43 protein-coding genes, 2 tRNA genes and 1 other RNA gene are annotated in these 49390 nt (G+C 68.6%); 19 read left to right on the top strand and 27 right to left on the bottom strand.

Annotation, left to right across the window (positions count from 1 at the left end):
• Window positions 1–290: 290 nt before the first annotated feature.
• Complete coding sequence (locus AB7V09_RS11995; protein WP_419143893.1) at window positions 291–1109, top strand: MT-A70 family methyltransferase; 819 nt, start codon at window positions 291–293, stop codon at window positions 1107–1109.
• Window positions 1110–1238: 129 nt separating this feature from the next.
• Here the strand turns inward: AB7V09_RS11995 and AB7V09_RS11990 are convergent, their stop codons facing one another.
• On the bottom strand, window positions 1239–3260 hold the full coding sequence (locus AB7V09_RS11990; protein ID WP_419143892.1) for a hypothetical protein: 2022 nt from the start codon (window positions 3258–3260) through the stop codon (window positions 1239–1241).
• A 101-nt stretch (window positions 3261–3361) separates the two neighbouring features.
• Window positions 3362–4000, bottom strand: a complete 639-nt coding sequence (gene upp, locus AB7V09_RS11985) for a uracil phosphoribosyltransferase (protein WP_003788190.1) — start codon at window positions 3998–4000, stop codon at window positions 3362–3364.
• Between the two features lie 695 nt (window positions 4001–4695).
• Here upp and AB7V09_RS11980 point away from each other — a divergent pair.
• A complete protein-coding gene (locus AB7V09_RS11980) occupies window positions 4696–5559 on the top strand; it encodes an aldo/keto reductase (protein WP_419143891.1) in 864 nt (287 codons plus the stop codon).
• Between the two features lie 305 nt (window positions 5560–5864).
• On the opposite strand, the gene betT is transcribed toward AB7V09_RS11980, so the two are convergent.
• Window positions 5865–8099: a choline BCCT transporter BetT gene (gene betT / locus AB7V09_RS11975; protein WP_314158292.1), complete on the bottom strand. Its 2235-nt coding sequence runs from the start codon at window positions 8097–8099 to the stop codon at window positions 5865–5867.
• 157 nt (window positions 8100–8256) lie between these two features.
• On the opposite strand from betT, the gene AB7V09_RS11970 reads away from it, so the two are divergent.
• Entirely contained in the window at window positions 8257–8847 is a 591-nt protein-coding gene (locus AB7V09_RS11970; RefSeq protein ID WP_419143890.1) for a nucleoside deaminase, read from the top strand.
• Window positions 8848–8977: 130 nt separating this feature from the next.
• Window positions 8978–9066 (top strand) — tRNA-Ser (locus AB7V09_RS11965).
• Between the two features lie 245 nt (window positions 9067–9311).
• Here the strand turns inward: AB7V09_RS11965 and AB7V09_RS11960 are convergent.
• Together AB7V09_RS11960 and AB7V09_RS11955 are read right to left on the bottom strand one after the other, a co-directional pair.
• Window positions 9312–9704, bottom strand: a complete 393-nt coding sequence (locus AB7V09_RS11960) for a type II toxin-antitoxin system death-on-curing family toxin (protein WP_419143889.1) — start codon at window positions 9702–9704, stop codon at window positions 9312–9314.
• Window positions 9701–10285 carry a Panacea domain-containing protein gene (locus AB7V09_RS11955; protein ID WP_419143888.1) on the bottom strand — a complete coding sequence of 195 codons (585 nt, stop codon included), beginning with the start codon at window positions 10283–10285 and terminating at the stop codon, window positions 9701–9703. Before AB7V09_RS11955 ends, AB7V09_RS11960 begins: the two co-directional genes overlap by 4 nt.
• Before the next feature lie 195 nt (window positions 10286–10480).
• Between AB7V09_RS11955 and AB7V09_RS11950 the strand changes: the two genes are divergently transcribed.
• Window positions 10481–10945 (top strand): nuclear transport factor 2 family protein, encoded by a 465-nt coding sequence (locus tag AB7V09_RS11950; RefSeq protein WP_075373987.1) that lies wholly within the window; start codon window positions 10481–10483, stop codon window positions 10943–10945.
• A gap of 164 nt (window positions 10946–11109) precedes the next feature.
• Here the strand turns inward: AB7V09_RS11950 and AB7V09_RS11945 are convergent, their stop codons facing one another.
• Both AB7V09_RS11945 and AB7V09_RS11940 read right to left on the bottom strand, forming a co-directional pair.
• Window positions 11110–14070: an ATP-dependent RNA helicase gene (locus AB7V09_RS11945; RefSeq protein ID WP_419143887.1), complete on the bottom strand. Its 2961-nt coding sequence runs from the start codon at window positions 14068–14070 to the stop codon at window positions 11110–11112.
• A gap of 144 nt (window positions 14071–14214) precedes the next feature.
• Complete coding sequence (locus tag AB7V09_RS11940) at window positions 14215–14583, bottom strand: hypothetical protein (protein WP_279014591.1); 369 nt, start codon at window positions 14581–14583, stop codon at window positions 14215–14217.
• A 303-nt stretch (window positions 14584–14886) separates the two neighbouring features.
• Here AB7V09_RS11940 and AB7V09_RS11935 point away from each other — a divergent pair, with 303 nt between their 5' ends.
• The 6 genes from AB7V09_RS11935 to AB7V09_RS11910 all read left to right on the top strand — a co-directional run bounded on the left by AB7V09_RS11935 (window position 14887) and on the right by AB7V09_RS11910 (window position 18721).
• Window positions 14887–15282 (top strand): PTS sugar transporter, encoded by a 396-nt coding sequence (locus AB7V09_RS11935; RefSeq protein WP_254654096.1) that lies wholly within the window; start codon window positions 14887–14889, stop codon window positions 15280–15282.
• A 36-nt stretch (window positions 15283–15318) separates the two neighbouring features.
• A complete protein-coding gene (locus AB7V09_RS11930) occupies window positions 15319–15507 on the top strand; it encodes a helix-turn-helix transcriptional regulator (protein ID WP_009406659.1) in 189 nt (62 codons plus the stop codon).
• Window positions 15500–16012: a hypothetical protein gene (locus AB7V09_RS11925; protein ID WP_009406658.1), complete on the top strand. Its 513-nt coding sequence runs from the start codon at window positions 15500–15502 to the stop codon at window positions 16010–16012. Before AB7V09_RS11930 ends, AB7V09_RS11925 begins: the two co-directional genes overlap by 8 nt.
• 247 nt (window positions 16013–16259) lie before the next feature.
• Entirely contained in the window at window positions 16260–17081 is an 822-nt protein-coding gene (locus AB7V09_RS11920) for a purine-nucleoside phosphorylase (protein WP_070511183.1), read from the top strand.
• 67 nt (window positions 17082–17148) lie between these two features.
• A complete protein-coding gene (locus AB7V09_RS11915) occupies window positions 17149–17883 on the top strand; it encodes a glutamine amidotransferase (protein ID WP_419143886.1) in 735 nt (244 codons plus the stop codon).
• A gap of 151 nt (window positions 17884–18034) precedes the next feature.
• A complete protein-coding gene (locus AB7V09_RS11910) occupies window positions 18035–18721 on the top strand; it encodes an SDR family oxidoreductase (protein WP_009406653.1) in 687 nt (228 codons plus the stop codon).
• Window positions 18722–18812: 91 nt separating this feature from the next.
• On the opposite strand, the gene AB7V09_RS11905 is transcribed toward AB7V09_RS11910, so the two are convergent.
• From AB7V09_RS11905 to AB7V09_RS11885, 5 genes are all read right to left on the bottom strand, one after another.
• Entirely contained in the window at window positions 18813–19145 is a 333-nt protein-coding gene (locus AB7V09_RS11905; protein WP_419143885.1) for a hypothetical protein, read from the bottom strand.
• A gap of 170 nt (window positions 19146–19315) precedes the next feature.
• Window positions 19316–20362, bottom strand: a complete 1047-nt coding sequence (locus tag AB7V09_RS11900) for a hypothetical protein (RefSeq protein WP_419143884.1) — start codon at window positions 20360–20362, stop codon at window positions 19316–19318.
• Between the two features lie 438 nt (window positions 20363–20800).
• Window positions 20801–22240, bottom strand: coding sequence for an annexin A7 (locus tag AB7V09_RS11895; protein ID WP_419143883.1), 1440 nt, complete (start codon window positions 22238–22240; stop codon window positions 20801–20803).
• A 90-nt stretch (window positions 22241–22330) separates the two neighbouring features.
• A complete protein-coding gene (locus tag AB7V09_RS11890; protein ID WP_009747696.1) occupies window positions 22331–23068 on the bottom strand; it encodes a glutamine amidotransferase-related protein in 738 nt (245 codons plus the stop codon).
• A gap of 60 nt (window positions 23069–23128) precedes the next feature.
• The gene (locus AB7V09_RS11885; protein ID WP_075413970.1) at window positions 23129–23512 is read right to left on the bottom strand and encodes a DUF4190 domain-containing protein; all 384 of its coding nucleotides are present in this window, start codon (window positions 23510–23512) and stop codon (window positions 23129–23131) included.
• 241 nt (window positions 23513–23753) lie between these two features.
• Between AB7V09_RS11885 and AB7V09_RS11880 the strand changes: the two genes are divergently transcribed.
• Window positions 23754–25211 (top strand): uracil-xanthine permease family protein, encoded by a 1458-nt coding sequence (locus AB7V09_RS11880; RefSeq protein ID WP_279014565.1) that lies wholly within the window; start codon window positions 23754–23756, stop codon window positions 25209–25211.
• Window positions 25212–25877: 666 nt separating this feature from the next.
• Here the strand turns inward: AB7V09_RS11880 and AB7V09_RS11875 are convergent.
• On the bottom strand, window positions 25878–26453 hold the full coding sequence (locus tag AB7V09_RS11875) for a LytR C-terminal domain-containing protein (protein WP_020992016.1): 576 nt from the start codon (window positions 26451–26453) through the stop codon (window positions 25878–25880).
• Window positions 26454–26609: 156 nt separating this feature from the next.
• On the bottom strand, window positions 26610–26948 hold the full coding sequence (locus AB7V09_RS11870; protein ID WP_003788121.1) for a hypothetical protein: 339 nt from the start codon (window positions 26946–26948) through the stop codon (window positions 26610–26612).
• A gap of 380 nt (window positions 26949–27328) precedes the next feature.
• Here AB7V09_RS11870 and AB7V09_RS11865 point away from each other — a divergent pair, with 380 nt between their 5' ends.
• Window positions 27329–28423 (top strand): hypothetical protein, encoded by a 1095-nt coding sequence (locus AB7V09_RS11865; RefSeq protein WP_314157506.1) that lies wholly within the window; start codon window positions 27329–27331, stop codon window positions 28421–28423.
• A gap of 68 nt (window positions 28424–28491) precedes the next feature.
• On the opposite strand, the gene AB7V09_RS11860 is transcribed toward AB7V09_RS11865, so the two are convergent.
• The 4 genes from AB7V09_RS11860 to AB7V09_RS11845 form a co-directional block, all read right to left on the bottom strand.
• Complete coding sequence (locus AB7V09_RS11860) at window positions 28492–29199, bottom strand: TetR/AcrR family transcriptional regulator (RefSeq protein ID WP_101559005.1); 708 nt, start codon at window positions 29197–29199, stop codon at window positions 28492–28494.
• A gap of 211 nt (window positions 29200–29410) precedes the next feature.
• On the bottom strand, window positions 29411–29884 hold the full coding sequence (locus AB7V09_RS11855; protein ID WP_075413956.1) for a septum formation family protein: 474 nt from the start codon (window positions 29882–29884) through the stop codon (window positions 29411–29413).
• Window positions 29885–30130: 246 nt separating this feature from the next.
• Complete coding sequence (locus AB7V09_RS11850) at window positions 30131–30742, bottom strand: septum formation family protein (protein WP_419143882.1); 612 nt, start codon at window positions 30740–30742, stop codon at window positions 30131–30133.
• Window positions 30743–30862: 120 nt separating this feature from the next.
• Window positions 30863–30950: transfer RNA gene (locus AB7V09_RS11845), tRNA-Ser, on the bottom strand.
• A 147-nt stretch (window positions 30951–31097) separates the two neighbouring features.
• On the opposite strand from AB7V09_RS11845, the gene ffs reads away from it, so the two are divergent.
• Window positions 31098–31192, top strand: an RNA gene (gene ffs, locus AB7V09_RS11840) — signal recognition particle sRNA small type.
• 18 nt (window positions 31193–31210) lie between these two features.
• On the opposite strand, the gene AB7V09_RS11835 is transcribed toward ffs, so the two are convergent.
• The gene (locus tag AB7V09_RS11835; protein ID WP_419143881.1) at window positions 31211–31717 is read right to left on the bottom strand and encodes a beta-class carbonic anhydrase; all 507 of its coding nucleotides are present in this window, start codon (window positions 31715–31717) and stop codon (window positions 31211–31213) included.
• A 111-nt stretch (window positions 31718–31828) separates the two neighbouring features.
• Here AB7V09_RS11835 and AB7V09_RS11830 point away from each other — a divergent pair, with 111 nt between their 5' ends.
• The gene (locus AB7V09_RS11830) at window positions 31829–35590 is read left to right on the top strand and encodes a DNA polymerase III subunit gamma and tau (RefSeq protein WP_419143880.1); all 3762 of its coding nucleotides are present in this window, start codon (window positions 31829–31831) and stop codon (window positions 35588–35590) included.
• Window position 35591: 1 nt separating this feature from the next.
• A complete protein-coding gene (gene recR / locus AB7V09_RS11825; RefSeq protein ID WP_003788101.1) occupies window positions 35592–36200 on the top strand; it encodes a recombination mediator RecR in 609 nt (202 codons plus the stop codon).
• 104 nt (window positions 36201–36304) lie between these two features.
• On the opposite strand, the gene AB7V09_RS11820 is transcribed toward recR, so the two are convergent.
• The 3 genes from AB7V09_RS11820 to AB7V09_RS11810 form a co-directional block, all read right to left on the bottom strand.
• Window positions 36305–37393, bottom strand: coding sequence for an ABC transporter permease (locus AB7V09_RS11820; RefSeq protein ID WP_419143879.1), 1089 nt, complete (start codon window positions 37391–37393; stop codon window positions 36305–36307).
• The gene (locus AB7V09_RS11815; protein ID WP_419143878.1) at window positions 37390–38334 is read right to left on the bottom strand and encodes an ABC transporter ATP-binding protein; all 945 of its coding nucleotides are present in this window, start codon (window positions 38332–38334) and stop codon (window positions 37390–37392) included. Before AB7V09_RS11815 ends, AB7V09_RS11820 begins: the two co-directional genes overlap by 4 nt.
• Before the next feature lie 317 nt (window positions 38335–38651).
• The gene (locus tag AB7V09_RS11810; protein WP_419143877.1) at window positions 38652–40076 is read right to left on the bottom strand and encodes an ATP-binding protein; all 1425 of its coding nucleotides are present in this window, start codon (window positions 40074–40076) and stop codon (window positions 38652–38654) included.
• Between the two features lie 363 nt (window positions 40077–40439).
• Here AB7V09_RS11810 and AB7V09_RS11805 point away from each other — a divergent pair, with 363 nt between their 5' ends.
• From AB7V09_RS11805 to AB7V09_RS11795, 3 genes are all read left to right on the top strand, one after another.
• Window positions 40440–41951 (top strand): aspartate kinase, encoded by a 1512-nt coding sequence (locus AB7V09_RS11805; RefSeq protein ID WP_419143876.1) that lies wholly within the window; start codon window positions 40440–40442, stop codon window positions 41949–41951.
• Window positions 41948–43027, top strand: a complete 1080-nt coding sequence (locus AB7V09_RS11800) for an aspartate-semialdehyde dehydrogenase (protein WP_060956936.1) — start codon at window positions 41948–41950, stop codon at window positions 43025–43027. Before AB7V09_RS11805 ends, AB7V09_RS11800 begins: the two co-directional genes overlap by 4 nt.
• 449 nt (window positions 43028–43476) lie before the next feature.
• Complete coding sequence (locus tag AB7V09_RS11795; RefSeq protein ID WP_075414966.1) at window positions 43477–43791, top strand: type II toxin-antitoxin system RelE/ParE family toxin; 315 nt, start codon at window positions 43477–43479, stop codon at window positions 43789–43791.
• Between the two features lie 107 nt (window positions 43792–43898).
• Here AB7V09_RS11795 and AB7V09_RS11790 read toward each other — a convergent pair whose 3' ends face one another.
• From AB7V09_RS11790 to AB7V09_RS11770, 5 genes are all read right to left on the bottom strand, one after another.
• The gene (locus AB7V09_RS11790; RefSeq protein ID WP_419143875.1) at window positions 43899–44648 is read right to left on the bottom strand and encodes a hypothetical protein; all 750 of its coding nucleotides are present in this window, start codon (window positions 44646–44648) and stop codon (window positions 43899–43901) included.
• The gene (locus AB7V09_RS11785) at window positions 44638–45435 is read right to left on the bottom strand and encodes a hypothetical protein (protein WP_419143874.1); all 798 of its coding nucleotides are present in this window, start codon (window positions 45433–45435) and stop codon (window positions 44638–44640) included. The genes AB7V09_RS11790 and AB7V09_RS11785 overlap by 11 nt, the downstream gene beginning before the upstream one ends.
• Window positions 45436–45757: 322 nt before the next feature.
• The gene (locus AB7V09_RS11780) at window positions 45758–46510 is read right to left on the bottom strand and encodes a potassium channel family protein (RefSeq protein WP_419143873.1); all 753 of its coding nucleotides are present in this window, start codon (window positions 46508–46510) and stop codon (window positions 45758–45760) included.
• Between the two features lie 215 nt (window positions 46511–46725).
• On the bottom strand, window positions 46726–47916 hold the full coding sequence (locus AB7V09_RS11775; protein ID WP_419143872.1) for a Fic family protein: 1191 nt from the start codon (window positions 47914–47916) through the stop codon (window positions 46726–46728).
• Window positions 47917–48335: 419 nt separating this feature from the next.
• Window positions 48336–49319: a hypothetical protein gene (locus AB7V09_RS11770; RefSeq protein WP_419143871.1), complete on the bottom strand. Its 984-nt coding sequence runs from the start codon at window positions 49317–49319 to the stop codon at window positions 48336–48338.
• Window positions 49320–49390 lie beyond the last annotated feature (71 nt).

The raw sequence follows: 49390 nt of genomic DNA, 5'->3' as shown, positions 1-49390 counted from the left end.
CGCACATCCTGACCAACCCCAGAACCAGACACAAAACACCCCTCCCACGAGTGGTGCATCCACCACCAGACCCCACCGAGTGCACGGCGCCCGGCCGCGCGGAATGTCCCCGCCGGTGTCGGAGACACGGTCGTCTGCGGCCGCAGGCAGGTGCGATCCGCGCCAGTCCAGCCGGCCCTCAGCGCGGAACTGCCAGCAGTCCGGCTTGATGACATGGGACGCGAGTGGTCCCCATCCACGTAAAAGCCTCATGGGTGACAAACCAGATCTATCTCTGGTACATCTAACGGGTGTCCAAGGCTCTGGAATCCTCTGCGGAAATCGCTCCACTTCCTACGGTAGAAGGAGGATTCCAGACCGTTCTGGCCGACCCTCCGTGGCGGTTCACCAATCGAACCGGCAAGGTCGCTCCCGAGCACCGTCGTCTGGGCAGGTACGGGACGATGTCCCTCGAGGAGATCAAAGAGCTCCCGGTCGGTGACGTGACCGCAGTGAATGCCCACCTGTACCTGTGGGTTCCCAACGCCTTGCTTCCGGAGGGCCTGGAGGTCATGCAGGCATGGGGGTTCCGCTACGTCTCGAATATCATCTGGGCGAAGCGGCGCAAGGACGGCGGGCCGGATGGCCGCGGCGTCGGCTTCTACTTCCGCAATGTCACAGAGCCGATCCTGTTCGGGGTCAAAGGATCCTTGAGAACGTTGGCGCCGGGGCGCTCAACGGTCAATATGATCGAGACGCGCAAGCGTGAGCACAGTCGCAAGCCCGACGAGCAGTACGACCTCATTGAGTCATGCTCGCCGGGGCCGTACCTGGAGATGTTCGCCCGCTACGCGCAACCCGGCTGGTCCGTGTGGGGTAATGAGTCGGATGAAGAGATCACGCCGCAGGGGAAGGCTCAGCGGGGATACGCCGGCGGCGACATCGACCCCCTGCCTGACCTGGAATCCGATGAGCAGATGAGCGACTGGCTCTCGGATCGCGTCGCCCGGATCATGGCCGATGAGTACGTGAAGGGGGCGTCAGTTCAACAGATTTCGACACAGTCGGGATACTCCATCACGCGGGTACGGAGCCTCTTGGTCAAGGGTGGCGTGGAGCTGCGAGAGTGAGGGCGTTCGACGCCGTCGGGACAGGAGTCCGGGCGCCCTGTGAGTGAGGTATCCCAGGCTGGAGTAGACCGCGCCCGACCATGCGGAACGTCACTGAAAGCGCCGTATCAATGCCGCAGCGGCACCACCCTAGGAGGCCGGTTTGAAACCGATGACCTTGCCGTCAAACTTGTTGTAGCCGATGACGAGGTCGGGCTTGGCCATGATGAGCGTATCCTCATTCTCCAAGTCGATTCCGCTGAACTTAATTTCCTTCCCGGTCTTAACGTTCATGAGCGCACTGATCCGGTTGACGTCCCCTTTGCCCAGTATCATCAGCTTGACGATGCTGCCATCTTGAGAGCTCTTCGCCACAGACGGGCACCCGGAGGATATGGTGTTTGTGTCCGCCTCCGGAACACTGAAGGAACTGCCTTGCTTGGGCTTGATCCGGGTGACGCAGCCGTCGCTGTTTGATCTTGCAGTCAGGCTGGCGTCACTGAAGTCCTGGTCCTTGAAGTAGGTGCGATGCTCCTCGGCTGTGAGGAGCTTTTTATCTTCCTCGACAACAGTCTCCTTTGAAGGCAGGTTCTGTCGATAGCTGCCCTGTTTCTTCCCCTTGAAATCATAAACTGTCACTTTGTACTCCTGGTCGGCTGACGAACTCGAATCGGAATCAGATTTGTCCTCTGCCTCCAGAGTTCCCCAACCGTCCTGGAAGTACCAGGTTATGAAGTCTGAGTCGGCCTTCGAGCCTCCGCCGAGGAACCGGGTCTCTCCGCTATCGATGTCGATGATGGCGTTCAACAGTGCCAGATAACGCTGATTGTCTCTGACTAGAAAGGTCGTACTGTATGTGGTCAGTGAGTCAAAGGGTCTTCCCGCCCCGGCGATCGTGCGCGACCACTTCTGTTTCTTGTCCGCACCCCAGGCGGTACACTTGTCGCTTTCCTTGCAGAAAATGGCGGTATCGCCGACGATTAATGCGGAGTTGCTGCTACCCCAGGGTGCCTTTGAGGTCTTTCCGGTTTTCAGGTCAATGAGGGTGGACTTGTAGACCAGTGTGTTGCTGCCCCATTGCATGAGAGCGAGTGAGTCATCGTATGATGACGTGAAGTCCTCGTCGTCAATGGTGGTCTTCCATGTTTCCTTGATGTTATCGCCCAGCGGGCCGTAAGCGGTGATCTCTCCAGTGTTCTTGTCGACTGTCAGGAGATGATCCCCGAAAACAAAAGGATCCTCAAAGGATGCGACGTCGATGCTCCAGGCCTTGTCCGCACCTTTGGTCCAGGCATTCGACGGAGTCACGTACGTTGAACCCAAGTAGACCTCGCTGCGCCCCAGGAAGTACCAGGCGGCCGCACCTCCAGCGCCCAGAACGAGAATGATCGGCAGAACGACAGCGACCACCTTGAGCAGACGGCGCTTCTTCGGGGCCTGCGCCGGCGGCGCATACATTGGTGTCTCATAGGCCGGTGCGACCGGCTGCCCCGGACCGGATGCCTGCCCTGAGTCATAAGCCTGGCCGCGGCCCAGTACGTATTCCGACGGCACCCGGCTCGGCACCCCGGGCGGCATTGCGGTCTGCTGGTCCAGGGGCTGAGCCGCTGCCTGCATCGAGGGCGCCGAATACCCCTGGCCGGCTGGCGGCGGCGCGACGGGCTGCGCCGCCTGAGCGACCTGCGGGGGCGGGCCCTGCGGGCTCTGAGGCTCCACGGCCCCATACCCCTGAGGGGAGGGCCCCTGAAGCGAACCTGCCTGCGGTGCCGCTCCGGACGCCCCCAGCTGGTGACCGCCATACTCCTGAGCAACCTGCGCGTACCCAGAGCTGGTGGACGCCGCCTGCTGGGCTGGCGCCCATGCCGCTCCAGCTGTCCCCACCGCCATCGTCGGAGCCATCGGGCCGATCTCGCCCGGGACAGGAGACTGTGCTGGCCGCGCCGGCTGAGCACCACGACCGGCCTGGCGCGCCAGCACCTCCCGTACGACGGCGTCGTCGGACCGCTCCAGTATCTTGCGCACCCGAGGCGGGATCGACGGGTTGGTCGCCAGGATCGAGTGCAGGTCGGGACGGGTCTCGGCGATCCGCTCGAGGTCCTGCGGCGAGGCGAACCTGCTGAGGGCCGTTGTCGCGTCGTAGTCGCCGGAAGAAGGTGAGTGCCCCATCGTCATGTCTCCCGAGCCTAACGAAATCTATGGCTCGAGGTCACAGAATGAGCACATCAGCCTCCCGCCCGCGTCGTTGACATGACGCGGGCGGGAGGAGCGGTGAGTCAGTCGACGATGCCGTAGAGGCGGTCCCCGGCGTCGCCCAGACCGGGCACGATGTAGGCGTGCTCGTTGAGGCGCTCGTCAACCCCGGCGGTCACCACCGTGACGTTCGCGCGCTCGCCGACCGCATCCTCCAGCGTCTTGACCCCCTCGGGCGCGGCGATGAGGCACAGTGCGGTGACGTCGCGCGCCCCGCGCTCCAGCAGGTAGTCGATGGCGGCCACGAGGGTGTGACCGGTGGCGAGCATGGGGTCGACGACGAAGCACTGGCGGCCCGAGAGGTCATCGGGCAGGCGGTTGGCGTAGGTCTCCACCTCCAGGGTGTCCTCGTCGCGCTTCATCCCCAGGAAGCCGACCTCCGCCGTGGGCAGCAGGCGGGTCATGCCCTCCAGCATCCCCAGGCCCGCGCGCAGGATCGGCACCACGATCGGCCGCGGGTCGGCCAGGCGGCGGCACTGGGCCAGCGCCACGGGGGTGCGGATCTCCACCTCCTCGGTGCGCACCTCGCGGGTGGCCTCGTAGGCGAGCAGGGTGACGAGCTCGTCCACCAGCTGGCGGAAGACCGCCGACGGTGTCCTCTCGTCGCGCAGGACGGAGAGCTTGTGGTCGATGAGGGGGTGGTCGGCAACGTGGAGGCGCATGGGGACAGCCTAATGCCGCAGCCGGGTTCGCACCGTCGCAACGCGTGCGGGCCTCGTGCGCGCCCACGGTGGGGTCACGTCGCACCGGTGGACTGGATGCGTCGCTGGCGTCGGAGTTGCCGCCGGTGTCCCCGCTGAGATCTTGCGACGCTGACCGTGTTGTGTCCAAATCGGATACAAAGGACGCTTCGCGTTCTTCAGGGCTGCATGAGAACCGCGGAATCATGCGGTTTCGTTTCGCCCGTTTCACTCCGGCAGAGCCCTTTGTATCCGATTTGGACATCGGGCCCGCCGTAGGGGCCGTTTCGGCCACCGCGCGCCACCGCTTCCCGATGCACAACCCCGCCCCAACCGCTCCCAGACACCCAACGTCTCTCTCACGGGTGGCGGGTCCGCCCGCAGGCCCCATCCCGTGCTGTGCGGCCGGGGACATTCTGTGCGGCCGGGTGCAGTCTGCACCGGGCGGGGGCATTCGACGCCGTTGGGGACAGGATTCCGGTCCCCGCACGCGTGAGATGCCCCTGGCCGTAAGGAAAAGTCCCCGGCCGCGCAGGATGTCCCCGTCGGTGGCTGGGCATGGGCGCCACGCGCACGCCGGGCAGCCCGCACGCCAGTTGGGCCCGGCGCGAAAGGGACGACATCCCGCCCGCCTGCGGGGCTAGGTTGCTGACACCGACCGCATCGAAGGAGAACTCATGGCCAACGGCTCCGCCCCCACCATCACTCTCAACAACGGCGTCGACATCCCGCAGATCGGCTACGGCGTCTTCCTGACCCCGCCGGAGGAGACCGAGCGCGCCGTGCTCGAGGCCTTCGAGGTCGGCTACCGCCACGTCGACACCGCCCAGGCCTACCGCAACGAGGAGGGCGTGGGCGCGGCCGTCGCCGCCAGCGGACTGCCCCGCGAGGACCTCTTCCTGACCACCAAGGTGTGGATCTCCAACGCCGGGGAGGAGCGCGCCGCGCGCTCCATCGACGGCTCCCTGCGCCGCCTGGGCACCGACTACATCGACCTGCTGCTCGTCCACCAGCCCTTCGGCGACTACTACGGCACCTACCGCGCCATGGAGAAGGCCCTGGCCGCCGGCAAGGTCCGCGCCATTGGCGTCTCCAACTTCTTCCCCGACCGGTTCGTGGACCTGGCGCAGCACGTCGAGGTGCCGCCGGCCGTCAACCAGATGGAGACCCACGTCTTCAACCAGCAGGCCGACAACCGCGCCTGGTACGCCAAGTACGACACCGCCCTGGAGTCGTGGGGGCCGCTCGCCCAGGGCCGCAACAACATCTTCACCAACCCGGTGCTCACCGCAGTCGGCGAGAAGCACGGCAAGACCGCCGCCCAGGTGGCCCTGCGCTACCTCATCCAGCTCGACATCATCGTCATCCCCAAGACGGTCCACCGCGAGCGCATGGTCACCAACTTCGACGTCACCGACTTCCAGCTCGACGACGCCGACATGCGGGCCATCGCCGCGCTCGACGAGGGACAGGGCGTCGTCAACCACTACGACCCCGCCTTCCAGGAGCGCCTCGCCTCCTACACGGTCGAGGCGGACTGACCTCGGGCCGCCGGTGGCCGCATCCGGCTACCGGCGGCCATGTCTGGCGGGGACATTCGACGCGGCCAGGTGTGGTCTACTCCGGCCGGGGACCTTCGACGCCTTCGGGGACAGGAATCCCGTCCCCGCACGCGCAGGATGCCCCCGCCCAGAAGAAAGAGTCCCCGGCTGCGCGCAATGTCCCCGTCAGTGTTGGGGGTGCACTGAGAGACGGCGGTGAGGAGACGGTGGGCCGGGGTAGACCGGTCGATGGCGGGGAGGAATCGAGCCCGGGGCAGGCCCGACAGCGGGCGCGGGAGTACGCCTCAGAGCCGGCGGGAGAACCGGGACTCGCTCTTCTCGGAGGTGCCCACGTACTCCAGCCAGCGCTCGTAGTGGTCGAGGACGTCGTGGGCCACCTGGTCGGAGTTCCAGTCGACGACGTCGTAGCCCTGGCCGCCGCTGTGCGGGCGCACCTCGAGGCGCACTGTGAGGTCGTCGGCCTCGTGGACCGCGAAGCCGTAGGCGGGCACCGGCGTGACCACCATGCGCACCACGTAGCGGAAGGAGTCGATGGAGCTGGACTGCTCCTCGCCGCTGTCGGTGGCCGGGTGGGAGGAGACCACCAGGCTGGCGCGCCCCAGGAAGGTGCGCTCGTCGTCGGGGTCCTGGGCCTCGGGGCCCTCGACGAAGACCTCGGCGGAGACGTTCTCCTTGCGCAGCTCGGTGGCCACCGCCTCCAGGGCCGGCACGATGCGCCGCTCCATGGCGTTGCCGGCCTCGTCGGGGGAGACCGAGTTGAGGGTGTGCGTCAGGCGCTCGCGCCAGGGCGTCTGCTCCAGCCCCGCGGCCGAGCCGTTGAAGCCCAGGGCCCGGTTGCTGTTGGCCTGACTCAGGGCCTGGTTGTAGGTGTCCTCGGTGCTCAGGGAGCGCCACAGGGTGTACATGATGAGGATGAGGACCCCGGAGAAGGGCAGCGCCATGACGATCGTGGCCTGCTGCAGGATGGGGATGCCGCCGGCCACGAGCATCGCGATGGTGAGAATCCCGGTCAGGGCGGCCCAGAAGATCCGCAGCCAGGCGGCGGCGTCCTGACGCGCCGAGCGGATACGGCTGGAGAGGTTGGCCATCACCAGGGCGCCGGAGTCGGCGCTGGTGACGTAGAAGAGGATCCCCACGAACAGCGCCAGGGCGATGAGGATCTTCTGGCCCGGCAGGTGCTCCAGGATCCAGTACAGCCCCTGCTCGGGGCGCTCCAGGGTGATGTCCCGGAACTCGCCGTTGCCGCGGATGACCAGGTCCAGGGCGTGGTTGCCGAAGATCGCCACCCACATGAGGATGTAGCAGAAGGGCAGCAGGAGGCTGCCGAGCACGAACTGGCGGATGGTGCGGCCGCGTGAGATGCGGGCCAGGAACATGCCCACGAAGGCCGCCCAGGCGATCCACCACGCCCAGAAGAACAGGGTCCAGGCGTTGAGCCAGTCATCGGGACGGTTGTAGGCGTAGGTCTCCAGCGTCAGCTGCGGGAAGCGGGTGAAGAAGTCGCCGATGGAGCCGATGAGCGCGTCGATGAGAAAAGCGGCGTCACCGGTGATGAGCACCCACAGGGCCAGGCCGATGGCCAGCAGCACGTTGATGGTGGACAGGACGCGCACGCCTCGGTCGACGCCGGAGACGGCCGAGACGGTGGCCATGATGACGGCCAGGGCGGTCAGCCCGATCTGGGTGGGGAAGCCCTGCGGCAGCCCGAACAGGATGTTGAGGGCCACGTTCAGCTGGACGACGCCGACCCCCAGCGAGGCCGCGATGCCGAAGACCCCGCCGACCAGGGCTGCGGCGTCGACGATGTCGCCGATGACGCCCTCGGTGTGCCGCCCCAGCAGCGGGCGCAGGGTGGAGCGCAGCGTGAGGGTATCGCGGCGTCGGTAGGCGAAGTAGGCCATGGCCAGGCCCACCAGGGCGTACAGGCCCCAGCCGGAGATGCCGTAGTGGAACAGGGACAGGACGATGGCTTCGCGGGCGCGGGCGGCCGGGGGGATGGCCTGGGCGTCGCCGGTGGGCGGGTGCACGAACTGGTCGACCGGCTCGGCGACGGCGAAGAACAGGATCTCGGTGCCGATGCCGGCGGCGAAGAGCATGGCCGTCCAGGCGAAGGTGGAGAAGTCCGGCGTCGAGTTGTCCGGGCCCAGGCGGATGCGCCCGAAGCGGGAGAAGGCCAGCCCCAGGATGAAGACGAGCGCGGCCGTGATGAGCAGGATGTAAAAGGACCCGAACCATCGGCTCGTCCAGGTCACGGCCGCCCCGAAGGCGCTCTTGACGAGGTCGGGGGCGATGAGCGCGGCCAGGGCGACGATCGCGATGATGGTGGCCGATACGAAGAACACCACCGGGTTGAGGGGCTCCTTGCCGGGCAGCTTGCCGAGCAGGGTGCCGGGGAGGGATCCGCCGGGGAGCCGCAGCACTGAGAAGCGGTCCGACGACGGGGCCGGCCGGGAGGCTCCCGGAACGGAACCGCCTGGCGCGGACTCGCTCTCATCGCTCGATTCGGGGGACCGGCTCACCGACCTGCTCCGTTCTTCGTGGGGTCTTCTATGGGATCGTGGCGGGGTTTGGGGTGCTGGCCCGGGGCGCGGCGCCGGGGCCGCCGGTGACCGGTGGGACGGCTGACCGTCCGAGCCCGGGCATGTCGTCGGGAGCCTATAACGAGATAATGAAGTCGTGACGTCTTCACCTTCTACGCAGCCGCCGAGCCGGTTCAGCCCGGGCTCCGACGCCGGCGCGCCCGGTGGGCGGGCGGGTCTCGCCGGGGGCCGGGGCGGCGGCAGGGTCATCAAGCCGTCCCTCAGCCCGGCCGCCGGCCCGGTCATCGACGCCGCCATGTTGCGCGCCCTGGAGCTGGCCCGGGCGGCGGGCGCGGCGGGGGAGGTGCCGGTGGGCGCTGTCGTGCTCTCGCCGGAGGGGGCGGTCCTCGCCGAGGCCGCCAATGCCCGCGAGGCCGAGCACGACCCGACGGCGCACGCCGAGATCCGCGCCCTGCGCGCCGCCGGCGCCGCTCTGGGCGACTCCCACCTGGACGGCTGCACCCTCGTGGTCACCCTCGAGCCGTGCACCATGTGCGCTGGCGCCATCGTCCTGGCCCGGGTGGCCCGACTCGTCCTGGGGGCCTGGGAGCCGCGGACCGGGGCCTGCGGCTCGGTGCGCGACGTCGTGCGCGACACCCGCGCCAACCACCAGGTCGAGGTGCGCGCCGGCCTGCGCGCCCAGGAGTCCCAGGACCTCCTGACCGCCTTCTTCGCCGACCGCCGCTGACGGGCCCCGCCGGCTGGGCCCGCCGGGCTCGGTGAGCCCCGGGGCTTGCCGGGCACGACGTCGGTCGTGACTGATACCGCAGGACATTGCGTTGGGGAGCGGGGCAACGTCCGTGTAACCTCGTGGGCGAGGTAGCGTGTCCGAGCGGCCGAAGGTGCAGATCTCGAAAGTCTGTGTGGTTCATAGCCACCCTGGGTTCGAATCCCAGCGCTACCGCCACGGGAGGGCCCGCCGAGCAGCCAGGAGCTGTGCGGCGGGCCCTTCGCGTTGCCGGTTGCGGCGCTGCCCGTGTTGATGGCCGGTGGCTGCTCGACGTCGTGAGGCGCCCGTACTGCACGAGGGCCGGGGGCTTGTGGAGTAGCGCTGGCCTCCGATCGGTAGAATTTGAAATTTGCGCGGTGGGGCCCAGGCTGTGTCCCTGGTTTGGTGTCAAGCAGTTCCTACTGAGCCGGATGGGTCCTGTTCTATGAGCGTGAGACTAGGCGGTCAGCGATCCATTCCGTTGCCTGCTCAATGGTGATCGAATGGTTCACAAGGTTAAGAACAAAATCTTCAGCCGTCTCGTCGGGTTCGTAGTCAAGTAAATACCCTGATTGAGCCAAGAAATAGATCATGCACATCCAGGACGTGCGTTTGTTTCCATCTTGGAAGGGATGGGCTTGATTGATTCCGTCAAGAATCAGAGCGGCACGACCGGCCACCGATGGAGCGATGGGATATCCGTCGAAAGTGTGGAACGGTCGGCCGCATGCTGATCTGAGTCTGTCGGCTCCGATAAGTAAATGCTGATCTCCGCAGGTGCGCTTATTGTAGCTGATGGCAAAAATGCGTAGCGCACATGCCAGATCGCCGCTCACGAAGCAAGGCGAGCTAGGAGGCCTGCCCACCGTTTCTCCTCGGACTCCATGAGGCCTTCGGGAAGCTCGTCCCAGCGACTCTCAGAGCAAGTGTGAGGTGAAACAATTGCCATCCCGGGGCGCGAGAAGTAACGCATCATCGACTGATGTGTAATGCTCTTTTGGGAAGAGGCTCCGTCGGGAAGGCCTGTGCGTGCTTCGGTCCACGGTCCAGGCTCGTGGGTCTTTTTCATGAGAGAGGTCGCCGAGATTCCCTTGAACTTCTCTACGACCGCAGCAATCAGTTCTCGCTGCGCATTTGTGAGAATGGAAGTGTTCGCATGTTGAATTGCCCCTCGGTTGTTTCGAATGTCAAAGTAAACGCGGGGGTAAACTGGGCCATAGGTCCATGCCTGAGGTGACTCGGGGAATAGAGGCTTTCCTGTCTGGGCAAGGTAGGAACCCTGAATGAAGTAGAGGAGTTTCTGGGTCTTCATTGAGTCTGCGCTCGGGTCGAATTCGCGAAGAAGCCTTGTCGTCGCAAGGATTTCCGATGAAGCATTCACGGTAGTCTGTGTGGAATTTGTGAGGCTCGTGGTCACCGGTTGTCACCTCAATTCTGTGCGTTGACCCGAGATATTATTATCTCAAGTGTAACTCATTGAGAGACATTCAGTGTCAACCTGTGATGTAGTTCTCACTCGCTGTGCTGCTTCGTTTCGAGGCCTGATCTCTGTCAACCGCACGGAGCGCTGTTGGTCCCTCATATATTCGACGTCGGGCCGTACTCTTGGCCTATGAGTCGCCGTCCCCACGAATCCCGAACCCTGTCCCGTTCCCGCACTCAGGTCCACCCGCACCCCCACGCCTCCGAGATCGCGCCGCGCGCGGCCGCTGACCTCTACTCGCTCCTGTGCGACGCCATGGTCGCCGCTGACACCAAGGCGATCGACGCCCTGCTCACCGACTACTGCGTCCTGACCCACATGACCGGCTACCCCCAGCCCAAGGTCGAGTGGCTCGGCGACATCGCCAACGGCGCCATGCGCTACCACTCCCACGAGGTCGTCTCCGTCCAGCCCGACACCATCGCCGGCTTCCCGGTGGTGCGCGGCCGCACCCGCACCACGGCCACCCTGTGGGGCGGGCGCGGCACCTGGAACCTCCAGATCGTCGGATACGTCGTGCCCGACGCCGACCCCGACACCGAGCGCAACCCCACCGGCTTCCGCTTCAGCCGCCTGGACGCCTCCACCTGGTGAGGCCCCGACGCCCGGGCGGTTGCCCTCCGCGCCGGTGAGCCGGCCGGGGCGGTTCGTGAGCGGTTCGGGTCGGGGCCCGGCGTGCCCCGGTGGTGCTGGCAGGACTGACGGGCCGGCAACCGCCGTCGCCGTCCTCGGACTGCCCCGGTGAGTTTCGCCCCCACCTACCGACGTCGTCCACTCCCCCTCGTCGCGGGTGCGTTCCACGGATCCTCCGGCCAGGCGTGCTTGGGGTAGCGGCCCCGCATCTCGGCGCGCACCTGCGGGTAGCCCTGCTCCCAGAAGGAGGTCAGGTCGTCGGTGACCGCCACCGGACGGCGCGCCGGAGAGAGCAGGTGCAGCAGTACCGACACCCGGCCCTCCACGATCCGCGGCGTGGCCGCCCAGCCGAAGCACTCCTGGACCCGCACCGCCAGCACCGGCCGACCCGCCCGCCCGGCCTCGGCCGAGCCTGCTGAGCCCGCCGAGCCAGCGGCCCCGGCCGCCCCGCCGAGCGCCCCCGTGTAGTCCACCCGCACCTGTGAGCCGGAGGGGACCTCGATCCGTTCGGGCACCAGATCGTCCAGGCGCGCCGCCTGCGGCCACGGCAGCAGCGCCCGCAGCGCCTGGGCCACGTCCAGCCGCTCCAGGCTGAAACGCCGGCCCCCCGAGCCCGACGCCGATCCTCCCGGCCCGCTTGCTCCGTTTGACCCTCCGGCCTGCCCGGCCAGGCTCGTCACCGCCGGTGCCAGCCACTCCTCGGCCCGCTCGGCCAGGGCCGCATCGCTCATATCCGGCCAGGGCTCACCCAGGTGCTCGTGCAGCAGGGCAAGTCGGGCGCGCAGGCTGAGCGCCTCCTCATCCCACGGCAGTACGCCCAGGCCGGCATCGGCCCCCTCAGCGCGCACCCGTGCGACGACGGCCTCCGCCACCGCCGTCGGACCCGGCGGCGGCCCCGGGGTGGTGGTGAGTGTGATGGCCCCCAGGCGGCGCAGGCGCTCCGTGCGCAGCCGCCCGCCCTCCCAGACGGTGCGCTCCTCCTCGGTCAGCCAGGCCCCGGCCAGCTCCAGGGCCGCCTGCTCAGCGAGGGGCGCCGCGGCCCGGATGAGTGCGTCGCCGCGCCCACTGGTCAGGTCCACGCCGGCCACCGCCAGCCACTCGGACTCCGCCAGCGCCGAGCCCGCCGGCAGGCGCAGACCGGTCCCGGCGACGCTCGCGTAGTGCGCCTCCTTGCCTGCCTGCGGAGCCGGTCCTCGACGTCGCGCGATCCACTGCGGCTGCGCCGTCCCGGCCACCAGCGCCACCGCCGACTCCAGGTCGTGCGCCCCGGCGCCATCGCCGCCCCCGAGAGCGTCCCCGCCGACGCCGTCGGGCCGGCCAGCCCCCTCCCGGCCGCGCCCGGTGCCCGGCGAACCGGAGGTTCCCAACGCGTCAGGTGCCTGTGGTCCACCGCTCGCGGAGCCCGGGGCCTCAGGGGTCCCCGACTGCTCGGCGGCGGCGCGCTGGCAGGCCTGCTCCAGTCGGCGCGCCTCCGCCTTCCAGGCCCCCGACCCGGCCCCGCCGCCGCGCACCTGTCGAGCCAGGGCCGTCAGGTCCCCGCCGGGCGCGCGCAGGTCGGCGGTCAGCAGCGCTGTCGCCCGCGCCGCCCGCCGCGCCCCCAGGACCGGTGCCGTCGCCAGCAGGGCCCGCGCCTCCCGCACGCCCGCCGGCAACCCGGCCACCGCCCGACCCAGGGGCGTCACGCCATCGGCGCCGGCCAGGCCCAGGCGCTCCAAGGCCTCCCGGGCGGCCGCCAGCGCCGCGGCCGGCGGCTCATCGACCCAGGCCAGCCCCGCGCCGTCGGGCACACCCCACACGGCCAGCTCCAGGGCCGCACCGGTGAGGTCGGCCGAGAGGATCTCCGGGGTCGGAGCCAGCGGCGAACGCGCCCAGTCCGTCGGCGAGCAGCAGCGGTAGACGACGCCGGGCCCCTCGCGCCCCGCCCGCCCGGCCCGCTGCACCCCGGCCGCCCGCGAGACCCCCACCGTCACCAGGCCACTCATGGAGCGGGCCACGTCCAGGCGCGGCTCGCGCGCCAGCGTGGAGTCCACCACCACCCGCACCCCGGGCACCGTCAGCGAGGACTCCGCCACGTTCGTGGCCACCACGACGCGCCGCCGCCCCGCTGGGCTCGGGGCCAGGGCCGCGTCCTGGGCGCTCGCGGGCAGGCGACCGTGCAGCGGCAGGACGTCCACGCCCTCAGGGACCGCACCGCGCAGACGGGAGACGACGTCGTCGACCTCGCGGGCCCCGGGCAGGAAGACCAGCACGTCGCCGGAGCGCTCGGCCAGGGCCCGCTCCACGGTGGCGGCGACGTGGGCGAGGAACTCCCGCGGCACCCCGCGCGGCCCCAGGCGACCGGTGCGCCCCGGCGGCGCCCACACCTCCTCAAGGGGGTGGAGGCGACCGGGCACCTCCACCAGCGGGGCGGCTCCATCCAGCGAGCCGCCTGAGGAGCCGCCCAGGATGCGGCGCAGGCGGTCGGCGTCGAGCGTGGCGGACATGGCCACGAGGGTGAGGTCCTCGCGCAGGGCGGCGCGCGCGTCCGCCAGGAGGGCCAGGAGCAGGTCGCTGTCCAAGGAGCGCTCGTGGACCTCGTCGAGGATGACGGCATCGACGCCGCTCAGCTCCGGGTCACGCTGGAGACGGCGCAGGAGGAGCCCGGCGGTGACGACCTCGATCCGCGTGTCCGGGCCGGCGCGTCGCTCCCCGCGCACCGCGTATCCGACGGTGCCGCCGACTTCCTCTCCCAGGAGGTCGGCCAGGCGGCGGGCGGCTGCGCGGGCGGCGATGCGTCGCGGCTGGGTGACGACGACGCGGCCCGGCCGGCGTTCTTGGGCATGCTGCGGGGCGCTGGCAGCGACGTCGGTAAGGACGTCGGCCAGAAGCGGCGGGACGAGCGTCGTCTTACCGGTGCCGGGCGGGGCGGTGAGGACCAGGCAGGCGCCGGCGCCTGCGTCGTCGGAGGCGGAGGGGCTGGGGGAGAGGCGGTCGCGCAGCTCGGGCAGCACCTCGACCACCGGCAGGTCCGGCGGCGAGGCGAGCAGCGCCCTGATGGGGTCGGTCTGCGGAGGCTGCTTGCGGCTCTGCGGCCCGGTGCGAGTCATGCCCCGATTGTGCCCGGTGGGGGAGTGGACGGGGCCGACGTCGGACCGGGGGCGGGAGCTGAGCAGCAGATGGCCCCCGGTCGGCGGAGGACCGGAGGCGCAGTGGGTGGATAGGGACGAGGGGAGACGCGCAGGTGGCGGCGGCTACCGCACGCTCATGAGGATGTCTCGCGCCTGCAGGGCGTCGGCGAGCTTCTCGGCGTACTCGGCGTGCGTCTTGACGGCCTTGCGCATGCCGAGGGCGCCGCCGATGATGGCCGACCCCGTCGAGGACAGGTAGCGCACCAGGGTCTCGCCGTGCGGACCGGTCCCGAACTGCAGGTTCTGCGAAAGATAGAAGTTGCTGCCCATGAGGGCGCCGAAGGCGATGGACATGCCCTTCTTGCCGCGGGTGATCTGGAGGGTATCGGCGGAGAAGGGCGCGACAGTCCACCCCTCCTGAGTGAAGAACTCGGTAACGATTGATCGAACTTGATCGATTGGTGCATTAATGGTGTACGTGCGCTCAGCCATGGCGGGATGCTAAGCGATACTCCATTTTTCTTGCACATTGTGTGCAATAACGTTTGCGTGAAGGTGGTGCGCTGCTGGTCCGCACGCACCCAGCGCACCGCCTGGCCCGCGCGCAGATCGACAAAATCTTCAGAATCGACCCGGAGCCGCGTCGATTCTGAATTTTTTGTTGATGAGTCTGGGCGGCCCGGACTCTTCGAGTGAAGCACGCTTGACATGGTCGGCTCTGTCAAGCACACTGGACATGTCAAGCAAACATGACACCCTCTCTCGGGGTGATTGGCTAATCAAGGGATGATCGCCATGCTCTCCGCCGTCTCCGCTCCTTCTGTCCTGGCCGCCACGTCGTCGACCTCCTCCGCTGTCACCTTCGTTGCCGGGGTGGTCGGTGGCATCGTCGCCGGGATCGTCCTCTACCTGCTCGTCTACCGGTACTCGGCTCGCCATCTGCCCGAGGTCCGTGCCGAGGAGGCGCCCGAGCTCCTCAAGAAGCTCAGCGGGCAGCAAGCCGGTCTCGTCTGCTCCCTCCCCACCGGCATCATGGTGGGCTTCGTGTTCCCGGCGACCAGTCATCTCTCCACCGGACCACTTCTGCTGGTCGTTCACCTCATAGGCGCCGCCATGGTCAGCGTGTCCATCATCGGTGTCGCGTGGCTGTCCCCGCGACTGCGCGCCGTCCGGAACGCGGCTGCGGCATGAGCTGGTTGTCTCGCCGCGCCCCGGGCGGTGAGGGCCGTGGATAACGACGTGCGCGGCCTGCGCGAGGCCCGCGGTCTCACCCAGGCCCAGCTCGGAGTCGCCCTGGGTGTCTCCAGACAGAGCATCAACTCCATCGAGAAGGGCAAGTACGACCCCTCCCTTCCCTTGGCCATCGCCATCGCCCGCTACTTCGAGACCACTGTTGAGGAGATCTTCCATGTCTGAGTCAGAGCCCACGCCGCCCACGCCCACCCCTTCCTCCGCTGCGGCCGCCGGTTCGTCCTCCTCCGACTCGATGCCGAGTGCTCGGGCGGGCCTGAAGGACGCCAGGCCACGGCGGATCGCCGCCGCAGGCATGACGTCCGGCACCGTCATCGTGGTCCTCCTATGGGTGGCTGCCTTGGCGATCCCGATGCGCAACGGCTTCCTCTACGGTGCCGCCAGCGGGGGAACGGCCGTAATGCTGGCGCTTGTCGCCCTGCTTGTTGCCAAGAGGTTCGGATACGAGACCTTCGTCGTCCGGGAGCTCGAGAAGCGGGAGGACGAACGGGACAGGGCCGCCTCGCAACGGGCCTGGGCCCTCGCCGGTGTCGTCGGGTTCTTCGGCAATGTTGTCGTTGGCGCCGTGGGGGCCTTCGGAGGGCCGATGACGCCTGCCCTTGCCATCGTCCTGTGGCTGCAGCTGCTCAGTTTCATCGGAGGAAGCATCTACTTCAACCGCACGATGTAGATCGTGGAGGGGCGCCCGAGCCTGCCGCCCGCTCGGTGCACCGCCTGGCCCGCACACAGATCGACAAAATCTTCATAATCGACCCGGAGCCGCGTCGATTCTGAAGTTTTGGTTGGTGAGCGTGGGGTGGCTACGGGCGGCGGCCACCGGCGTCTTCGCGTAGACTTCGCTCCACCCTGACCGGCGCCCCGCGCCGGCCATCGTTCCCTGTCCCACCGCCCGCCCCGGGCGCACCCGAGGAGAATCCATGGTCCAGCAGTCCGCCCCGCCAGGAATCTGGGACGAGGACCCCGACGGCGCCTCCATCCTCCTGGCCACGGGCCGCGCCCGCCACGACCTCCTCGTCATCGCCGAGCCCGCCTTCCTGCGCGACCTCGACCAGGCCTGGGGCCGACCCTCGGCCCGAGTGCGCCTGTCCTTCCTGCCCGGTGTCGAGGCCCCCAGCGCCCCCGGCCACGAGGACGCGCTCGTGTCCTACGAGCGCGGTGGACTCGGCGTCCTCGTCGCCCGTGGGCGCACCAGCATGTACGAGGGTGGGGCCGCGCGCGGTGCGACGGCGCTGGCCCGGATCGCCAGCGGGGCCCGCCTGCGCGCCGCCCTGCTCGTCACGCGCGCCACCCCGCTGCGCGGCTCCGGTGATGTGGCCGGCGGCTCGGCGCCGGGACAGGTGCGCGTCGTCGCCGACCACCTCAATGTCTCGGGTGGTTCCCTCTTCCCGGCCCCCGGCATGGTCTCGGCGGGCTGGGACGCGACGCTCACCGAGCGCCTGGGGAGCCTGCGCGGCGTGAGCGGCAGCTCCGTCGTCGCCCTCGTGCCCGGGCCCCTGCGCCCGAGCCCGGCCGAGTCACGCGCCCTGGTCTCCTTGGGTGCCGACGCCGCCGTGACCGACTCCGTGGCCGAAGCCATGGTCCTGGCCTCGAGGGGCGTGGCGGTCTCCGCCCTGACCTACCTCGACGCCCCGGCCGCCGGCGGGAACCTCGGGCGGGCGCAGCTCTCCCTGAGGCAGGCCTCCGGAGTCACCCTGGCCGCCGTCGAGGAGATCCTCAGAAGTCTGCGGGCCGGTTCCTGAACGTGATTCTGGGAACGGCGTGGAAAAGGATGCTGCCCAGGCCGCCGGCCCCCGTTAAGGTCATCTCGTGAAACCCTTCCTCTTCCTGGCCACCCGCAGCGACGATGAGCCCGCCGACGCCGAGTACGAGGCGTTCCTCAAGCGCACCGGCCTGGACGAGTCCACGCTCCGCCGCCTGCGCCTGGAGTCTCAGTCCCTGCCCCAGGTCGACCTGGACGACTGGTCCGGCATCCTCGTGGGCGGCTCCCCCTTCAACGCCTCCACCCCGGCGGAGAAGAAGTCCGCCACCCAGAAGCGGGTCGAGGCCGAGCTCTCCGGCCTGCTCGACCGCGTCGTCGAGGCCGACTTCCCCTTCTTCGGCGCCTGCTACGGCGTGGGCACGCTCGCCTGCCACCAGGGCGCCGTTGTCGACACCACCTACGGCGAGGCCGTCACCGCCCCCGACGTCACTCTCACCGAGGCCGGCCTGGCCGACCCCGTCTGCGCGGGCGTCCCGAAGGTCTTCCAGGCCTTCGTCGCCCACAAGGAGGCGGTCACGACGCTGCCGCCCCACGCCGTCGTCCTGGGAACCGGTGAGGCCTGCCCGGTCCAGATGTTCCGGATCGGGGCCAACCTGTACGCCACCCAGTTCCACCCCGAGCTCGACGGCGACTACCTCGCCCACAGGCTCGGCTTCTACGCCGGTCACGGCTACTTCGCCGACGACGAGCTCGCCGACCTCCAGGCCCGCGTGCGCCTCGTCGACGTCTCCGACTCCTGGAAGCTCCTGGCCAACTTCGTGGCCGTCCACGCCCGCGACTGACGGTCGCCGCGTCGTCGGCGCGATGCCCCAGTTCGTGCAGCGCGGGAAGGGGATGCGTACGGTGCAAGTGGGGTGGATAGTGGGGCATCACCCGGGGCGATGTGTCTGATCGGCCCCGAATGCTCCGGGAACGTACAGAAAGGGCTCGCTTATGTCCCGCATCGTCATGATCGGAGGTCACGGCAAGGTCGCGCTGCTGGCCGCCCCGCTGCTCGTGGATGCCGGCCACGAGGTCGTCTCCCTCATCCGCAACCCTGACCACTCCGCCGACGTTGCCGCCACCGGAGCCACCCCGCTGGTCCTGTCCGTCGAGGAAGCCGACGTCGCTGAGCTCACCCGGGTCTTCGCCGGTGCTGACGCGATCGTCTGGTCCGCCGGGGCCGGCGGCAAGGGAGGCCCGGAGCGTACCGACGCCGTCGACCGTGCCGCCGCCATCCGCTCCATGGAGGCCGCCGCCGCAGCCGGGGTCACGCGCTACGTCATGGTCTCCTTCCTCACCGCCTACGGCGAGGTTCCCGACGACCACCCGCTGCGCGCCTACGCCATTGCCAAGATCGCGGCAGACCGACACCTGCAGACCACCGACCTGGCCTGGACGATCTTGGGGCCGGGCCTGCTGACCCTGGATGAACCCACCGGTGCTATCACCGTGGCGCGCGTCCCCAAGGGCACCCCGACCTCGAAGGCGCCGACGTCGCGTGGGAACGTCGCCCGCGTTATCACCGCCGTGCTCGCCGAGCCGGCCAGTATCGGTAAGGTCATCCCCTTCTACGACGGCGACACCCCCATAGCCCAGGCTGTTGCTGACGTACCGCAGGAGTACGCCGACCTGTCATGATCGCCACCTTCGTGGGGTAGGCATCAGAAAGGCTCCGGTCCGCACTCATTGAGTGAATGTGGACCGGAGCCCGTTCGGGTCATGGTGAGGTCTACTTGCCGTCGCTCATGGCGCTGGCCGAAGGGGCGGCCGACATCTTGTCGTCGCTCATCTTGCCGTCCGACATCTTGTCGTCGCTCATCTTGTCGTCCGACATGCTGCTGGAGGTTGGGTTGTCGGACATCTTGCCATCCGACATCTTCCCGTCCTCGGTCTTGCCGTCGCTCATCTTTCCATCGGACATCTTGCCGTCACTCATGGTGCCGTTCGGGGTGGAGGTCTGCTCCATCTTGTCCTTGTCGGCATTCGTGGAGCCGCAGGCGGCGGTGCCGACGGCGAGGGCGGCAACGAGCAGGGCAGCTGACACGATCTTGCGAGTACGCATAGGAGAACTCCTTGGTGGCATGGGCTGGCGACGTGGCCAGGTGAGTGGTGGCGCACCGACGTAGTGCGCCGTCACCAGGAGTTCGTAACCGATGGGGCAGCGGATGGGGATAAGTGAGTGACTCTGCTCACTGTGTGTCGTGAGGGGTGCGTGATGGGTAGAGGCTTCCCCTACATGTAGGGCCGGTAGTTCACGTACTGGGGCTGTTGCGTGTTTGTGGCTACCGGTGCGAACTGAGGCGTCTCGTGCTTCGTGGTGGACGTGCGTCGGTGTAGCAGCACCATGATTCCGACGGCGATGGCTCCCAGCAGGATCGATGAGCCCCATGCTCGGAAGGAGGCGTATGGGAACCCGTGGCCCATGCTGGAAAAACCGAGCATGGAGTTGATGGAAGTGACGGAAATGCCATAGGCGAGGAGGATGTACACGTTCGTGAGTACCATGACTAATGGTGCGATGCCGACGACGCGTGAGAACGCCACTGTGTAACGGCTCTGAGAACCTAGGTAGAGGCTGGCGGAGGTGATCAAGGCCGTCGTGATCATGAGGAAGATGCCGCCGACGAGAGGCGCTCCTAAAGGGGTCGGCTGGAGTGATATCGCCATCCAGACGTTGATTGTGTGCTCACTTATGTCGGTGCCGCCCACTATGTATCTCACAGAGTTCGCCAGCTGATGGAGTGCTATGACGAGAATGAAGAGGTTGGCTGCTAATCCGATCGTGACAGACCATGGTCGCGCAGCGGGCGTGTGTTGATTCATGATGGTTGCGGCGATTGCGGCGCTCCCGGTTGTCAGGAGGCACAGGATCGGCATAGGGGTGACAATGATACTGTCGTTGAATATCAAGACGTCGATGAGCAGTATCTGAAAAGTCGCGGCGACCATGACCGAGGTCGGGCGGTTCTCAAAGATGGCTTTCAGAGACGAAAAGTGAAGGAAGAACCACCAGACGCCCGGGGTGCCGAGGGCATAGAAGAGCAGGTACAGGATGAAATCCAGCGTGAAGCCCGGAGGGGCGGTGAATCTGGGTTGCCTGTGGAGGTCGTAGAGGACCCACGCGACCTGAGCACCGCAGGCGATCAGGGCTGTGACGAGGGCGATGATCCGGTCTCGCCTCCAGCGGGTGGGTGAGGGCGAGGCGGTTGTGCGGGTGACGACGAGTGGCGGCGCGCTGACCGGTGCTGGCGGCGCTAACGGCTGCGGCTGCGGGATCACGGGGAGGGGCCCGGGAGTTGGAGCGGGGGCGAACCTGGGGAAGCTGGCAGTGGGCCCTGCCGAATAGGGATCAATATCAGCCCCGTTGGTGACGATACTGCTGGCGGGCTGGCCGATGCTGGACAGGTGCGGCGCCACCGGCTGTGTTGGAGGGGCGGCCTGGGCCTGGAAAAGATAGGGGTAGTGGGCCCGCTGCCCGCTCTGGGGGCTGTGGCCTGCCGAGAAGGTCGCATGCGGTGGCGATACGGGGGTGTGCGGCCCGTGTGGCATCACGCCGTATGGCGTCGCCGGGCTGTGCCCTTCGGTGCCCGACGGTGTCGGTGTGTAGCTGCTCTGAGGTTGAGGTGGCTGCCGCATATCGGCATTGTGCTTGACCTGTCGGTCGGTGTCGATGACCGAGGTGATGTCGTGTGCCGACCCCGCGGTGGTGGGGCGGGATCAGTACCCGCTCCCCCACTGTGACTGGGAGCGGTGCTGCCTGCTGAAGCGGTTCTGCATGCCGTGGGGGCCGGCTGTGCTCACGGCGCCATCGTGGTACCGGCTGTGGCCACTGGGAGGAGCGGCCGCGGATCGGCGTCCGGCCATCAGCGTCGAACCGATGAGGAGGGCTCCCTGGCCGATGATGATCGCCATCACGATTCCTGTGCTGGATGGCTGAAAAGCGTACTCGCCAACGGTGGGCAACCCGTAGGCGAGGACGACGACGATGTTATAGAGCGTAAATAGTGAGACGGCGCTCGTGGACACGATTCGGAAGGATGTGCTGGAAGGGCGCCGCATTCCCAGGAACAGGCCTGCGGCAGCCAGGGATGTGACGATGGTAAAAATGAGTAGCCCTGTCGTGACGGAAAGGCCTGCGCCCCCTGATTCCGACCATATGAACCAGGCGCTGGTTGTGTGGTCGCTGAGGCTCTTTCCTGCCGATATGGTCACGTAGGCCGATATGGTGAGGTATGAAATGTGCACGGCGCTGTTGATGAGTACGAACTGGCAGGCGCCTATGGCCAGGGTGGTGGGCCATGGCTGCGGAGTCCTTAAGTGCTGATTGAGGCGTGTGGTGAGGATGGCGCCCACTGCGGTGACGATGAATAGGAGGACAATGGTGAAGTCTTGCACGCCGGCGTACGGGTCCTTGTTGGTGCCGGCAATGGGTATGATGAGTACCCCGTAGCCGAACCACAGTGAGAGCCCTAGCATCTCAGTGACTGGCTGGTTGCGGAATAGGCGACGCAATCCGAAATAATGCCACCAGATCGCTGGTGTGGCGACGATGAATAAGAGTGTCGGAATGATGGCTGACCACCATGTATCGCCCCGCGCGAAAGTGAGAAGGAAGGTGATATAGATGACGACCTCAAGGGCACAGCCAACGATCATCATGACCAGTGCCGCCGCTTTCAACCCGCGCCATGGCACCTGGTGTGGCGCACCCAAGGGTTGTGATGAGGTCGTTCCTGGCTGAGGGCTGCCCAGCCGCGGTGGTCTGGCAGAGGAGGGGTAGCCCGGTGCGGTGACTGCTCCGCTCAGGTATGCCGACCCGGTGCCCGAGCCCGCGCCTTGCTGAAACTGCTGGAACTGCTGCTGTTGCGGCTGGTACGGCTGATACTGCGGCGTCAAGGCATGTGCCGGCGCAGGCGGATAGGGCTGGCCTGGGAAGGCGGACGCCCCGGGTGGGTGCAATACCGACTGGGTCGGAATCGCGCTCTGCGCGGGGGGCATGTACGCGCCGTGACCGGCCGGCGTCGGCGCCTGCCCGTAGGTCGCCCCGCCCTGCGGGGCGCTTACCGGAGCAGAGCCATAGGCGGCCTGCGGCGGGTACTGCGGGCTCGGTGGGCCGCTGTGTCCCTGTGGCGGCGGATAGGCGGGCGGGTAAGTCATGACAACGTCCTGATGATCGTGGCTCTCAGCTCCAGAGCTGCGCCTGGATCCCCGAGTCGTTCGGGGCGTGCGGCCCCAAGGATCGGCAGCTCAGCTGCGGGTGAAGTACGAGACGAAGTTGCGGATGATCTGTCCGGCGTCGTGCGCCTCGGAGGACCGGGCCTGGGTGAGGATGTCCTCGCTCATGTCCGGGTCCCCGTAACCGGCCTCGTCGTAGATACTGACACGCCGCTCGAACTGGACGGCGTCGAGCTCGGGGTTGAACTGGCAGGCGTAGACGTTCCTGCCCACGCGCAGCATCTGGACCGGGCAGTCCGGCGAGCTCGCCAGCAGGGTCGCGTGCGCGGGCACCTCCCCGACGCCCTCGTAGTGGCCGGCGAAGACCGTGACCACCTGGGGGAGCCCCTTCAGGACCGGGTCCTCGCGGCCCTCGGCCGTCAGGAAGAGGTCGACGGCGCCCAGCTCCTCACCGAACTCCTCCTGCGTCCCGGTGCCCAGGTAGGCGGCCAGCACCTGGAGCGCGACGCCCGTGGCCAGAAGGGGAATGCCTTCCTTGAGGATCACCCCGAGCAGCTCGCGGATCTGCTCCTCGACGTTGAGCTGACTGCGGGTCTTCTCGGCCGCCGGCGTGTCCGCGTTGTAGGGGCTGGCCCCGATGAGGACCCCGGAGACATCGGCCGCGGTGAAGGAGTCGAGGAAATCGACCTCCTCCAGGGCGATGTGCTGCAGGTCATCGCGCGATAGACCGCTCTGAGCCAGGAAGGACTCGTACTCGTCCTGCGCCGCCTCGTGCTCGGGGCGCGTGGTCACCATGATGAAAGGCTTCACGGGACCACTGTAGGGGACCGGTTGGCCGGGCGTGGCCGTGCGGGCGTGGCCCTGTGGCCTTTAGATCACGAACAGCACGAGGATGAGGACGCAGGACCACAGGATGACGGAGATGGCTCCCAGAATGAGCCCCAGCCAGGCCAGTCCCTCACCGGAGTCATAGCTGTGGTGCAGGCGCCGCAGCGCACCGATGCCCAGGATGATCGCGGCGACGCCGACGAGGGGGATGAAGCTGAGCAGTCCGCACACCAGGGCGGCCGTCGCCCCGGAGTCACTGTGGGGGCGGGGTGCGGTGTAGCCGGGGCCGGAGAAGATTTCTGCCGGATCGAGATTCTCGGTTCCGGGGAAGACGAATCCCTGGGGGAGCCCGTCGACGTACTGCTCCGAGCTCGGCGAGAAGCGTGGCGCGCTCTGTCCTGGCGTGGAGGTCCCGACGGTGCTCATGACCACATCATGCACCGTCGGCGCCCGCAGACGGCATCCTTCCCGCGGACGAATCAGTTGGGAGCCGCCAGGTGGCCGGAAGGTGCCCGCGAGGAGCCCGGTCCGCGGGCCCACCGAGCAGGGGCTATGCTGAAGTTCCGGCAGGCTCTGCCGGGTCCTGCCGAGCGTCCCGCGGGTCTCCTGCGAGAGGATTTCCCACGGGACGCAGCCATTCCCTCGTTGCTTAGGCAGGAGCTCACTCGTGTCCTCTTCTCCCTCTCGTGGCTGGCGCCTGCACGGCGATGGCCGGTCCATCGCTCCGGGCGAGGTCGTCGCCCCCGGTGAGCGCCTCACCTGGCCGCGCACCATCGGCATCGGTGTCCAGCACGTCGTCGCCATGTTCGGCGCCACCTTCCTGGTGCCGCTGCTGACCGGCTTCGACCCGGCGACGACGCTGTTCTTCACCGGTGTGGGCACCCTGCTGTTCCTGGGCATCACCTCCGGGCGCCTGCCCAGCTACCTGGGCTCCTCCTTCGCGCTCCTCGCCCCCATCGGAGCCGTGACCGGGCGCATGGACAGGAACGGGAGTTTCGTCGACATCCCTCTTGACCCCCACAAGGCCGCCCTCGCGCAGGGCGGGATCATCTCGGTGGGGCTGTGCCTGCTGGTGGTGGGCATCATCGTCCACCTGGTCGGGTCGGCCTGGATCGACCGTCTCATGCCCCCGATCGTCACCGGAGCGATCGTCGCCCTCATCGGCTTCAACCTGGCCCCCGCCGCCTGGGGCAATGTCACGAAGGGCCCCGTGACGGCGGTCGTCACGATCGTCTCGATCCTGGTCATCACGGTGCTGTTCAAGGGCCTCATCGGGCGCCTGGCGATCCTTTTCGGCGTGCTCATCGGCTACGTCACCGCGGTGCTGCGCGGGGAGGTCAACTTCGACGCCGTCGCCAAGGCCCCCGTCCTGGGGCTGCCCGACTTCCACGCCCCGGCCTTCGACGTGCGCTACCTGGGCCTGTTCATCCCCGTGGTGCTCGTCCTGGTCGCCGAGAACATCGGTCACGTCAAGTCCGTTTCGGCCATGACCGGGGAGGACCTCGACGACGTCACCGGCCGGGCCCTGTTCGCCGACGGCCTGTCCACCGTGCTCGCCGGCAGCGGCGGCGGCTCGGGCACCACCACCTACGCGGAGAACATCGGCGTCATGGCCGCCACCCGCGTCTACTCCACCGCCGCCTACGTGGTGGCGGCACTCAGCGCCCTGGGCCTGTCCCTCCTGCCGAAGTTCGGCCAGATCATCGCCTCGATCCCCGCCGGCGTCCTGGGTGGGGCGGCCACGGTCCTCTACGGCATGATCGGCATGCTGGGGGTGCGCATCTGGGTGCAGAACCGTGTGGACTTCTCCGACCCGGTCAACCTCAACACGGCGGCCGTGTCCATGGTGGTGGCCATCGCCGACTACACCCTGGTCTGGGGCGACATGACCTTCAAGGGCATCGCCCTGGGCTCGGCCGCGGCCATCGGCGTCTACCACGCCATGCGCTGGATCTCGAAGCTGCGCGGCACCAACCTGGAGCAGGCCTCCCCGGCCTCCGCCCCCGCCGGCACCGAGCTGGAGGGCCCGGCCTACTCCAGCCGCGCCGCCCACTCGCCCTCAGCCGCCTCGGCGGCGGAGGCTCCGACGTCGTCGAGCACCGATGGCGCTGAGAAGGGTCGGTGAGAGCCGAGCCTGAGCCGCCCCGCCGGTAGGCGTCGCCGAAAGCGGAAGGAGATGTGGCAGTCGATGTGCTCGGTTCGGCACATCGGCTGCCACTGGCGTCATGGGGCGTTGCCTGATGCTCCTGAGGGTTTCTTGCCATGGCAGCGCAAGACGCCGGTGGGGAGAGCTGAGTACGCGACACGTACTGCTCGCTTCCTCGGTGGGGGCTGGTTCGGTGGCTCGCTGTCGCTCGGGTGGTGTGGGGCGTGTACTGCACGAGGGTGGGGTGCTACTGGAGGAGGGTTGGGTGTACTGCGGGTAGGTGGGGCCTTCGTGCAGTACGCACAACCCTTGGCCAGTGGATCCCGACCCTCGTGGAGTAGGCCGGCCCGAGGTGAGGCTCAGGGTGGAGCCGGCGTCGAATCACGGCCTCCGGGCCCCGCGCGAGCGCCGGCCCCATCCTGGAACCGCACGTGAGCCGGCGTCTCAGGCGCTATGACGCTCTGAATCGGGAACTGCGTTTACCGCCCAGAACGTCCTTCTCCTCCAGATGACTGAGGTCAGCTCCCAGTCGACTGGGGGACAGCGCAGTCCTCGTCGGAGAAGTACGTCCTCGATCGAGGCGGAAGCCATCGAGGCTGGGAGTCGTCGTCGGGACGCTCCTGCCCGGACCGGGCGGCCCCGGGGTCAGCTGGGCTTCTTCGTGGCGGCCTTGTCCGCCGGGACGCAGTCGCTGGGGGCGGTGATGGGCTTGTCGGCGCCGAGGAGCTTGATCTCGTCCGACTTCAGTGCGTTCTGCAGGTACTCCTTGCCCAGGACCACCGAGACCGTGGTGTCGTCGTCGGACAGGCTCTTGTCGAGCTGCACCGTGGACTTGGGGAAGATCTGGGCCAGGGAGTAGGCGTTGGTCAGGCCGCCCTTGGAGGCCATGATCTGGACCTCGCCGTTGTAGATGCCTCCCGGCCAGTCATTCGCCGAGGTGACGGTCAGACCGGCCTCCTCCAGCTCCTGCTGCACCGTGGCTGCCAGCCCCACCGTCTCCGAGCCGTTGTAGATGTTGATCTTCTCGATCGTGGTGACGTCGACGGTCTTGGCGCCGCTGGGCGGGCAGGTCTGGGGCACGTAGGTCGCCGTGCTCTTGGGCTGCGAGAAGCCCGGGTTGTAGGCGGGCAGGATGCCCAGCGATACCAGGAGGCTCACGGCGACCGCGACCACCATGACGGCCAGGATGGCGCCGATGACGGTGGTCTGACGGTGCTGCATGTGCCGCCGGTACTCGGCGCGCGGATCTGCGGGACTACTCACGCGAACCAGGGTAATGGACGACGGCGCTCATCGGGTGGTGGTGGGCTCGATGTGACATGGGACCGAGCCGTGGACCAGGGTGCTGGGCGGGTTGCCGGGTGCTGCCGGCGAGGATCAGGCGCTCGGCGGTGCCGGGGCGAGCCGCGGCACCCCTTCCTCGGTGACCTCCAGGATGCGGGCGTGGATCGCGGTGCGCCCCTGCAGGGCGGCACGCAGTGCCCGGTGCAGCCCGGTCTCCAGGTAGAGGTCCCCCTTGAAGGAGACCACATGGGCGAACAGGTCGCCGTAGAAGGTGGAGTCGTCATCCAGGAGGCTGCGCAGATCGAGGGTTGCGCGGGTGGTAGTGAGATCGGCCAGGCGGATCTGTCGAGGTGCGATGACGGCCCAATCGCGCTGAGTGGTGACCCCATGGTCGGGGTAGGGGGGCCTCTCGCGTACTGCCTTGAAGATCACGGCAACATCCTAGTGAATGAAGCGGCCGTAGGTGCGTGGGGGAGCCGTGGGTCGTCCAACATCGACGACGTCGACTGCATCGACAGGATCGACTTGTCCCGGGGCGCCGGTCCGCTGGGTTCAGCCTGTCCGGGCCCCTCCGAGGTGGGGAGTCGCTTCCGTTATCTGTCTCACTAGTTGGAATGTGGCCGATAGGACGGCGATTTCGTCATCTCTTTGTGATTGGCGTTATCGCTGCGATATCTGGTGGTTTACTGGGAGGGTGGGATGTCTGATGCCGGAAATCGGCGGCATGCCTGACCTTCGGACTGTTCCCCTCTGCTTCGCGGCTCTAGTACCGTGTTCGCTGCACCGACCTCGACCGAAAGGATGCCGCAGCCATGACCATCGCGGTCCGCCGAAGCGGCTTCACCATTCCCCTGTCCCTTGTTGTTCTCACCTCGACCGCCATGCTTCTGGCCGGTTGTCAGTCCGGTGGTGCCTCCAACGCCAATCAGCAGGGCACCACGGGTTCATCGTCATCTGCGAAGGCGCAGTCGACGGCCAGTGCCAAGGCGACCTCCGGCCAGAAGTCGGGGCACGCCTCTCCTCGCATTCCCAGTCCCACCGGTAAGGGCCCCGCCGACTCCTCCGCGTCGCAGCCCTCCGGCTCCCAGTCCCGTCCCGCGAGCCCGCGGGCCAACGAGCCCCGTCCGGCCGCCAGCGGGACCGACGCCACTAGAGCGTTGGCCCCCGGCAAGACGGACGCTCCGGGGCAGCAGAACAGCGGCGCCTCCAAGGCCCCTCAGGCTCAGGGGAAGACCGACGACGCCGGTAAGCCCTATGCCGGATCCGCTCAGACACCCAGTTCCCCGGCCCCTGAGACTCAGAAGCGCGCGGAGCAGCCGGCGCCGGCCGAGAAGCCGACTGACAAGCCCGCCGAGAAGCCGGCTGAGGCGCCTGCCGACAAGCCCGCTGACAAACCTGCTGACGCGCAGCCGGCACCGGCCGACAAGCCGGCCGAGGCACCTGCCGACAAGCCCGCCGAGAACCCGGCCGAGCCGGCCGCCCCCGCCGACGAGCAGCCCAGCCAGGCGACGTCCTTCGTCCCGGGCAACCTCGTCTCGGAGAAGACCGCCATGATCGTGTCGCCGTCGGGCAACATCGGCTGCGACCTGTCCGCCCACTACGCGGGCTGCGGTGTGCTGTCCTACCGCTCCAACGGCACCTACGGCAAGGATGAGGCGGGCTCGCCGAAGTGGTGGTTCGACCTCAGCTCCGGGGGAACTCCGCAGCTCGCCGGCCGCAGTGAGGGCGCCTTCTCTCTCGATGAGGCCTTCCGCGGTGGCGGCTCTTCGCCCCAGGTGGTGGAGTACGGCCAGTCCGTCACCTTCGGCTCCTGGGTGTGCAGCTCCGAGGAGACCGGCATGACCTGCCGCAACACTGAGACCGGCCACGGCGTCTTCCTCAGCTCGGGGCGCTACGAGACCTTCTGAGCCGAACCCGAGACATCCTCGGTACGCCTGTGTTCGCCCCGGTGACGTGTCACCGGGGCGAACCCTGTTCACGCGGACTGCAGCGGGCCGGTGAGGTAGCGCTGGATCGTCGGTCCGACGACCTCCGCGAGGTGGTCGATGCTCGCACTGGCGATGGGCTCCAGGCGCAGCACGTAGCGGATCATGGCCAGTCCCACCAGCTGGGAGCCGGCCAGGGTGGCCCGTTCGCGCGGCGAGGCGACTGACAGGCCCGACTGCTCAAGGGCCTCGGCCATCGGAGCCGCGACCTGCTCGGTGGCGTAGTTCTGGATCGCTTCCGGGCTGCGGGTGTCGGTGGCCATCCACTGCAGCAGGCTGCGGAAGGTCGCGCCGTCGGCGTCGTCGTCCCAGGCTGTCAGCGACAGGCGCACCAGCCGGGGGCCGGCCGAGAGGAGATCTCCGCTGATGGCGGTGGCGATCTCCTGACTCGCCCGCACGCGCAGGTTGACTGCCGCCCCGAACAGGTCCCCCTTGGAGCCGAAGTAGTAGGACACGAGTGCCGGGTCCACGCCGGCCGCCCGGGCCACCGCGCGGATGGTGGTTCCCTCATACCCCTGGGTCAGGAAGGACTCGCGTGCGGCGGTCAGGATTGCTTCCTGGGTGGAGGACGGTCGGCTGCCGCCTTCGCCCGGGCGACGTCTGGGGCCTCGACGGCGCGGGCGACCAGGGCGGCGCTCGGAGGGCTCGTCGTCGAGCGGAGCGCCGGGCTGCGGTGCACTGAGGGCGTCACTGGTCACTCCAGGAGATTACGAGCGCTGCAGCTGCGCGCGATGCCGGCCTCCTCTCCAACTCGAGAAGTTCCGGAAGAACGCGGCGCTTGATCGGGGTCGGCGCTCCCGGAAAAGTGTGACGGCTGGCCTCATTTTATGAAAGGCTATCGACGCGATATTCAGTGTTGTTCAGGGTTTCGGGGTGGCCGCGGCCGCCCGGAAAGACGGCGACAGGGGGCTACTTCTTGGAGTTCTTGGCCGAGCCCTTGACCTGTGACTTGTCCCCCTGGGTGACGACACAGGTGATCTTGCGGTCGCCCTGGGCCCAGGTGCCTTCGCCTGGCGTGAGGTACTCGACCTGGTAGTTGGTCTTGCCGGACTCGATCCCGACGTACTTGGTGAAGTCCTCGCCCAGGCAGAAGCCCTGCCCCAGGGAGTCACGTGCCTCTGGCTTGGGGAACTCCTTGATGTCGTCGCTGAAGGTGGTCTGCGCGATGACCTCGTAGGTGTGCGCCTTGGAGCAGTCGACGACGACGACCTCGCCGATCGCATGATCCCCGCCGGAGTCCTTGCTCACCGTGTTGTAGCACTGCCCGACCTCGAGGTCCTTGGTGGCGGTGGTGGTCTGTGAGGAGAACAGGCTGCAGGAGGCCAGCCCCATGGTGACGGCGGCGGCGACGGGGAGGGTGAGGAGCGTGGTCCGGGTGCGCATGGGTCGAACCGTAACAGTCGGAATGGCGGCATTGTGCCGGTTTTCTGCAGGTTCCTGGTTGCGGCCGGAAAGGCGGCTGAATAATCCGGGATAAGGACCGGGTGGCGACATGAGACGGAGAGACGGAGAGTCGCCACCCGGCCGGAGTGGGAGGCTGGACAGTGTTCACGAGGCGTGGGAAGGAAGAAGTGGTCCCCTCCATTCGTGGTTCGCCCGTGTGCGGCCGTCCTGCTCGTTGGGGACAGACTAGGAGTTCTTGATGGAATTATTCAATGGTGTGTTATCCCGGTTCTGGGCGAAGCAGACCAACGAGTGGTCCCCCTGGTCCCAGGAGGACTGTGAGGGGGTCAGGGCCGCCACCCGGTACTTCTTGGCCTTGGATGAGGAGCCGACGTACTTCTCCAGCACCGGGTTGCAGACGGCGGTGACCTCATCCGAGGTGCTCGCCTCGGCGTAGGTGGAGGCTGTGGACTGCCCCGTCCCGGTTACCTCGTACTGATGGGGTGTGGAGCAGTCGACGAGCTTCGCGCCCGTGGCATCCGTTCCGCCCTGCTCGGTCCCGTTGACCATCTCGGAGACGCAGTTGCCGGTCTTGAGATCCTGGATGCTCACGGTCTTGGCCTCGCCCTCCGCTTTAGCGCTGGAACTGGCGGAGGCGTCGGCCTGAGGAGTGGCCGAGGGGGTGGCGTCGGAGCCTTGAGAGGGCTCGTCCTTGGGGGAGTCCGTGGGGTCGGCCGTGGCCGAGGAGGAGGGCCGAGTGGAGGGTGTGCCCACCGCCTCCTCGTCGCAGGCGCTGAGGCTCACGGCGAGGAGGAGTGCCATCGGGAGGGCGATGAGGGATGGGATGTTCGTGCGCATGGGGTCATCGTGGCAGGAGCGGGAGGCGGCGTCGATGGGGAGGAGACCTGATCGGGAGCCTGCTGCGCGGCACGGAGGGGAGGATGGAAAAACCCCGGGATCGCTCAGATCCCGGGGTGGTGGCGGAGGATGGGGGATTCGAACCCCCGAGGGCTTGCACCCAACACGCTTTCCAAGCGTGCGCCATAGGCCACTAGGCGAATCCTCCAGGCGCTCCACGCGGCGACAACCACGTGCAACGAGAAAGGAATATATCGGAACGCCCATCCCCGGGGCCAGCCCGGGGTGGTGGGATCTGTCACGCGAGGCCGGTCGGGACGGTTCGCAACCGGGGGCCGGATCGGGTAGTCTCTCGCTCGGCCCCTCGTGCGGCGTCATCCAGTGAATCCCCCAGGACCGGAAGGTAGCAAGGGTAAGCAGGCTCTGGCGGGTGCGCGAGGGGTCCTCACGTGCCCGGACGGCGGAGGCTCACGCCGCGGCGGCGTCGACCTCCGCCAGGCGGCCGGTGGCCAGGTCCAGGACGAAGCCGCGCACGGCGTCGGTGCGGGGGATGAAGGGTGAGGCCTTGATGCGGGCGATCGACTGGCGCACGCTGTCGGCCAGGTCGGTGAAGGCCCCCGGCGCCCAGGTCGGCCTCGCGCCGGTGTCCGCCTCCAGGGCGGAGCACAGCTCCTCGTCGGTGAAGGAGAGCATGCCGCAGCCAGTGTGGTGGATGAGGACGATCTCCTCGGTGCCCAACAGGTGCTGGCTGATCGACAGGGAGCGGATCGTGTCCTCGGTGACCAGTCCGCCGGCGTTGCGGATGACGTGCGCCTCGCCTGGGGCGAGCCCCAGGGCCGCGAAGACGTCCACGCGCGAGTCCATACAGGCCACGACCGCGACCTTCTGCTTCCCCTTGGCCGCCAGGCCACCGCGGGCGAGGACCTCGGCGCAGTAGGCGGCGTTGCGGGAGACAAGAGCCTCGGTGACGGTCATGGTTCCTCCGTTCCTCCAGTCGGCGACGCGCCGGCCCGCCCATCGTGCCAGACGGCACCCGACCCGCCCGGAGCCTCGCACGGTGTCGGCCCGGCCGATTAGGCTCGGGCCGTGACCACCGCTCTGTACCGCCGCTACCGCCCCGACACCTTCCAGGAGGTCATCGGGCAGGACCACGTCACCGCTCCGCTCATGGCGGCGCTGCGGGCCGACCGCGTCACCCACGCCTACCTCTTCTCCGGCCCGCGCGGCTGTGGCAAGACGACGTCGGCGCGCATCCTGGCCCGCTGCCTCAACTGCGCCCAGGCCCCCACCGACACCCCCTGCGGCACCTGCCCCTCCTGCCGGGACCTGGCCACCGGCGGCCCCGGCAGCCTCGACGTCGTCGAGATCGACGCCGCCAGCCACAACGGCGTCGACGACGCCCGCGACCTGCGCGAGCGCGCCGCCTTCGCACCGGCCCGCGACCGCTACAAGATCTTCATCCTCGACGAGGCCCACATGGTGACCGCGCAGGGCTTCAACGCGCTGCTCAAGCTCGTCGAGGAGCCGCCGGCGCACGTGAAGTTCATCTTCGCCACCACCGAGCCGGAGAAGGTCATCGGCACCATCCGCTCGCGCACCCATCACTACCCCTTCCGTCTCGTCCCGCCCGACGTCCTCGAGGGCTACCTCGGTCATCTGTGCCAGGCCGAGGGCGTCGAGATCGGCCCCGGCGTCTTCCCCCTCGTGGTGCGCGCCGGCGGCGGCTCCGTGCGCGACACCCTTTCCGTCATGGACCAGCTCATCGGCGGGGCGCACGACGGCGGCGTCGACTACCAGCGGGCCGTCGCCCTGCTGGGCTACACCGACACCACTATGCTCGACCAGTGCGTCGACGCCATCGCGGCCTCCGACGGCGCCGGCGTCTTCCGAGTGGTGGACCGGGTCGTCTCCTCCGGGCACGACCCCCGTCGTTTCGTCGAGGACCTGCTGGCCCGGCTGCGCGACCTGCTCGTCATCGCCCTGGCCGGTTCCGAGGCCGGCGCGGCGCTGGGTTCCCTGCCGGTCGACGAGCTCGAACGCATGGACCTGCAGGCCCGCACCATGGGGGCCGCTGCTCTCTCCCGGGCCGCTGATACCACCGCCCAGGCCCTGACCGCCATGGTCGGCGCCACCTCCCCGCGTCTCCAGCTCGAGCTGCTCGTGGCCCGCCTGCTCATCCCTGCCGGTGGCGCCGCCAGAGGTGGTGGCGTTGCTGCCGGGGGTGCGGCCGGGCCTGCTGGGAGCGCCGGACCGATGGCCTCACCCGCCCCCGGTGGTGCAGGCGCCGGCGCGGGCACTGGAGCGGCCGGAAGTAGCGCCGGTGCTGTGCCCGCCGGGTCGGGACGTGAGATGGCCGCCCAGATCGCCCGCCAGGCCTCCGCGGAGGCCGCCGGCCGGCGTGGAGGCCAGCGGCCCGAGAACGCCGGAGGACCGGAGGGAGGCGGGAGCCCGGCGCCCGCCTCCCCTCAGGCGCCCCACTCCGATGCCGGTTGGGGGGCGGCCCCTGCTGCGCCCTCGGCGCCTGCCGCGGGCCCGACATCGACCGCACCGGCCTCGCAGGCGGGCCCCGCCGTCAGCTGGGACGGCCCGCTTGACGGCGCCGCCGCCTCGCCGGGGCCTTCCGCACCCTCGGCCGCGGCGGCCTCGCGACCGGCCGGGCAGTCCCCACGCGCAGCCGAGCCGGCCGGCGCCCCGGCCGCCCCGAGCGCGCCCGCCGCTCCCTCGGCCCCCGCTGCCCAGGCAGGCGCCGGTTGGGGAGCGGCCCCTGCCGCGCCTTCAGCACCCGTCGCCCAGGGCGGTGTCGCTGCTGGCAGCTCGGGCGGGGGCGAGGCGGCCGACGCGGAGATGATCCGCACCCGCTGGGAGGAGGTCCTCGAGGCGGCCAAGCGCTCGCGGCGCGCCACCTGGGCGCTGGTCGGCCCCAACTCCCGACCGGGTACCGTCTCCGGAGGCGTCTTCACGCTCCTGTTCACCGCCCCCGGCCTCGTGGGCGCCTTCGAGAACGGCGGACACGGCCCCATCTTCTCCGCGGCCCTCCATCAGGCCCTGGGCCTACGCCTCGAGGTGCACGCCATCGTCGCCGGCGACGACGGACCGGGCGGTCCCGGAGGCCCCGGTGGCCCGGGCGGCTCAGGCGGCCCGCGTGGACCGCAAGGACCGGGCGGCCCCGGCGCTGCCCCCTCCGGAGCGGAGACGGCGCACACCGCCGGCGACGGCTCCGGCGTCAGCCACGGGGCCGGTCACGGCGGGCCGCAGGGCTTCGACGGTGGCGGTGCCCCTGACGCAGACCCGAGCGGACCCGGACCGCAGGCCGGCGCCTTCGACTCAGCGGGCTCGGCCGCCAGCAGCGGGGAGCAGGATGTCAACGGCATCGGGACGCACTCCGGCGGCCAAGATCCGGCCGAAGCAGCGGCCCCGGCCGTCGTGAGTAGCGCCGGTGGCTCTGGCGACAGCGCCGCAGATGCGGTGCTGCACGGCTCCACCGGTGAGCCGGTCGCCGCATCCGCTCCCGACCCCCAGGCGCTCGCCACTCACGACCCCACCAGCGCTGCCCACGACGCCGGCCGCCCCACCCAGGGCCCGGCGGCGCAGTCATCCGCCGCTGCGCCGGCACGGCCCACCGACGTCGAGCCTGCCGACCGCCCCGGCGCGCACCGTCCCGTCTCCACCACCTGGGACGACGGCTCCCCGATCCCCGAGCCCCCGCCCGAGGACGACTGGGGTGCCGATCCCTACGCCGAGGACTCCGGCTACGTCAGTGGGGCTCTCAGTGTTGATGAGCCCAGCGGCTCTGCTGGGCACTCCGCCGCTCCAGCCCCGGCCGCCGTCGCCCAGGAGGCCGCGACCTCGCCCGAGCCGCAGCCGGCTCAGGTCGGCGTCGATCCCGCCGCCCCCACCGAGTTCCAGGCGGTCTCCCCAGCATCCCCGGCCGCCTCCGTCGCTTCCGCGTCCCCGGCGCCCACCGCTGCTCCCATGGCGCCGCCGGCATCCCCCGCTTCCGCGAACCCCTCCGATCCCGACGACGGCTGGGGGCCCGTCGCGATCCCCGGCGGGGGCTCGGCCCCGGCCCCGGTCTCCGCGCCCGCCGGCGGCGGCACCGATCTGGACGACGGCTGGGGCCCGGTCGCCGTCCCCGGCGGCGGAACTGTGCCCGCCCAGTCGGCATCCGCCTCCGCGCCCTCGTCCCCGCCGCCCGGGCCCTCCTCAGGCGCAGGCTCAGGATTGCCTGCATCCCCCGCGCCCACCGACCCCCAGTCCGCTCCGGCCCCCACCTCGGCCCCAGCTGCCTCCGCCTCACCCGCCCAGTCCCGCTCCGCCCCCGCCGCGCAGGCGCCCGACGAGGCGCCCCTGGCCACCGTCCACCGTCTGCGCGCCCTGCCGGAGATTCCCGGCGGGGCCGCGTCCGCTCCGGCGGCCTCCCAGTCCTTCCAGCAGACGTCCTCCTCCCCGTCCCCGCAGGCGCCCGGGGCCGGCAGCGCGTCACACGCCCCCGGCTCCTCGGAGACCACCGCAGGATCCCCCGGCCTGGCCCCTGTCACCTGGGAGGGGACGGCGTCGAGCCCCTTCAGCCCGGGCCCGCCCCCCGAGGAGCCCAGCGCCTCGAGCGCCCCACCCGAGGACGAGTCCACCTGGGCGCCGTCGGGCATCGCCGGCTCACGCCTGGCCGCCGCCATGGCCGCCGCTCGCGCCGCCGCCCAGGAGGCCGACACCGACTCCCTGGCCGACGACACCCCCAGCGAGGACGACCCCGACGCCGAGGACGCCGGCGTCGTCGGTCTCGAGGTCGTCAAACGGATCCTTGGCGCCCAGGTCATCGAAGAGGTCACCGTGACCCAGGAAGGACGCTGACATGCCCGCCGTCTACGAAGGCGCCGTCCAGGACCTCATCGACGAGTTCGGCGAGCTGCCCGGTATCGGCCCCAAGTCCGCCCAGCGCATGGCCTTCCATGTGCTCGCCGCCGACGCGGCCGCCGTCGAGCGCCTCATCGAGGCCCTGCGCGCCGTCAAGGCCAAGGTCCGCTTCTGCGAGACCTGCGGCAACATCGCCGAGGCCCCCCAGTGCGCCATCTGCCGCGACCCCCGCCGCGACCAGCGCGTCATCTGCGTCGTCGAGGAGCCCAAGGACGTCGTCGCCATCGAGCGCACCCGCGAGTACCGGGGGCTCTACCACGTGCTCGGCGGCGCCATCGACCCCATCAACGGCGTCGGCCCTGACGACCTGCGCGTGCGCGAGCTCTTCAGCCGCCTGGGAGACGGCGAGGTCGAGGAGGTCATCCTGGCCACCGACCCCGACGTCGTCGGCGAGGCGACCGCCGCCTACCTCACCCGCATGCTGCGCACCATGGCCGTGCCAGTCTCCCGGCTCGCCTCCGGCCTGCCCGTGGGCGCCGACCTGGAGTACGCCGACGAGGTCACCCTCGGGCGGGCCTTCGAGGGCCGACGCCGCGTCGAGGACTGACCGCCCCCTGCGCTTCTCGCCGCGAGCCGGGCATCTTTCACCGCCGCCAACAGAGTGTCGGGAGGGCTGCGCGAAGAATGCCCGGCCGGCTCAGGGCGGGAGGGTCAGGCCAGGCGCACGCCGCGCGGCAGTCGGCCGGCCGGGACGCGCAGACGTCTGCTGGCCGTCACCACGCCGCCGGCCCCCAGAGCCATGAGCACCACGAGGCTCGCGGGCCAGAAGACCAGGTGCTTGGCCACGGGAGCCTCGCTGTCGCGCCTGCTGGAAGAATCGTCGGAGGAGCCCTTCCGGTTCTTACAGAAGTTGCTGACGACCCGATCGGGCTTGGGGTCGCGCAGCTCGTCGGTCCACGAACCCGTGGCCTCCAGCGGGGAGTAGCTGCTGCGGTGGCCCCAGCCGTCGAGCCGACGGGGCGCGTGGGCGGTGGCGTCCCCCAGGATGATGAAGGGGTTGGGGGCCAGCAGCCACCAGATCCGATCGGTGTGGGTGACCTCCTCGACGGAGACCTCGGGGTCGGTCTTGCACACGAGCGTGCCGTTGGTGGATTTGTCGTAGTCCAGGCTGTAGGTCACCAGTGTCTGGTTGCCGACCGCCAGGGGTGAGCTGATGGCCATGAACAGTGGAGTCCCGACGACGAGGGCGGCCACCACGAGGTAGGTCAGGACCGCCGAGGCCGAGGGCCGCGCCGCCAGCGCCGAGAAGCCAAGGCCGATGGCGCACACCGCCCCCAGGGTGAAGACGAGGATGACCAGGTGGGCGAGGAGGGCCTGCCAGTGCGAACCGCCCGCGACCGTCAAGCCGATGAGGAAGGGCACCGCCACCCCCAGGAAGGCGATCGCGGCCACCCAGGCCGCCAGCAGCTTGCCGACGACGATCTCCTGGCTGCGCAGTGCCGTGGCCTGCAGCAGTGCCAGGGTTGCGTCGGCCCGGTCACCGTTGATGGAGGTCGCCGACAAGGTGGGGGCGACGATGAGCCCGATCCCCAGCACGAAGCAGACGACGATGTCGTAGAGCGTCAGAAGAAAGTCGTTGGACGGGCCTGTGGAGCTCGTGGTCTCGACGGCGATCACCAGCCCGCCGCACAGGACGATGAGGACCGTCAGCCAGATCCCCAGCATGATGCGCCAGCGCGTGGCCCTCACCCGCTGACGCAGCTCGAGCACCATGATGGTGCGCACACCGGTCCAGGTCATCGGCGTTCTCCTTCCAGAGCCAGGTAGGTCTCCTCCAGGGTTCCGGACAGCGGGGCGAAGGAGACGACCTCCACCCCGGCCTCAACGGCCCTTCGCAGCAGGCGGGCCGCGGCCGCGTCGTCGGCGACCGGGAGGCGCACGGCGCCGTCCTCCTCCGCCGTGACGGGCAGCTGCGCGGAGCGTGTCCACTGGCCCAGTCGCCCGGCGTCCAGGGCCCGCATCCGCCAGGTCCGCTGCATCGGGAGCGGGGCTGGCGCTCCCGAGCCCGCCTGGCCGGGCGCCGGGCCCCACCCCGGCGGCGAGGTGACGGCGGTCCCGTGGGACATGAAGACGACGCCGTCGACCATCTCCTCCATCTCCGTGAGGATGTGGCTGGAGAGCAGGATCGTGGTGCCGCCCGAGGCCAGGTCGCGCAGCAGGACGCGCAGGTCGGCCCGCGAACGCGGGTCCATGCCGGCGGCTGGCTCGTCCAGGAGCAGGACCTTGGGGGCGTGGATGAGGGCGCGCGCCAGGCCCAGGCGCTGCTTCTGGCCGCGGGACAGGACCCGGGCGGGCATGCGCGCCATCTCCTCGAGGTGGACCAGGGAGAGCATCTCGACGGCTCGGGTACGGGCGGCGTCGGCGTCCATGCCCTGGGCGGCGGCGAAGGTCAGGAGGATCTCGGTGCAGGTCAGGGAGTCCCAGGTGCCGAAGGTGTCGGGCATCCAGCCCACGGCACGATGTACCTCGCGCGGCTGGGTCACCGGGTCCAGGCCCGCCACCCGGATCGTCCCGTGGTCCGGGGCCAGGAGGGCCGCAAGCATGAGCAGCAGTGTGGTCTTGCCGGCGCCGTTGGGGCCGACCAGGCCGGTGACGGCGCCGCTGGGCACCGACATGTCCAGCTGGTGCACCGCCGGCGCCTGACCGAAGAAACGGGTGAGCTGGGAGACTTCAATGCTCATACGGCCAGGCTACGTCGTCGGCGCGGGCCCGGTGGGTGGAAGCCGGGCCCGCCTCACGTCGACACTTCGACCAAAACTTCAGAATCGACCCGGAGCCGCGTCGTTTCTGAAGATTCTGTCGAAGTGTGGTCCGGCGGCTGTTGAGAGAGCTTCGAGTAGCGTTCGAGTAGGTTGGCAGTAGCGCCGTTCGAGGCGAGTTGTTCCCTGTCATCCCAACGTTCTGCAGGTTCACGTCGCTACTCTCAATATTTTAGAGTAGATGTCAGTGGGTGGCCGGAGGACTCTGCTGCGGGCAGTGAGGCGGCAGAGGCGGGGGATCAGGTGCCGGGGACGTACCATGTGGCTCGCGGGTCTCGAGGTGACTGCCCTCTTCTCTCCACCAGTCCCTCTTCGCGCAGCGTCTTGAGCCACCGCAGGACCGTAGGGCGGGATGCGTTGACGCCCGACGCAATCTCCCCCGTGCCCAATGGCCCGGTGCTTCGCAGGAGCGTGACGACCTCGAGCGAGCCGTGAGGCAGTCTCTCAATGACGTCGCTCGAGATGGCCGACGTCGCATCCAGCCTCACGATGACGCTGGTTGAGGTCTGACGATAGTGAGGGTCCGCGAGACCGGCTTGGCGCATGTCGTCAACCATGCGCCTCATGCCCTCGCCGAGCTCCTGCGTGATCCCGAGGTCCGCGCACACCCTGGCGATGCGCGGGTTGCGTGCGTATCGCGCGATCTCGAGTGGGCGACTCGGATCGCTCATCCCGGGAAAACGGCCCGGACTGGAAACCTCGATACGGTGGGGGAAGATCGACACACGGATGTGGTCCCCGGCCATCGAGTAAGAGCGGTGGACGACGGCGTTCACCACGGCCTCCAGCCAGGCGTCCCGGGGGATGATGTCCGTCGGGCCGAAGGTCCCCTCGTTCTTCAGAGCCCTGCGCTTAGGGGCCCACTGATCGATGAGCTCAGCCGCTCTGGCGATGACGTCCGGGATGGTGCCCTCGAGGCGTCGATCGCCGTCGGCCTCCATGGTTTGGCGTGCCCCGGTGCCTGTTTCGTCCTCTCGGTAGCGTAGGACGCGCACCAGTGCCTGTGGCAGAAGCTGCTCGGGTGCAGCGCCGAAGAGCAGGAGCGCGGCGATGGTGGGCTTGCCGTCCTGTGTCAGGAGGCTGCGGCTGCGCAAGACGTGGCTGTCGTCTCCGTGTGCGCCGATCTCCGCTCGTAGTCGATCGATTGCCTTTCCGCTCAGGTCGGCCATCGTAATACCGGCGGGCTGGGCCTCATATGTCTCGGCCTCCCGGTCGTAGACGAGCTCTTCCCACATCGGGCCGTCAAGCTTCACGGTGGAGTCACCCATGCGCAGGAAGGCTGTTCCGTCACTGCGCCGGTGTGCGTGTCGGCTGGGAGGTACCTGGGCGACGAGAAGATGGTCTTGTGTGCCGTCGTCGTTCATCACTGGGACCTCCCGGAAGTGGACGCGCAGTGGTGGAGCCACCATGGTCATCGGTACCTGGCGAAGCCTGTTGGTTTGAGAGGGTGTGGAGTCGGTCCCCTCGACCCGCTTCTCACTCAAGCCGACGATGACGGTTCCACCTTCCGCGTTCGCCATCCCGATGATGGCCTTGGCGAAGCTCTTCTGGTCAACACGGATGGATTTGCGTTCGAACCACTGGTTCTCCTGCGTCTGAGCCAGTCGCTCACCGCGTTCGTTGATGGGGAGGTTGAGTAGCGCATCGATGTCGTCGTGGCCCATGGGTCTACTCTAACATTTTTAGAGTATGTAAGAGTGGGCGTGAGTGGGATGGCTCTCGGGCCCGCCTCGCGTCGACACTTCGACCAAAACTTCAGAAACGACGCGGCTCCGGGTCGATTCTGAAGATTCTGTCGAAGTGTGGGGCCAGGGCGGTGCGGGGTGGGGGTCGGGAGCCGCGGGTCGGGGCTGCGGGCCGCGTGATGTGCAGGCAACACGGCGCACCGTATGCTTGACCCCAGCCACGTCGTCGTGGGCGCCGCACGGCGACGGCTCCACCCCCGGAAGCCTCTGCCAGGACGCCCGCACCGGCGCGGAGCACCTGATGCTAGACACGCACTGATTCCAGGACCCGAGGAGCGCCTTATGGCACTGGTCGTCCAGAAGTACGGCGGCTCGTCCGTCAGCGACGTCGACGCGATGCGGCGCGTCGCCCGGCGCATCGTCGCCACCCGCCAGGCCGGTAACACGGTCGTCGTCGTTGTCTCCGCGATGGGGGATACGACCGACGAGCTCCTCGACCAGGCTGCCGCCCTGACCACCGACGCCCCCGCCCGCGAGATGGACATCCTGCTGTCCGCCGGTGAGCGCATCTCCGTGGCCCTGCTCGCCATGGCCGTCTCCGAGCTCGGCGTCCCGGCGCGCGCCTACACCGGCGCCCAGGCCGGCGTCCTCACCGACTCCAAGTACGGCAAGGCCTCCATCGTCGGCGTGCTGCCCGAGCGCGTGGCCCGCTCCATCCAGACCGGCTCGGTCGCCATCGTCGCCGGCTTCCAGGGCATCAACGAGGTCGAGGACACCACCACCCTGGGCCGCGGCGGCTCCGACACGACCGCGGTCGCCCTGGCCGCCGCCCTCAACGCCGACGTCTGCGAGATCTACACCGACGTCGACGGCCTGTTCACCGCCGACCCCCGCATCGTCCCCACCGCCAAGCGCATCGAGTCCCTCTCCAGCGAGGAGACCCTGGAGTTGGCCGCCCACGGCGCCAAGATCCTCCACCTGCGCGCCGTGGAGTACGCCCGACGCTTCGGGGTGCCGCTGCACGTGCGCTCCTCCTTCTCCGACAAGACCGGGACCTGGATCTACGACGGCCGCCGCGAGGGCGCCTTCGTGCCCTCGGTCGTGGCCGCCCAGCTTGACGACGTCGTCGCCGCCGACACCGACAGCGCCGCCAGTGCCCCGAGCGCCGCGAGCCCGGCCGCCTCGCAGGCCGAGGGAGCCGCCTCCGCCTCGCCCTCAGACCCCGCCGGGCTCGACGAGGGGCCCTCGGCCTCTGTCGTCGACACCGCGCACCGCAATGCCATCGCAGCGCGGGCCCAGGCCCGCCCCCGCCCGACCGCCAAGGAGGACCACGTGGAAGCCCCCGTCATCTCCGGAATCGCCCACGACCGCAGCCAGGACAAGATCACGCTCGTGGGCGTGCCCGACGTCCCCGGCGCCGCCGCCCGCATCTTCGCGATCGTGGCCGGCACCGACGCCAACATCGACATGATCGTCCAAGACGTCTCCGCCGAGGGGACGGGCCTGACCAACATCTCCTTCACCTGCCCCGACGGCGACTCCGCCGCCGCCCGCGAGGCCCTCGAGGCCGCCCGCGAGGAGCTGGGCTTCCGAAGCCTGCACTTCAACCCCGACATCGGCATCCTGTCCCTGGTGGGGGCCGGCATGCGCTCCAACCCGGGGGTCTCCGCGCGCCTGTTCGGCTCGCTGAGCGAGGCCGGGGTCAACATCCACATGATCTCCACCTCCGAGATCCGCATCTCGGTGGTGGTCGACGACGCCGTACTCGACGAGGCCGTGCGCGCCGTCCACTCCGCCTTCGGCCTCGACGCCCAGGCCGCCGAGGCGGTCGTCTACGGAGGGACCGGACGATGAGCAATCCCGTGAACACCTACACCGGAGTGGCCGACGGCGTCTGCGTCGCCGTCGTGGGGGCCACCGGCCAGGTCGGCCGCGTCATGCGCGCCATGCTGGCCGAGCGCGACTTCCCCGCCCGCTCGGTGCGCTTCTTCTCCTCGGCCCGCAGCGCCGGGACGGTCGTGGACTTCCGCGGCGCCCAGGTCGAGGTCGAGGACGTCGCCACCGCGGACCTGAGCGGCATCGACGTCGCCATCTTCTCCGCCGGGGGCGCGGCCTCGCGCGAGCACGCCCCGCGTTTCGCCGAGGCCGGGGCCGTCGTCGTCGACAACTCCTCGGCCTGGCGCAAGGACCCCGAGGTGCCGCTCGTGGTCAGCGAGGTCAACCCGCACGCGCTGCGCGAGCGCCCCAAGGGCATCATCGCCAACCCCAACTGCACCACCATGGCGGCCATGCCGGCCCTCAAGGTGCTGCACGAGGAGGCCGGGCTCATCCGCCTCATCGTCTCCACCTACCAGGCTGTCTCCGGATCGGGTCGGGCCGGGGTGGCCGAGCTGGCCGGGCAGGTGCGCGCCGTCGTGAACGAGGACATGGAGGGCCTGGCCCTGGACGGGCGGGCCGTCGAGTTCCCCGCGCCGGAGGTCTACGTCGACACCATCGCCTTCAACGCCGTGGCCTGGGCCGGGAATGACGCCGGTGACGGCTCCGGTGAGACCGACGAGGAGCAGAAGCTGCGCAACGAGTCCCGCAAGATCCTGGGGATCCCGGACCTGCTGGTCTCCGGCACCTGCGTGCGCATCCCGGTGTTCTCCGGCCACGGGCTCAGCATCAACGCCGAGTTCGAGCGCGAGATCAGCGTCGAGCGTGCCCGCGAGCTGCTGGAGGCGGCGCCCGGCGTCACCTACGAGGACGTGCCCAGCCCCCTCAAGGGCGCCGGCCGCGACGGCACCTTCGTGGGGCGTCTGCGCGCCGACCAGGCCTTCGCGCCGGGCCACGGCCTGCAGTTCTTCGCCGTCGGGGACAACCTGCGCAAGGGCGCGGCCCTCAACGCCGTCGAGCTGGCCGAGCTGGTGGCCGCCGAGCTGCGGGGCTGACCGGGTCCTCTCTTTCGCCGAGCCGGGCACTTTTCGCGTGAGGCGACCGTTCTACGGTCGGGCTGCGCGGGACGTGCCCGGCTCGGTGCCTGCGCGGTCAGTGCGGCCGCCGATCTTCCCAGGAGCCCGGTGTAGAGTCCCGTCCATCAGAGGAGAGGAGGTGTCCTGTGAGCAGACAAGTGAGTGTCACTCTGCCAACTCATCTGGCGGACGAGTTGGAGCAGCGCGTCGCATCGGGTGCTTACACCGACCGCAGTGAGGCAGTCACTGATGGACTCCGGGAGCTGTTCGCCCGTGAGGAGGCCGTTGATGCCTGGCTGCGCGGCGATGTGGCGCCGGCGTATGACGAGCTGAGGGCTGATCCCTCGTTGGCCCTGAATGCCTCGCAGGTGCGTGCCCACATCGCGGCCCATCACTCCCGCCGGACCTCTGAGGCGTGAGGGCGATCTGTGACCCGGCGTGTGGGATACTCTCCGCAGGCGCAGCGTGATCTGACCGATCTCTACGACTGGATCGCACACGAGTCGGGCTTCCCTGATCGCGCCGAGGCCTACGTGACCGCGCTGATGGACCGGTGCGATGCGTTGGCCGACTTCCCAATGGTTGGTCGCGCTCGCGACGACATCCGCCCCGGCCTGCGCACCATCGGGTTTCGCCGACGTGCTGTCATCGCTTTCGCCATCACCGATGAGATGATTGAGATCATCGGCGTCTACTACGGCGGGCGCGACTATGGTCCGCTTCTGCGTGCCGACGATGAATGACTGAGCTTGCGAATCTGTGTGCGGCGTAGCCCTCCGCGCCGAGCCGGGCATCTTTCGCGTGAGGCGACCGTTCTTCGGTCGGGCCGCGCGAGAAGTGCCCGGCTCGGTTACTGCGTGGTGGACGACGACGTCGCCGCGAGCCGGTGGATGTTGAAGAACTGAACCGTGACTGCGGTGGCGACGATCGGCACGGGGACGACTGCGACGGAGTAGCGTACGGCGTCCTCGAGGCCATCCGTCACGACGTAGCCGATGAGCACAGAGACGAGGCAGGTGAGGGGAACGATCGGGGACACCGCGGTGAGCAGGGTGATGACGGCGCCGCAGAGGAAGTAAACAGCCGCGTCGAGCAGGATTCCCGTGTGCAGGGAAGTGAATACCTCGGGACGTGACACGAGCGGCAAGGAGAACACGATCCCGAGTAGGAAGCCGAGGACGGACATGGTGGCCAGGGAAGTTGTGGGTGCCTCGCGTTGAATGAGGCGCCGGTGCCAGCCGCCTTGAGTCAGGCATGTGGCAACAGCGGTGCCGAACATGATGCCGGACAGTGCCCACAGTGTGGGTGCGACTTGAGAGAGGTGAATGTCGATGTGCTCCTCGACGGTCGCCGGCAGGTCCACTGCCGTGGTTGCGATGACGGCGAAGACGGTGCCCGATAACCCTTGAGCGCGGCACGAACTCCGTGATGCAAGTCCGAGAAGCGTGGCCGATACGCCGATGAGGGCCAGCATGAACCAGATGGTGTCAGTGTCATGCAGGCCTGCAGCCCGGGCCTCCAGCAGGCTGAGAACGATGGTGATGGAGGCGAGAGCCGCCGCCGGCGTGCGTAGTTGCTGGAACGAGGTCTCATGACTCATGGGTGTCCTTTTGCTGTGCTGAGGTGCTGGATTTTAAGGCTTTCCCCAACGTGGGCGACCGTGGCCGCTTGTCGTGGTACATGGTGAGCAGTCCGGCTGTGGCGGAGATGGCGAGAAGAGGGAGGGGGAGAGTCTCGACCAGGTAGCTCCTCGCCGCATCTGCGTCGTCGAACGTGTAGTAGCGGCTGATGGTGATAGCCAGGTAGATCAACGAGACGGAGGGCGCCATGCCAGCGAGCGAGGTCATTGCAAAACCGCAAAAGAAAGCAGTGATAGCTGCTCCGAGATCTCCGGATGAGGCCCATAAGCGTGGATATGATGCGCTGACAAGAGGTGCGGACGCTAGGATACTGACAAGTGTCACTACCGCAATCTTATCAAGAATCAGGCCCTTGATGTCGAGAGACGAGCGATGCTTGCTCATGCGGTTGATGGCGGTGCATGTTGCTACGGCGGATCCGCACATGATGCCAGACAGTATCCACAAGGTGGGAGAGATTCTTGAAAGGTCGCCTTGATCGTACTCACTGCTTGTTGGTATCATTTCGCCAATGAGGGCGGTGATAGTGAATACTGTGCTTGCGGCCCCTTGTGCTTGCGGGGAATTCCATGTGGCCACCCCTGTAGAGATCATCCAGAAAATGAGGATGACAATGGTTGTGGGCAAGTCGAATGACGTGGATTCGGTGTCGAGCCCGTATATCTCTGTGAGTGCAATGACGGTGAAGGCGCTGATGATGACGGCCGCCGGTATGCGCAGCGGCTGAAACGGCTTGTCCTCGTTCATGTCGCGATGCTGTTCTTCTCAAGGGTTGGGAGGTGCCGGGCGTGTTGCCGGGGTGCGGTGGCACAGTGGCTCGATCTGGGTGGTGCGTCGTCGGGAAGTGTAGTGAAGAAAATCATCCGTGTCGGCGGTTGGGATCCGCCGAATAGCGGTATGTGGTGATGTCAGGACGGCTGGCCGTGTTGGCGCACGAGGGGAGAGGGGCAGGTGCCTCTGGAGCGTGGGGGCAGCGCCGTCGTAGGGCTGAGCCGCGGGAGGAGGACTGGTCTGCCCGGCTCGATTATTGTGTGGTGGACGGTGACGGTCCGAGAGGCGGAGCGTGCTCTCACCTGCCCGAGTCGGGTGCCTCCAGAAGACGGTCGATGCGCTCGCTCAGCTCGCTGACCTGCTGCTGCAGGGCTGCCACCTGCGCCCGCGTCGCGGCCTCCTGCTCGGCGTTCTCCTCCTCGACCAGTGAGACGATCCACGAGGCCAGGGTCGCCGTGCCGACGCCGGTGAGCGCCACCCCGCCGATCATGAGCAGCGCCGCGATGAAGCGCCCCTGCGTGGAGAGCGGGAAGGTGTCGCCGTAGCCGACAGTGGTGATCGTCGTCAGCGCCCACCACAGGGCCTGGCCGAAGGACTGGATCGAGGAGCCCGGCTCATGACGCTCCGCATCCAGCACGGCCAGTGCCGAGGTGAAGATGAGCAGGGCGGCGCTGCCGGCCGTATACAGGGTGATGCGCCCCCGCAGCGCGGTGCCGGCGCTGCGCTGCATGATGCTCACGAGCGTCACCAGGCGCAGGAGCCTGAGCGGCCGCAGGATCGTCAGGACAATGATCGCCAGGTCGGGCAGGTGGCGGAGGAACCAGCGGCCCCGGCTCGGCGCCAGGACCAGGCGGACAAGATAGTCGAGTCCGAACAGCGCCCACACGGCGCCGATCACGAACTCGGCCGTCTCCTTGGCTGCGCCTTGCGCGTTGGTGAGTACCTCCCAGGCATAGGCGCCCAGGAAGACGACGGCGGCGCCGGCCAGAGGCCACTCCGCGGCCCGCTCCCACGCCCGCAGCCGAGTGCCCGGGCTGATGTCAGTCGGCATGTCTCGATGGTAGACGGCGCCTCGGTTAAAACTGTGTAGGCCTCACCGGCGGGGGCGGTCGACGCTGCGGGGACATTTCTGTGCAGCCGGGGGCCTTCGACGCCGTCGGGGACGGGAATCCTGTCCCCGGACGCGTCGGGTGTCCCCGTCCGGGGAGGCGTGCACCCGGCCGTGTGGAATGTCCCCGTCCGTCTTGGAGGGCGGGGCCGCCGGGCTCAGGTGAGGAGGACTTTCAGGACCACAGGGGCGGCGAAGCGGCGAGGCTGCGAGCCGGTCTCGATGACGTCGAGTACCCCGATGTCAGTCAGCTGGGCAACCAGGCCATTGGCTCGCCCGTACGAGATGCCGAGGGCCGCCTCAACCTTACGCACCGTGAAGCTCGGATTTGCGACCGCGAAGTCGACAAGGTCAAGAGCGTGCGCGGACCGCAGGCTGGAGGCGCGCACCGTCTCCTTGAGGCTCTGGTGCGCCGCGGACAGGGCGAGCATCTGGTGGCGCGTGTTGGTGGCCGCCGCGGCCAGTCCCTGGGAGAAAAAGGTCAGGAAGGTGTCCCAGTCGCCGTGGGTGCTGACTCGCAGCAACGCGTCGTAGTACTCGGCGCGACGCTCCTCGAACCACGGCGAGACCGTCAGCGTGGGTTCGCTGAGAACACCCGAGTTCAGGAGAGTGAGCACGACGAGGAACCGCCCCAGGCGCCCGTTGCCGTCCCGGAAGGGGTGAAGCGTCTCGAACTGGTAGTGGGCCATGCCTGCGGCGATGACCGGGTCGATGTCTCCCGTGTGGTCCTGATGCAGCCAGTCGACGAGGGCTCGCATGCCGGCGCGAAGAGGATCCCCGGGCGGTACGGGAACGAACTGGGACGCATGGATCGGGTTCGTGCTGTGCGCACCGGTGCGGCGGCCGATCATGACCTGGGTGTCGCGCAGGCGACCTGAAGCGGACTCAAGGGGAGTGCCCCGCATGAGCTCGCCTTGAAGATCCTCGATCAGCGACAGGGTGATAGGACGCCCCTCCTGCGCCCACAGGAAACCGCTGTTGGCCATGCGGACGTAGTTGAGGATCTCTGTCATCTCGGCGGTCGCGGGGGCGTCGTCGGCGGCGGTGAGCACCTCGCGCAGGGGGGCGTATGTGCCCTCCAGGGCCGACGTCGACTGCGCCTCGCGCCGTAGGGAGGGGGTACGTAGCAGATAGGGGTTCGGCAGCTGCTGGGCCGTAGCGTCGAGGGCGGCCAGTGCGCGGCCGGCTGCTGCCACCATCCGGTAGGTGCCTCCGCTGAGGGGCGGCTCGTCGGAGCCGAGCGGGGTGGGGATGAAGGCCTTGTGCTGCCAGTTGCCGGTCACCGGGTCGGAGCCGGTGATGTCGACCAGCTCCCCCATGGTGTCGTCGACGAACATGCTCACATCCATGATGTCAGTCTAATGGTAGTTGTATGACATCTAAAGAGGGGGGATTGCATACAATGTCGGATTGTTGGACATTGCGGGTGGGTGTGTGCCTGGAAACTGCCATGTGTGAGGCTGTGCGCCGGTGACTGCCGCCGTGGGGTTCCGTTGTGGGTGGGGGCCTTCGACGCCGTCGGGGACGTTTCGTTGTGGTCGGGGGCGTTCGACGCCGTCGGGGACCGGAATCCTGTCCCCGGACGCTTCGGGTGTCCCCGTCCGGAGCGGTGTGTACCCGGCCGCGTGGAATGTCCCCGGCCGCACTGTGCAGGGCTGGGTGAGGTGGTGGAGGCGCCATTCGTGGGAGGGGTGTTGTCTGTCGGGGCTGGTCGTGGTCAGTGTCTGTGTCGGGCGTCGATGGTGGGATCAAGCGATGGATGCGCCACTCAAGGGAGGGGGTTCTCTGCCTGGGACTGGATGTGCTCAGGGGCTGCATCGTGGTGCCGTGGTGTGGGTGATGACTGGTGAGCCGGATTCGTCTCAGCCTCCGATGTCGGTGCGTCGGCTGCCTCCTCCTGCTCGATTGAGGTTCGTATCAGCTGAGTGGCCCGCCAGACCTCGTCGAGCCGGGCCTCGACCCGGGAACGGGCGTCGTCGAGCCGGGAGAGTTTCACCGTCAGACTGAGTCGCGGGATGATGACCGGTCGCCCCGGCTCGGCACCTCCGGCGGGTGGGGCGTAGACGGCCTGCACTTTCACGCGCCCCCAGCGAGCCGGAGCCTCCTGGATGCTGAAGTTGTTGCGCCCAGCAGGTAGGGGGAGGGAGAAGGACTTCGGGTCAGCGACCGCCATGCCGTACGTTCTCAGGCGTACCGCGCTTGCCCGCCGGCGTGCGGCAGCGCGTTTCAGGGCCACGAACAGGCCGATGTGGGCCAGGCCGAGAATCCAGGTTGCCCCCACGGCCAGATCTTGAGTGGAATCGCTGTAGACCAGGGAGTGCGGGATAGACATCATGGTGAAGGGGGAGGCCGTCACCAGCATGCCCGCGAGCATCGCCCACAGCATGCCCACGGCGCGGCTGTTGGGGTCCTGAGAGACGTGGAGGAACCGTGCCGACGCGATATCGCGATGGGTCACGGTCGCGTCCTTGGCGAGCCACTGGTCCGTGCCCGTGAAGCAGGAGGTCGCTCCAAAGATGACGGAGGTCAGCACGAAGCTGAAAATGAGTGGTGTCGCGCCTACCACAGTTGCGGCATCGGCTATCGATTCGTTGCCCTCCGGGTAGGCGACGGCCTCGTCCAGGGCGCCCAGAGCAAAGGCGGTTATGAGCAGGATCAGCGGGTAGAGGAGCGCGATGCCGGCGGCGGCCAGGGCACCCAGGCACCCGAGCACCCTGGTCTTCGTAGTGGGGCAGGTGCGGAGGTATGTCAAGCCCTGGGTTTTGTGGAGGCTGGTTTATCTGGTGCCGGTGGTTGCCGGTTGTGATTGTTCGTGGCGGTGGC

It is taken from the genome of Actinomyces sp. SKVG-SVH-4(1) (genome assembly GCF_048514265.1).
Classification (GTDB): domain Bacteria; phylum Actinomycetota; class Actinomycetes; order Actinomycetales; family Actinomycetaceae; genus Actinomyces; species Actinomyces oris.
This window is presented reverse-complemented; position numbering and strand designations above follow the sequence as displayed.

Bases quoted from the DNA above. Each gene is read 5' to 3' on its own strand.
- AB7V09_RS11895 (WP_419143883.1), bottom strand. From the start codon at position 22,240: ATGACTTACCCGCCCGCCTATCCGCCGCCACAGGGACACAGCGGCCCA.
- upp (WP_003788190.1), bottom strand. From the start codon at position 4,000: ATGCGCCTCCACGTTGCCGACCACCCCCTCATCGACCACAAGCTCTCC.
- AB7V09_RS11865 (WP_314157506.1), top strand. From the start codon at position 27,329: ATGACCATCGCGGTCCGCCGAAGCGGCTTCACCATTCCCCTGTCCCTT.
- AB7V09_RS11935 (WP_254654096.1), top strand. From the start codon at position 14,887: ATGCTCTCCGCCGTCTCCGCTCCTTCTGTCCTGGCCGCCACGTCGTCG.
- AB7V09_RS11805 (WP_419143876.1), top strand. From the start codon at position 40,440: ATGGCACTGGTCGTCCAGAAGTACGGCGGCTCGTCCGTCAGCGACGTC.
- AB7V09_RS11785 (WP_419143874.1), bottom strand. From the start codon at position 45,435: ATGAACGAGGACAAGCCGTTTCAGCCGCTGCGCATACCGGCGGCCGTC.
- AB7V09_RS11775 (WP_419143872.1), bottom strand. From the start codon at position 47,916: ATGGATGTGAGCATGTTCGTCGACGACACCATGGGGGAGCTGGTCGAC.
- AB7V09_RS11905 (WP_419143885.1), bottom strand. From the start codon at position 19,145: ATGCGTACTCGCAAGATCGTGTCAGCTGCCCTGCTCGTTGCCGCCCTC.
- AB7V09_RS11925 (WP_009406658.1), top strand. From the start codon at position 15,500: ATGTCTGAGTCAGAGCCCACGCCGCCCACGCCCACCCCTTCCTCCGCT.
- AB7V09_RS11940 (WP_279014591.1), bottom strand. From the start codon at position 14,583: ATGGCTGAGCGCACGTACACCATTAATGCACCAATCGATCAAGTTCGA.
- AB7V09_RS11810 (WP_419143877.1), bottom strand. From the start codon at position 40,076: ATGGGCCACGACGACATCGATGCGCTACTCAACCTCCCCATCAACGAA.
- AB7V09_RS11910 (WP_009406653.1), top strand. From the start codon at position 18,035: ATGTCCCGCATCGTCATGATCGGAGGTCACGGCAAGGTCGCGCTGCTG.
- AB7V09_RS11780 (WP_419143873.1), bottom strand. From the start codon at position 46,510: ATGCCGACTGACATCAGCCCGGGCACTCGGCTGCGGGCGTGGGAGCGG.
- AB7V09_RS11990 (WP_419143892.1), bottom strand. From the start codon at position 3,260: ATGACGATGGGGCACTCACCTTCTTCCGGCGACTACGACGCGACAACG.
- AB7V09_RS11820 (WP_419143879.1), bottom strand. From the start codon at position 37,393: ATGACCTGGACCGGTGTGCGCACCATCATGGTGCTCGAGCTGCGTCAG.
- AB7V09_RS11815 (WP_419143878.1), bottom strand. From the start codon at position 38,334: ATGAGCATTGAAGTCTCCCAGCTCACCCGTTTCTTCGGTCAGGCGCCG.
- AB7V09_RS11885 (WP_075413970.1), bottom strand. From the start codon at position 23,512: ATGAGCACCGTCGGGACCTCCACGCCAGGACAGAGCGCGCCACGCTTC.
- AB7V09_RS11980 (WP_419143891.1), top strand. From the start codon at position 4,696: ATGGCCAACGGCTCCGCCCCCACCATCACTCTCAACAACGGCGTCGAC.
- AB7V09_RS11950 (WP_075373987.1), top strand. From the start codon at position 10,481: ATGAGTCGCCGTCCCCACGAATCCCGAACCCTGTCCCGTTCCCGCACT.
- AB7V09_RS11875 (WP_020992016.1), bottom strand. From the start codon at position 26,453: ATGCAGCACCGTCAGACCACCGTCATCGGCGCCATCCTGGCCGTCATG.
- AB7V09_RS11835 (WP_419143881.1), bottom strand. From the start codon at position 31,717: ATGACCGTCACCGAGGCTCTTGTCTCCCGCAACGCCGCCTACTGCGCC.
- AB7V09_RS11855 (WP_075413956.1), bottom strand. From the start codon at position 29,884: ATGCGCACCCGGACCACGCTCCTCACCCTCCCCGTCGCCGCCGCCGTC.
- AB7V09_RS11850 (WP_419143882.1), bottom strand. From the start codon at position 30,742: ATGCGCACGAACATCCCATCCCTCATCGCCCTCCCGATGGCACTCCTC.
- AB7V09_RS11790 (WP_419143875.1), bottom strand. From the start codon at position 44,648: ATGAGTCATGAGACCTCGTTCCAGCAACTACGCACGCCGGCGGCGGCT.
- recR (WP_003788101.1), top strand. From the start codon at position 35,592: ATGCCCGCCGTCTACGAAGGCGCCGTCCAGGACCTCATCGACGAGTTC.
- AB7V09_RS11945 (WP_419143887.1), bottom strand. From the start codon at position 14,070: ATGACTCGCACCGGGCCGCAGAGCCGCAAGCAGCCTCCGCAGACCGAC.
- AB7V09_RS11800 (WP_060956936.1), top strand. From the start codon at position 41,948: ATGAGCAATCCCGTGAACACCTACACCGGAGTGGCCGACGGCGTCTGC.
- AB7V09_RS11920 (WP_070511183.1), top strand. From the start codon at position 16,260: ATGGTCCAGCAGTCCGCCCCGCCAGGAATCTGGGACGAGGACCCCGAC.